This is a genomic window from Microbacterium schleiferi (assembly GCF_038150145.1).
GTDB lineage: Bacteria > Actinomycetota > Actinomycetes > Actinomycetales > Microbacteriaceae > Microbacterium > Microbacterium schleiferi_B.
Window position 1 is genome coordinate 280,681 of record NZ_JBBWSA010000002.1, and the last position, 55,725, is coordinate 336,405.

Annotated in this window: 55 protein-coding genes and 1 pseudogene (1 of these 56 only partly in view); 19 read left to right on the top strand and 37 right to left on the bottom strand. The window is 66.7% G+C overall.

Features of this window, described 5'->3' with window-relative positions:
- Positions 1-237: the 5' end (the start) of a branched-chain amino acid ABC transporter permease gene (locus AADH62_RS03220; RefSeq protein WP_341578240.1), read on the bottom strand. It extends 621 nt beyond the left edge of the window; the window shows 237 of its 858 coding nt (coding positions 1-237); its start codon is at positions 235-237; the stop codon falls past the left edge of the window.
- Between the two features lie 204 nt (positions 238-441).
- Here AADH62_RS03220 and AADH62_RS03225 point away from each other — a divergent pair, with 204 nt between their 5' ends.
- A complete protein-coding gene (locus tag AADH62_RS03225; protein WP_341578241.1) occupies positions 442-1,683 on the top strand; it encodes an ABC transporter substrate-binding protein in 1,242 nt (413 codons plus the stop codon).
- 100 nt (positions 1,684-1,783) lie between these two features.
- A complete protein-coding gene (locus AADH62_RS03230; RefSeq protein ID WP_341578242.1) occupies positions 1,784-2,296 on the top strand; it encodes a nuclear transport factor 2 family protein in 513 nt (170 codons plus the stop codon).
- Positions 2,297-2,300: 4 nt separating this feature from the next.
- Here AADH62_RS03230 and AADH62_RS03235 read toward each other — a convergent pair whose 3' ends face one another.
- The 10 genes from AADH62_RS03235 to AADH62_RS03280 form a co-directional block, all read right to left on the bottom strand.
- Positions 2,301-3,203, bottom strand: coding sequence for a DMT family transporter (locus AADH62_RS03235; protein ID WP_341578243.1), 903 nt, complete (start codon positions 3,201-3,203; stop codon positions 2,301-2,303).
- A complete protein-coding gene (locus tag AADH62_RS03240) occupies positions 3,200-3,958 on the bottom strand; it encodes an SDR family oxidoreductase (protein WP_341578244.1) in 759 nt (252 codons plus the stop codon). Before AADH62_RS03240 ends, AADH62_RS03235 begins: the two co-directional genes overlap by 4 nt.
- A gap of 30 nt (positions 3,959-3,988) precedes the next feature.
- Positions 3,989-5,164 carry an acyl-CoA dehydrogenase family protein gene (locus AADH62_RS03245; protein WP_341578245.1) on the bottom strand — a complete coding sequence of 392 codons (1,176 nt, stop codon included), beginning with the start codon at positions 5,162-5,164 and terminating at the stop codon, positions 3,989-3,991.
- Positions 5,165-5,203: 39 nt separating this feature from the next.
- The gene (locus AADH62_RS03250; RefSeq protein WP_341578246.1) at positions 5,204-5,668 is read right to left on the bottom strand and encodes a MaoC family dehydratase; all 465 of its coding nucleotides are present in this window, start codon (positions 5,666-5,668) and stop codon (positions 5,204-5,206) included.
- A 13-nt stretch (positions 5,669-5,681) separates the two neighbouring features.
- On the bottom strand, positions 5,682-6,566 hold the full coding sequence (locus AADH62_RS03255) for a CoA ester lyase (protein WP_341578247.1): 885 nt from the start codon (positions 6,564-6,566) through the stop codon (positions 5,682-5,684).
- A 1-nt stretch (position 6,567) separates the two neighbouring features.
- Positions 6,568-8,343, bottom strand: a complete 1,776-nt coding sequence (locus AADH62_RS03260; protein ID WP_341578248.1) for an acetyl-CoA carboxylase biotin carboxylase subunit — start codon at positions 8,341-8,343, stop codon at positions 6,568-6,570.
- A 27-nt stretch (positions 8,344-8,370) separates the two neighbouring features.
- The gene (locus AADH62_RS03265) at positions 8,371-9,912 is read right to left on the bottom strand and encodes a class I adenylate-forming enzyme family protein (protein WP_341578249.1); all 1,542 of its coding nucleotides are present in this window, start codon (positions 9,910-9,912) and stop codon (positions 8,371-8,373) included.
- Positions 9,913-10,008: 96 nt separating this feature from the next.
- Entirely contained in the window at positions 10,009-10,641 is a 633-nt protein-coding gene (locus tag AADH62_RS03270) for a TetR/AcrR family transcriptional regulator (RefSeq protein WP_341578250.1), read from the bottom strand.
- An 88-nt stretch (positions 10,642-10,729) separates the two neighbouring features.
- Positions 10,730-11,824, bottom strand: a complete 1,095-nt coding sequence (locus AADH62_RS03275) for an NADH:flavin oxidoreductase/NADH oxidase (RefSeq protein ID WP_341578251.1) — start codon at positions 11,822-11,824, stop codon at positions 10,730-10,732.
- An 89-nt stretch (positions 11,825-11,913) separates the two neighbouring features.
- Complete coding sequence (locus AADH62_RS03280; RefSeq protein WP_341578252.1) at positions 11,914-12,702, bottom strand: IclR family transcriptional regulator; 789 nt, start codon at positions 12,700-12,702, stop codon at positions 11,914-11,916.
- Between the two features lie 83 nt (positions 12,703-12,785).
- Between AADH62_RS03280 and AADH62_RS03285 the strand changes: the two genes are divergently transcribed.
- Positions 12,786-13,625, top strand: coding sequence for a fumarylacetoacetate hydrolase family protein (locus tag AADH62_RS03285; protein ID WP_341578253.1), 840 nt, complete (start codon positions 12,786-12,788; stop codon positions 13,623-13,625).
- Between the two features lie 24 nt (positions 13,626-13,649).
- Positions 13,650-14,087 (top strand): cupin domain-containing protein, encoded by a 438-nt coding sequence (locus tag AADH62_RS03290; protein ID WP_341578254.1) that lies wholly within the window; start codon positions 13,650-13,652, stop codon positions 14,085-14,087.
- Here the strand turns inward: AADH62_RS03290 and AADH62_RS03295 are convergent.
- Complete coding sequence (locus tag AADH62_RS03295) at positions 14,075-14,800, bottom strand: TetR/AcrR family transcriptional regulator (protein ID WP_341578255.1); 726 nt, start codon at positions 14,798-14,800, stop codon at positions 14,075-14,077. The genes AADH62_RS03290 and AADH62_RS03295 overlap by 13 nt on opposite strands.
- Positions 14,801-14,806: 6 nt before the next feature.
- Complete coding sequence (locus AADH62_RS03300; RefSeq protein ID WP_341578256.1) at positions 14,807-15,814, bottom strand: YeiH family protein; 1,008 nt, start codon at positions 15,812-15,814, stop codon at positions 14,807-14,809.
- Positions 15,815-15,947: 133 nt separating this feature from the next.
- On the opposite strand from AADH62_RS03300, the pseudogene AADH62_RS14560 reads away from it, so the two are divergent.
- A pseudogene (locus tag AADH62_RS14560) lies at positions 15,948-16,106 on the top strand (helix-turn-helix domain-containing protein); the annotation flags it as partial.
- A 265-nt stretch (positions 16,107-16,371) separates the two neighbouring features.
- On the opposite strand, the gene AADH62_RS03305 reads toward AADH62_RS14560, so the two are convergent.
- Positions 16,372-16,626 (bottom strand): hypothetical protein, encoded by a 255-nt coding sequence (locus tag AADH62_RS03305; RefSeq protein WP_341578287.1) that lies wholly within the window; start codon positions 16,624-16,626, stop codon positions 16,372-16,374.
- Positions 16,627-16,650: 24 nt separating this feature from the next.
- On the opposite strand from AADH62_RS03305, the gene AADH62_RS03310 reads away from it, so the two are divergent.
- The gene (locus AADH62_RS03310) at positions 16,651-17,025 is read left to right on the top strand and encodes a hypothetical protein (RefSeq protein ID WP_341578283.1); all 375 of its coding nucleotides are present in this window, start codon (positions 16,651-16,653) and stop codon (positions 17,023-17,025) included.
- Positions 17,022-18,761 (top strand): ATP-dependent nuclease, encoded by a 1,740-nt coding sequence (locus AADH62_RS03315; protein ID WP_341578257.1) that lies wholly within the window; start codon positions 17,022-17,024, stop codon positions 18,759-18,761. The genes AADH62_RS03310 and AADH62_RS03315 overlap by 4 nt, the downstream gene beginning before the upstream one ends.
- 95 nt (positions 18,762-18,856) lie before the next feature.
- Here AADH62_RS03315 and istB read toward each other — a convergent pair whose 3' ends face one another.
- From istB to AADH62_RS03370, 11 genes are all read right to left on the bottom strand, one after another.
- On the bottom strand, positions 18,857-19,648 hold the full coding sequence (istB, locus tag AADH62_RS03320) for an IS21-like element helper ATPase IstB (RefSeq protein ID WP_341578258.1): 792 nt from the start codon (positions 19,646-19,648) through the stop codon (positions 18,857-18,859).
- The gene (gene istA, locus AADH62_RS03325; RefSeq protein ID WP_099970987.1) at positions 19,648-20,853 is read right to left on the bottom strand and encodes an IS21 family transposase; all 1,206 of its coding nucleotides are present in this window, start codon (positions 20,851-20,853) and stop codon (positions 19,648-19,650) included. The genes istB and istA overlap by 1 nt, the downstream gene beginning before the upstream one ends.
- Before the next feature lie 237 nt (positions 20,854-21,090).
- On the bottom strand, positions 21,091-22,464 hold the full coding sequence (gene dnaB, locus AADH62_RS03330) for a replicative DNA helicase (RefSeq protein WP_228179190.1): 1,374 nt from the start codon (positions 22,462-22,464) through the stop codon (positions 21,091-21,093).
- Positions 22,465-22,993: 529 nt separating this feature from the next.
- The gene (rplI, locus tag AADH62_RS03335) at positions 22,994-23,446 is read right to left on the bottom strand and encodes a 50S ribosomal protein L9 (protein ID WP_228179191.1); all 453 of its coding nucleotides are present in this window, start codon (positions 23,444-23,446) and stop codon (positions 22,994-22,996) included.
- Between the two features lie 9 nt (positions 23,447-23,455).
- Positions 23,456-23,710, bottom strand: coding sequence for a 30S ribosomal protein S18 (gene rpsR, locus AADH62_RS03340; protein ID WP_195692622.1), 255 nt, complete (start codon positions 23,708-23,710; stop codon positions 23,456-23,458).
- Positions 23,711-23,754: 44 nt separating this feature from the next.
- Entirely contained in the window at positions 23,755-24,249 is a 495-nt protein-coding gene (locus AADH62_RS03345; RefSeq protein ID WP_228179192.1) for a single-stranded DNA-binding protein, read from the bottom strand.
- Between the two features lie 5 nt (positions 24,250-24,254).
- Positions 24,255-24,611 carry a 30S ribosomal protein S6 gene (rpsF, locus tag AADH62_RS03350; RefSeq protein ID WP_228179254.1) on the bottom strand — a complete coding sequence of 119 codons (357 nt, stop codon included), beginning with the start codon at positions 24,609-24,611 and terminating at the stop codon, positions 24,255-24,257.
- A 181-nt stretch (positions 24,612-24,792) separates the two neighbouring features.
- Positions 24,793-25,458 carry a TMEM175 family protein gene (locus AADH62_RS03355; protein WP_341578259.1) on the bottom strand — a complete coding sequence of 222 codons (666 nt, stop codon included), beginning with the start codon at positions 25,456-25,458 and terminating at the stop codon, positions 24,793-24,795.
- A 124-nt stretch (positions 25,459-25,582) separates the two neighbouring features.
- Entirely contained in the window at positions 25,583-25,981 is a 399-nt protein-coding gene (locus tag AADH62_RS03360) for a DUF779 domain-containing protein (protein WP_341578260.1), read from the bottom strand.
- Positions 25,982-26,125: 144 nt separating this feature from the next.
- A complete protein-coding gene (gene exaC / locus AADH62_RS03365; RefSeq protein WP_341578261.1) occupies positions 26,126-27,676 on the bottom strand; it encodes an acetaldehyde dehydrogenase ExaC in 1,551 nt (516 codons plus the stop codon).
- Positions 27,677-27,827: 151 nt separating this feature from the next.
- Positions 27,828-29,192 (bottom strand): GAF domain-containing protein, encoded by a 1,365-nt coding sequence (locus AADH62_RS03370; RefSeq protein WP_341578262.1) that lies wholly within the window; start codon positions 29,190-29,192, stop codon positions 27,828-27,830.
- 106 nt (positions 29,193-29,298) lie between these two features.
- On the opposite strand from AADH62_RS03370, the gene cofD reads away from it, so the two are divergent.
- Complete coding sequence (cofD, locus tag AADH62_RS03375; RefSeq protein ID WP_341578263.1) at positions 29,299-30,291, top strand: 2-phospho-L-lactate transferase; 993 nt, start codon at positions 29,299-29,301, stop codon at positions 30,289-30,291.
- 84 nt (positions 30,292-30,375) lie between these two features.
- On the opposite strand, the gene AADH62_RS03380 is transcribed toward cofD, so the two are convergent.
- Positions 30,376-31,818 (bottom strand): CCA tRNA nucleotidyltransferase, encoded by a 1,443-nt coding sequence (locus AADH62_RS03380; RefSeq protein ID WP_341578264.1) that lies wholly within the window; start codon positions 31,816-31,818, stop codon positions 30,376-30,378.
- Between the two features lie 247 nt (positions 31,819-32,065).
- Positions 32,066-33,610: a class I SAM-dependent methyltransferase gene (locus tag AADH62_RS03385; protein WP_341578284.1), complete on the bottom strand. Its 1,545-nt coding sequence runs from the start codon at positions 33,608-33,610 to the stop codon at positions 32,066-32,068.
- 105 nt (positions 33,611-33,715) lie between these two features.
- On the opposite strand from AADH62_RS03385, the gene AADH62_RS03390 reads away from it, so the two are divergent.
- The 4 genes from AADH62_RS03390 (at position 33,716) to trxA (ending at position 39,001) form a co-directional block, all read left to right on the top strand.
- A complete protein-coding gene (locus AADH62_RS03390) occupies positions 33,716-35,917 on the top strand; it encodes a DUF6049 family protein (protein WP_341578265.1) in 2,202 nt (733 codons plus the stop codon).
- Positions 35,914-37,512, top strand: coding sequence for a murein biosynthesis integral membrane protein MurJ (murJ, locus tag AADH62_RS03395; protein ID WP_341578266.1), 1,599 nt, complete (start codon positions 35,914-35,916; stop codon positions 37,510-37,512). The genes AADH62_RS03390 and murJ overlap by 4 nt, the downstream gene beginning before the upstream one ends.
- A 106-nt stretch (positions 37,513-37,618) precedes the next feature.
- A complete protein-coding gene (trxB, locus tag AADH62_RS03400; RefSeq protein ID WP_341578267.1) occupies positions 37,619-38,602 on the top strand; it encodes a thioredoxin-disulfide reductase in 984 nt (327 codons plus the stop codon).
- A gap of 75 nt (positions 38,603-38,677) precedes the next feature.
- Positions 38,678-39,001: a thioredoxin gene (trxA, locus tag AADH62_RS03405; RefSeq protein WP_228179202.1), complete on the top strand. Its 324-nt coding sequence runs from the start codon at positions 38,678-38,680 to the stop codon at positions 38,999-39,001.
- 109 nt (positions 39,002-39,110) lie between these two features.
- Here the strand turns inward: trxA and AADH62_RS03410 are convergent, their stop codons facing one another.
- The 9 genes from AADH62_RS03410 to rpmH all read right to left on the bottom strand — a co-directional run bounded on the left by AADH62_RS03410 (position 39,111) and on the right by rpmH (position 44,696).
- Positions 39,111-39,449, bottom strand: coding sequence for a tryptophan synthase subunit alpha (locus AADH62_RS03410; RefSeq protein WP_228179203.1), 339 nt, complete (start codon positions 39,447-39,449; stop codon positions 39,111-39,113).
- Positions 39,450-39,497: 48 nt separating this feature from the next.
- Positions 39,498-40,427, bottom strand: coding sequence for a ParB/RepB/Spo0J family partition protein (locus tag AADH62_RS03415; protein ID WP_341578268.1), 930 nt, complete (start codon positions 40,425-40,427; stop codon positions 39,498-39,500).
- Complete coding sequence (locus AADH62_RS03420) at positions 40,427-41,395, bottom strand: ParA family protein (protein WP_292729093.1); 969 nt, start codon at positions 41,393-41,395, stop codon at positions 40,427-40,429. Before AADH62_RS03420 ends, AADH62_RS03415 begins: the two co-directional genes overlap by 1 nt.
- A 129-nt stretch (positions 41,396-41,524) precedes the next feature.
- Positions 41,525-42,151 carry a 16S rRNA (guanine(527)-N(7))-methyltransferase RsmG gene (gene rsmG, locus AADH62_RS03425; protein ID WP_341578269.1) on the bottom strand — a complete coding sequence of 209 codons (627 nt, stop codon included), beginning with the start codon at positions 42,149-42,151 and terminating at the stop codon, positions 41,525-41,527.
- A 24-nt stretch (positions 42,152-42,175) separates the two neighbouring features.
- Entirely contained in the window at positions 42,176-42,688 is a 513-nt protein-coding gene (locus tag AADH62_RS03430) for a protein jag (protein ID WP_292729090.1), read from the bottom strand.
- 16 nt (positions 42,689-42,704) lie between these two features.
- Positions 42,705-43,862, bottom strand: a complete 1,158-nt coding sequence (yidC, locus tag AADH62_RS03435; protein ID WP_375236743.1) for a membrane protein insertase YidC — start codon at positions 43,860-43,862, stop codon at positions 42,705-42,707.
- A gap of 6 nt (positions 43,863-43,868) precedes the next feature.
- A complete protein-coding gene (gene yidD / locus AADH62_RS03440; RefSeq protein ID WP_341578270.1) occupies positions 43,869-44,219 on the bottom strand; it encodes a membrane protein insertion efficiency factor YidD in 351 nt (116 codons plus the stop codon).
- Positions 44,216-44,551 carry a ribonuclease P protein component gene (gene rnpA, locus AADH62_RS03445; protein WP_425355636.1) on the bottom strand — a complete coding sequence of 112 codons (336 nt, stop codon included), beginning with the start codon at positions 44,549-44,551 and terminating at the stop codon, positions 44,216-44,218. The genes yidD and rnpA overlap by 4 nt, the downstream gene beginning before the upstream one ends.
- 7 nt (positions 44,552-44,558) lie before the next feature.
- Positions 44,559-44,696: a 50S ribosomal protein L34 gene (gene rpmH / locus AADH62_RS03450; RefSeq protein ID WP_193597422.1), complete on the bottom strand. Its 138-nt coding sequence runs from the start codon at positions 44,694-44,696 to the stop codon at positions 44,559-44,561.
- Between the two features lie 419 nt (positions 44,697-45,115).
- Here rpmH and dnaA point away from each other — a divergent pair, with 419 nt between their 5' ends.
- From dnaA to AADH62_RS03485, 7 genes are all read left to right on the top strand, one after another.
- Positions 45,116-46,414 carry a chromosomal replication initiator protein DnaA gene (dnaA, locus tag AADH62_RS03455; protein ID WP_425355637.1) on the top strand — a complete coding sequence of 433 codons (1,299 nt, stop codon included), beginning with the start codon at positions 45,116-45,118 and terminating at the stop codon, positions 46,412-46,414.
- A 453-nt stretch (positions 46,415-46,867) separates the two neighbouring features.
- Entirely contained in the window at positions 46,868-48,019 is a 1,152-nt protein-coding gene (dnaN, locus tag AADH62_RS03460; RefSeq protein ID WP_341578272.1) for a DNA polymerase III subunit beta, read from the top strand.
- Positions 48,020-48,065: 46 nt separating this feature from the next.
- Positions 48,066-49,262 carry a DNA replication/repair protein RecF gene (gene recF, locus AADH62_RS03465; protein WP_341578273.1) on the top strand — a complete coding sequence of 399 codons (1,197 nt, stop codon included), beginning with the start codon at positions 48,066-48,068 and terminating at the stop codon, positions 49,260-49,262.
- A gap of 2 nt (positions 49,263-49,264) precedes the next feature.
- Positions 49,265-49,756: a DUF721 domain-containing protein gene (locus AADH62_RS03470; RefSeq protein ID WP_341578286.1), complete on the top strand. Its 492-nt coding sequence runs from the start codon at positions 49,265-49,267 to the stop codon at positions 49,754-49,756.
- Positions 49,757-49,877: 121 nt separating this feature from the next.
- Positions 49,878-51,917, top strand: a complete 2,040-nt coding sequence (gene gyrB / locus AADH62_RS03475) for a DNA topoisomerase (ATP-hydrolyzing) subunit B (protein ID WP_341578274.1) — start codon at positions 49,878-49,880, stop codon at positions 51,915-51,917.
- Positions 51,918-51,955: 38 nt separating this feature from the next.
- Positions 51,956-54,523: a DNA gyrase subunit A gene (gyrA, locus tag AADH62_RS03480; RefSeq protein ID WP_341578275.1), complete on the top strand. Its 2,568-nt coding sequence runs from the start codon at positions 51,956-51,958 to the stop codon at positions 54,521-54,523.
- Entirely contained in the window at positions 54,520-54,921 is a 402-nt protein-coding gene (locus AADH62_RS03485) for a DUF3566 domain-containing protein (protein ID WP_341578276.1), read from the top strand. Before gyrA ends, AADH62_RS03485 begins: the two co-directional genes overlap by 4 nt.
- 38 nt (positions 54,922-54,959) lie before the next feature.
- On the opposite strand, the gene AADH62_RS03490 is transcribed toward AADH62_RS03485, so the two are convergent.
- The gene (locus AADH62_RS03490; protein ID WP_341578277.1) at positions 54,960-55,673 is read right to left on the bottom strand and encodes a VIT family protein; all 714 of its coding nucleotides are present in this window, start codon (positions 55,671-55,673) and stop codon (positions 54,960-54,962) included.
- Between the last annotated feature and the right edge of the window lie 52 nt (positions 55,674-55,725).

Consider the following 55,725-nt stretch of genomic DNA (forward strand, 5'->3'; position numbering starts at 1 on the left):
ATGGATGGTCAGGTGGTACATGATGACGCTCACGAGCCCGCCGACCAACGCTCCGACGAGGATCGCGGGGAGCGGAGGCATCACCGCCGAGGCCACGACAGCGCCAAAGGCGCCGGCGACCGCGATGTCACCCATGGCGAAGTTCACCATCCCGCTCAAGCGGTGCACGATGACGAACCCGATGCCGATGGCGCCGTACAGCGCACCCGTGGCTAGGGCGGTGAGAAGCAGTTGCATGGCTACATCCACCTGAAGCCTCCTTGATTCAGTGTTCCGCTCACGAGCCGTCTCGATAGCAAGATCGATATTGACATACAAACGACCGTTCGCTTAAATCAGGTTAGACGCCTCGTCGATGTACGTCAATGCAGGATCAGCTCCCGCAACGAACTCTCGACAGTGACGTTCAACGAGGAACTCACCACCAGGAAAGGCATTCACATGCGTCATCACCCGACACGCGGTCGCGGCCTCCGTCACACTGCCCTCGCCGCCGGCGCCCTCGCCGTGGCTCTCACGCTCGCCGCCTGCGCCGGCGGAGAGACCCCCGCCGGCAACGACGGCGAGGGCGACGCGACGCCCTACAAGATCGGTGTTCTCGTCGGCCTTACCGGCAGCTACGCCGCCCTCGGCGACCCCGAGCAGAAGGCCATCGAGCTCTACTTCGACGAGGTCAACGCCAACGGCGGCGTCGACGGCCACCCGGTCGAACTCGTCGTTCTCGACAGCGGCAGCACGGAAGGCACCGCGGTCAACCAGTTCCGCAAGCTTGCGATCGAGGAGAACGTCCACGCCATCCTCGGCCCGTCCTCCAGCGGCGAGTCGAGCGCTCTGCGCACGTTCGCCCGCGACCTCAAGGTGCCCACGATCGCCCTCGCCTCGTCGAGCGCCATCGTGCAGCCGGCAGAGGAAGCGACCCACATCTTCAAGCAATACACCGGCACGAACGAGTCGCTCATCGCGCAGCTGCAGTTCGCCGAGGACAACGGCTGGAAGAAGATCGGCCTCCTGTACGCCAACAACGGCTACGGACAGGACCCGGCCAACCGCATCAACGACGTCGCCAAGGACTTCGACGTGACGATCACGGGCTCCGAGGCGTTCGACGACACGTCGACCGACGTCACCGCACAGCTCGCCAAGCTCGGCGAGGCCGGCCCCGACGCCGTGCTCGTGTGGGCCACCAACCCGGCCAACGCGGTGGTCGCAAAGAGCGCCGAGTCGATCAACTTCGCCCCCGTTCTGTTCAACTCCCCCGGTGCCGGCTCCATCGCCTACATCGAGAACGCGGGAGCCGCCGCCAACGGCACCTATCTGCAGGGCTCGGTCGTGCTCGCCCCTTCGTCGCTTGAGGAGAGCAGCCCGCAGTACGCGATCACGAACCGACTCGTCGACGAGTTCCAGACCAAGTACTCGGAGATCGCCGGCCAGTACGCGGGTAACGGTTGGGACGGCGCGATCCTGCTGGAGAACGCCATCCTGAAGGCCGCCGACCACGACCCCTCCGACGTGCAGGCCACGCGCGACGCGATCCGCGACTCGCTGGAGACGAACACCGTCGACGTCGTCGGAGCCAACGCCATCTACACCTTCACGCCGGAGTTCCACGGCTCGACGTCGCTGGGCGGCCTCGCGGTGCTGAAGGTCACCGACGGCAAGTTCGAGGTCGTCAAGGAGTACTGAACCCCGTCCGACCCGATCGGACAGTCCGAAGGGGCCGGAGGCAGACACGCCTCCGGCCCCTTTCCGCACCCCCGCAAACCCCCCGCATAGGAGCAGAGACATGACCCGCCCCCTTCCCGACCCGGCCGATGTGCTGGCCGTGAGCGACCTGAAAGCCCGGTACTTCGAGTACCTCGACGCCAAGCGGTGGGACGAGATGACCGATGTCTTCGCGAGCGACGCCCGCTTCGAGGGCTTCGCGTTCGACGCCGACGGCCGCGACGACTTCATCGCCACCGTCGCCGCCTTCCTCGCCGATGTGCGCAGCCAGCACTTCGGATACATGCCGCGGTTCTCGCTCGTGCGCGAGGGCACGATCCGCGGCGTCTGGCGGATGCACGACTATCTCACCTGGACGCCCGACAGCCGCGTCTACAAGGGGATCGAGATCCCGGGCATGCACGGCATCCGCGCCTGGGGGTCGTATGAGGAGGAGTACGAGCTGCGCGACGGCCGCTGGTGGATCACGTTCTCGCGGCTCGTGCGCACGCGCATCGACCCGCTCGTCGGCTCGGCGCCCCTGCACCCCGACTACGACGTGATCGGCCCCGACCCCGGCTGGCTCGAAGGCTGAGGCGCTACTCCGGACGCGGTCGGCGGGCTCCGCTCACGCCGACCGCGACCCCCACGAGCACCACGACCGCACCGGCGATCTGGTTGAGCGAGATCGGCTCGTGCAGCACGAGGATGCCCAGCGCGACGCCCACGAGCGTCGTCAGGTAGGTGACCATCGACGCCGACGCCGCGCCCCACGTGTCGATGATGCGGAAGCTCCAGATGTACGCGACGCCGGTGGCGAAGATGCCGCTGAGGACCAGCGCGGTGCCCACGCTCGCGTCCCACGCGATCGGCGGCGGCGCGGTGAACGGCAGCACGATCGTGAGCGCGAGGGCGCACACCAGCATCTGGCCCATGGCCATGCCGATCGGGTCGATGCCGAGGGGTGTGATGGCCTTGCGCGTGTACGAGAAGGCGAAGCCGAGCCCCAGCACCGCGATGATGCACGCCACCTGTCCCCACACGTCGAACGCCGACGAGTCGAGCTGCCAGGGCGCCATCACCACGAGGATGCCGAGCGCCCCCAGCCCGATCGCGACCAGCTTGCGCGCGCCGAGCCGCTCCTGACGCGTCGCCACGATCGTGACGAGCGCCGTGGCCACCGGCACCGCGGCGTTGTAGATGCTCGAGAGCCCGCTCGGGATGCGCTGGCCCGCCCACGCGTAGAACAGGAACGGCAGGGCGCACCCGACGATGCCGAGGGTCGCGATGCGCCGCCAGGCGACCACCCCGCGCGGCCACCGTCGCCGCAGGATCAGCATCGCCGCCGCCAGCGACACCGCCGCCAGTGCCGTGCGCAGGAGCACGAACTGCACGGGTGTCATGCCGGCGACCGCGAGCCTGATGAAGAGGAACCCCGCTCCCCAGACGATCCCCGTCAGGACGAACGCGACGAGGGTCCCCCCGTCGACGCGGCCCTTCACGGACGATCGAAGAGCTGGAAGTAGCGGGTCGCTCCGCCGTCGATCAGGAGGTCGGCGCCGTTGATGTTGCGGGCGTCGTCGCTCATGAGGAACAGGGCGAGTCCGCCGATCTCGTCGGGGTTGACGATCTGCTCGGTGGGCACCTTGCGCGGCACCTGGTCGCGCACCTGCTGGATGACCATCGGGGTGTCGACGACGCCCGGGCAGATGGAGTTGACCGTCACGCCCGTGCCCCAGAAATCGATGACGAGCGAGCGGGTGAGGTTCGACAGCCCCGCCTTCGACGCGGAGTAGCTCGGGTACGGGTAACCGGTGACGCCCGCGATGGAGGAGATGTTGATGATGCGCCCCCATCCCTTGCGCACGAGCTCGGGGGCGAAGGTCTGGATCATCCGGAACGGCCCCACGAGGTTGATGTCGAGGGTGCGCTCGAACGAGTGCGCGTCGTGATCGGCGAGGTACTTGCGGTCGAGGATGCCGGCCGCGTTCACCAGCACGTCGATGTCGCCGGCACGCTCATGCACCGCGTCGGCCAGCGCGCTCACGGAATCGGCGTCGGCCACATCGACGGCGAACGCCTCCGCCCGTCCACCCGCGGCGCGGACGGCCTCGGCGGCCGACTCCGCCGCCTCGAGCGACAGGTCGGCGCACAGCACCGTGTGCCCTGCGGCGGCGAGCCGTGCGTTGATGCCGCGGCACATGCCGCCGGCGGCACCGGTGACGAGCACCGTGCGGGTCGGTGAGCCGTGGGACATGAGGCCTCCTTGCTTTGTCGTCGTGCGCGCTCAGTACGAGCGCGGCAGGACGAGGTGGTGCTCGGCGATGAAGTTGGTCATCATCTCGTCGGTGAGCGGTGCGAACGTGTAGAGCCGCGCGTCGCGCCAGAAGCGCTGCATCGGGTACTCGCGGCTGAGCCCCGAGCCGCCCATCGCGCGCATCCCGTTCTCGGTCGCGGTCGTCGCCGCCTCCGATGCGGCGAGCTTGGCCATCGCCGAGAGCGTCTCGGCCGCGCCTCCGGCGTCGGCCACGCGGGCCGCGCGCTGGAGCAGTCCGCGAGCGGCCTCGATCTTCACCGCCTCGTCGACGAGGCGGTGCTGCAGCACCTGGAACCCGCCGATCGGACGGCCGAAGGCCTCGCGGCCGCGGACGTAGTCGAGAGCGGCGTCGTGCGCCCCCCGCGCGATGCCGAGGGCGACGGCCGCCGCGTTGAGCCGCTCGCCGTTGAGGGTTCCGATCACCTGCCGGAATCCGCGGTCGACGTCGCCGAGCACGGCGTCGTCACCCAGCACGACGTCGGCGAAGCCCACCTCGCAGGTCGACAGACCGTGGATGGCGACCGTGTCCATCTCGTTGACGGTGATGCCGGGGGCGTCGGCCGGCACGAGGAACATCGTGATGCCGCCGACCGCCGAGCCCTCGATGGGCGACGTGCGCGCCAGCACGATGAAGAAGCCGCAGTCGGTGGCTCCTGAGATCCACATCTTGGCGCCGTTGAGGGTCCAGCCGCCGTCGGCGTTGCGGGTCGCCCGCGTCTTCATCGCGCGCGCCACGTCGGTGCCGCCGCCGGGCTCGGTGAGGGCGAACGCCGCCCGGTGCGCACCCTCGAAGAGCGGCCCGAGGAAGCGGTCGCGCTGCGCCGGCGTCCCGTGCTGGGTGAGGAGGGTGACGGCCATGTACTGCACGACGAACGACACGGCGGTCGACGTGGCGGTCGCGCCGAGCTCTTCGAGCACGATCGCCTGGCTCTCGTGCGAGGCGGGCGTGCCGTCGAGGTCGCCCTCGAGCTGCACCAGGCCGCTCTCGGCGAGGGCCGCGTAGAGCTCCTCGTCGAACGCCTCGTTCTCGTCGGTCTCACTCAGTCGCTGGGGGGTCGCGAGCTGTTCGAGGATGCTGCGGACCATCGACCGCAGGTCGGCCTGGTCGTCGGTCTGGTCGAAAGGCAGAGGGCTGTACTCTCGCATGTCGTTCTCCCGCAGTGGATCTGGTGGTCGGACGGCCGGTCAGGCCGTCGGCTCGGGCTGGTCGCGGCGCTTCATGAGGGCTGTGCGGCGCACGACGCACACGAGCTCGTCGCGCTGGTTGTAGGCACGGTGCTCGATGCCCACGATGCCGGTGGTGGGGCGCGACGCCGACACCCGGGTGTCGAGCGCCTCGGTCTCGACGCGAAGCGTGTCGCCGATGAAGACGGCCTTGGGGAACTCGATCTCCCGGAAGCCGAGGTTGCCGAGGGTCGTTCCCAGCGTCGTCTCCTGCACCGGGATGCCCACCGTCACGCCGAGCGTGAACACGCTGTTGACGATCCGCTGGCCGTACATGCTGGCAGCGGCGAACTCGCTGTCGAGGTGCAGGGGCTGCACGTTCATGGTGAGCGTCGTGAACAGCAGGTTGTCGGTCTCGGTGACGGTGCGCGTGACAGCGTGCGTGATGACCTCGCCGACGACGAAATCCTCGTAGTACATGGACATGGGGGTCTCCTGTTCAGCCGGCCTGCGAGACCGGGACTCCGGCGCGCTCGAGGAGCGCGCGTGCGTTGGTGGCGTGGGCGAGGTCGATGTGCTCGCCTTCGAAGCTGACCGCTCCGTGACCGGCGTGCACGCCGTCGTCGAAGGCGGCGATGAGGCGGCGGAGGTAGTCGGCGCGCTCGTCCGACAGACCGTATTCGTCGTTGACGACGGCCGCATGGGTCGGGTGGATGAGCACCTGGCCGGTGTATCCGAGTCCGGCGTTGTCGCGGGCGAACGAGCGCAGACCGTCGAGGTCGTGCACGTCCTGCCACAGTCCGAGCACGATCATCTCCAGCCCGGCTGCCCGGGCAGCGACAACGATGCGGCTGCGCAGATAGAGGGTCTCGAGCCCTTCGGCCGTCCAGCGGAAGCCGACGGACCGGGCGACGTCGGCGTCCTTCGCGGCGGCGGCCATCACGCCGCCCACGCGGGGACCCGCCACGATGTCATCCACCCGTACGATCGACTCGGCCGTCTCGAACGACGGCACCACCTCGATCGTGCCGCGCGGCACGCCGTTGCGCAGCTCGCCGGCGGCGATGACGGCGTCGAACGCCACGACGTCGTCGCGCGTGCGGAGCATCGGGAGCAGGAACCCGGTGAGCCCGGGCACGGCCACCGCCAGTGCGTCCTCTCCGAAATGCGGGGTGTCCAGGCCGTTGATGCGCACGAGGATCCGCTTGTCGCCACGATGGGCGAGGATCGCCTCGCGCGCGTTCTGCCGCGCGGCGCCCTTCTCCTCCTCGGGCACGGCGTCTTCCAGATCGATGATGATCGCATCGGCCGGTGAGGCGAGCGCCTTGCCGATCCAGTCGGCCTTGTGCCCGGGAACGAACAGCACGGAGCGGAGCGCGTGCATATCAGGCGACGGCCTTCTCGAACTCCGCCAACAGCGTGCCCGACGGTGTCGACTGCCCCACCTCGGCGTGGACGGCGGCGATCACGCCGTCTTGCGTCGCCTGGATCGGGTTCTCCATCTTCATGGCCTCCAGCACGAACAGCACCGTGCCGGCCGCGACCTCGTCGCCCGGCGCCACGTTGACCTTCACGATCGTGCCCTGCATCGGCGCCTTGACCGTGCCGTCGCCCGCCTTCTTCTTGGCGCGCCCCCCGGAGCGCTTCGCTCCGCTCGGGCGCCCGCCGGCGTCGGTTGCCGCGGGTGACCCGGGCACCGCGGACGCTGCCGCCGAGCCCGTCACCACGCCTTCGGGGAAGAACGGGATGCGATACCAGCGGCCGCCCACCTCCACCTCGAAGCGGCCGCCGTCGGCGTCGGGCTCGTCGTCGAACTCGGGGAACTCCACCGACGACTCGAGCCACAGTGTGTTGATCTCCATGCGGCGGAACGCCTCGATCCCCAGGAGGTGGGCCGCCGCGGGGGCGGTGGTCGCGATCCCGTCGACGCGCAGCTCCGCGAGCCCTGCGCGGAGCCGGTCGATCGCCTCCTCCCGTGTGGGCGCCGCTGCGATGAGCTTGCCGACGAGACTGTCGTAGAGCGGCAGCACCTCGTCGCCGGACTCGTAGCCCGCGTCCCAGCGGAGCCCGTCACCTGACGGAGCCGTGAGCTCGTCGATCGGTCCGGGCGAGGGGAGGAAGCGCCCGCCCGAGGCGTCTTCGGCGTTGATGCGCGCCTCGATCGCCGCGCCGATGATGCGCACGTCATCCTGCGTGATGCCGAGCGGCTCACCGGCGGCCACACGCAGCTGGAGCGCGACGAGGTCGAGGCCCGTGACGGCCTCGGTGACCGGGTGCTCGACCTGGATGCGCGTGTTCATCTCCAGGAAGTAGAAGTCGTCGCCCTCCACGAGGTACTCGACGGTTCCCGCGCCGCGGTAGTCGACCTTGCGCGCCAGGCGCACCGCCGACTCGCCCATGCGGCGTCGGAGGTCATCGCTCAGGCCGGGCGCGGGGGCCTCCTCGATGAGCTTCTGGTGGCGCCGCTGCACGGAGCAGTCGCGGTCGCCGAGGTACACGGCGTTGCCGTGGCTGTCGCCGAACACCTGCACCTCGACGTGGCGGGCGTTCACGAGGTAGCGCTCGCAATAGACCTGCCCGTTGCCGAAGGCGGCCGTCGCCTCGCGCACCGCCGCCGCGAACGCGTCGGCGGCCTCCTCGGCGGAGCGGATCTCGCGCATGCCGCGTCCGCCGCCGCCGTACGACGCCTTCACGAGCACGGGGTAGCCGAAGCGGCCGCCGAAGGCGATCACCTCGTCGGCCGTGTGCACCGGACCGTCCGAACCGGGCGCCAGCGGGACATCTGCGGCGACGGCGACGGCACGGGCCGACACCTTCTCGCCCATTGCGGTGATCGCCGCGGCCGACGGGCCGATGAACACGAGCCCGGCATCCGTCACCGCCTGCGCGAACGCGGCGTTCTCGGCCAGGAAGCCGTAGCCGGGGTGCACCGCCTGCGCACCCGTCGCGCGGGCCGCCTCGACGATCTTCGCGATGTTGAGGTAATTCTCGCTCGCCGGTCCCGGCCCCAGGTCGACCGCCTCGTCGGCGACGCGCACGTGGAGAGCGCCGGCGTCGGCCTCCGAGTGCACCGCGACGGTGGCGATGCCGAGGTCGCGGGCGGTGCGGACGACGCGCGCGGCGATCTCTCCGCGGTTGGCGACCAGGATCTTGTCGAACATGGGGTTACTCCTCGATGCGGTAGTGGGTCAGCCCCAGCCGAGCTGCTGCTTGAGACGTTCCTTGACGAGCTTTCCCGCGCCCGAACGGGGCAGGTCGGCCGCGTCGAGGAACGCGAACTGCTTGGGGACCTTGTAACCGGCCAGGTGCTCGCGCACGTGAGCTGAGAGCTCGATGGCGTCGGCGTGCTGGCCGTCGCGGAACGAGACGACGGCGCGCACCTCTTCGCCCCACTCCTCGTTGTCGACGCCGACGACGGCGGCTTCAAGCACGGCCGGATGCAGGTAGAGCACCTGCTCGATCTCGACGCAGTAGACGTTCTCGCCGCCGGTCTTGATCATCTCCTTCAGCCGGTCCTTGAAGAAGTAGTAGCCGCGCTCGTCGCGCGTGGCGAGGTCTCCCGTGTGGAGCCACCCGTCGACGATCGTCGCGGCGGTCGCCTCGGGCCGCCGGTGGTAGCCGGTCATGATGCTTGGGCCTGCGACGCAGATCTCGCCCAGCTCGCCGGGCTCGACCTCGCGGTTCTCCCCGTCGAGGCTCAGAAGCTTCGACTCGACGAGTGTGTACTCCTGGCCGATCGAACCGTCGACCGAGGGGTCGAGGATATCGTCGTGGTGCAGGCGCGTGACCATGGGGCCAGCTTCACTGAGGCCGTAGCGGAAGAAGAGCCGCGCCTCGGGCATCGTCTCGACGAATTCGAGCTTGTTCGGCATGCGGAGAAGCCCCGCGCCGGTGTGGAGCGCCTTGAAGTGACGCTGCACCTCGGCGGCCGAGAAGGCACCCGCCTGCATGAGCCGACGCATCATGTTCGGGATCATGAAGCTGTTGGTCGCCCGCTCGCGGCCCACCCACTCGACGAAGTCGTCTTCGCTGAACTTGTCGACGAGCACCGTTGTCTTTCCGGCGACGAAGTGGGTGACGAGCCACGTGAGCAGGCCTGCCGAGTGGAACATCGGCGTGACGAGGAGGCCGCGTTCCTCAGGCAGGGCGCCGATCCCCAGGTCGAGGTACTCGTTGAGCGCGTTGGCGGTGCCCGCCCGGTGCGACAGAACGACGGCCTTCGACGTGCCGGTGCTCCCACCCGTGTAGATCAGGCACAGCCCGTCCTCCGGGGTGAGGTCGTCGACGTACGGCCCGTCGCCGATGCGCAGGCGGCTGACCTCGTCCTGCTCGATGATCCTGGGCAGGGCGACCGTGTCGCGACGGGCGGCGATCAGCGCGAGCGCGTCGGTGAGAAGGGGCAGGAAGCGATCTTCGACGATGACGATTGCCGTCGCGCTCTCCCGGATGCCGTCGGCGAGCTCTTCCGCCGCCCAGCGCCAGTTGTACGCCGTGTAGACGCCGCCTGAGACGGCGACTCCGAGGAAGACCTCGGCGTTGAACACCGTGTTGCCGCCCAGGACGCCCACGGTGTCTCCCGTGCTGACGCCGGCCTCGCGCAAGCCACGGGCGAGAGACCAGGCGCGCGCGGCGGCGTCGCCGAACGTCACGCGGCCGTCGACTCCGACGAACGCCTCTCGCCCGGGATGCCGTGCTGCGTTCAGCCGCGTCCAGTCTCCGATGGTTCGCATCTTTGCTTCTCCATGTCGTCAAACAAACGTACGAGCGTTTGTCTCTTTCTGAGTGTAATGCATCCCCACCGTTTCGCAAGACGCGGCGGGGACGACTCAGTTCGCGAGCGCGAGGTGCGCGTCGACGCGTTCGTCAGCGTCGGCGACGCCTAGCCCGCGAAGAATGATCTTCGTGTAGGTGTCGATGATCTCGTCGAGCGAGAACCCGCCGTCGGCGCGATACCAGCTCGACACGTGCGTGCCGATCGCCACGACACTGAACGCGTGCAGTCGCGGGCTCAACGACTGCCCCTCGGTGTTCTTCGTCACCTCGATGATGAGCTCCTCGAGCACCGCCCGGTAAGCGCGCCTCTTCTCCGTGATTTCGGCGCGCGCGTCCGGCGGCAGGGAACGTAGCTCGCTGTTGCCGATGAAGACCTCCAGCGCCCGCTCCGCGTGGAATCGGATGTGGCACTCGACGAACGCGAGCAGGCGATCGAGCGGGTCGGTCTTGTCGGCGAGCGCGGTCTCCATCAGCTCGGTGAGGTCGTCCATCGTGCCGCCCATCACCGAGAGCAGGAGGTCCTCCTTGCTCGTGATGTGGTTGTAGAGGCTGCCCACCTTGATGCCCACCGCGGCCGCGACCTGGCGTAGGCTCGTCGCCTCGTACCCATGGGCGAAGAAGCTCGCAGCAGCCTCCCTGCGGATCGCCGCTGCCGTCTGCTGTCCGCTCAACGTGACTCCGGTCATGGATCAGTTCCCCTCGACGTGACCAACTGCGCTATCGCCGCGTTCCCAAGAGCGATCGCCCGTTCATGAATATGGAACCACGGTCCGATCAGGGAATGCTGCCTTCGAATCGCGCCATGCGATATTGGCGTGGCCACTCGAGCACGCCGCCGAGCTCCGCAGCGGCCCGCAGGGCGAAGCCGGGCTCGCGGAGGAACTGCCTCGCACCGAAGATGACGTCGGCCGCACCGTCGACCAGGGCGCTCTCTGCCTGCTGGGGCTCGGTGATGAGCCCGGCCGCCCCCACGGGCACCCCCGCACGTTGTCGCACCGCACGCGCGAGCGGCAGCTGATAGCCGGGGCCTATCGGAATGTCCTGCCGGTGGTCGTTGCCCGCCGACGAGACCGAGACGAAGTCGACCCCGAGTTCGACCAGTTCCGGGACGAGGGCGACGGTGTCGTCGATACTCCAGCCCCCCTCGACCCAGTCGGTCGCCGAGAGCCGGATGAACAGCGGCATGCCGTCGGGGATGACGTCGCGCACGGCCTGCACCGTCTCTCGGGTCAGGCGAGAGCGCCCCTCGGCGTCGCCGCCGTACTCGTCCGTGCGGTCGTTCGACAGAGGGGAGAGGAACTGGTGCTGCAGGTACCCGTGGGCGCCGTGGATCTCGACCGCGTCGCATCCGGCGGCGACGGCACGGCGCGCGGCATCCGCGAAGTCGCGGACGACCTGCTGGATCTCGTCGACGCTGAGCGCCCGAGGCGGCGGGAGCTCGCCGAACGCGCGCACGCTCGGGCCCACCGTCTCCCACCCTCCGTCGGAGGGCTCCTGGTAACCGCGGCCGAGGTATGGGGGCTTGGTGGACGCCTTGCGGCCGGCGTGCGCGAGTTGCATCGCGACAGGCACGCCCTGCGAGTGGATGAAGTCGACGATCTCGGCCCACTTCGCCGCCTGGTCGTCGGTCCAGATGCCGGCGTCCTCCTTGGTGATGCGACCCTCAGGTGACACCGCTGTCGCCTCGGTGATGATCAGCCCCGCGCGGCCGATGGCGAACGAGCCGAGGTGTGCGAGGTGCCAGGCCTGCGGCATGCCGTCGATGGCCGAGTACTGGCACATCGCCGCCACCCACAGCCGGTGCGCGACATCGAGGTCGCGGAGTCGGATCGGCTCGAACAGCCGCGGGGGATTCTGGTGTTTGGGCATCGCGTCACCTCATCGTGGGAAACGAACGGTCGTTCGCTTTTTAATTCTGCCCGTGTCTCTGCGCTGAACGCAACCCCACCCCGCCGTCGTCACGCCCGCGGCAGACGCCACGGCGTGACGACGTCACGTCGTGCGAACTCCCCCACGGTCTGCCGCGCCGCCCGCGCCAGTTCGTTCAGCCGCCCCTGCGACGCCCGCTGCGCCGGCACCGAGACCACGAGGGCCACGCGGTCGCGCCAGTGAGAGCCGTCGAGAGGCACGGCGATCGAACACACCCCGGGCTCCGACTCATGCATCGCCCGCGCCCACCCGGCCCGGCGCGTCTCGGCCAGCGCTGCGAGGAATTCCGCAGCCGAGCGGATCGTGGAGCCGCCGGGCTGCGGCAGAGGGTCGGAGGGGAGCAGTGCCGCGACCTGTTCGTCGTTGCACGCAGCGAGCAGGAGCTTGCCGGCGGCCAGCGCATGCGCCCAGGCCGTCATCCCCACGCGCACTCCGATGTCGTCGGCGTGCACCGAGCGGCGTCCATCCACCACCAGCACGCGCGCGCCCATCAGCACGGCCGTGTGCACCGCCTCCCCGGTGCGGTCCCTCACCTCGGCGAGCACTGCTCGGTGCCGCGGGCGCGCGAGCGGGTCGAGGACGGCGTCGGTGCTGAGCGCGAGCAGGCGGGGGCCGACGAAGTATCCCCGGCCCGTCGAGGAGAGCGTGACGAAGCCCCGCACCTCGAGCGTGCGGAGGCACCGGTGTGCTGTCGCGCGGGCGACTCCGGCAGCTCGGGCGACGTCTCCGATGCTGACGCGATCGCGCGATTCCAGCATCTCGATCACCTGGAGGCCGAGGTCAAGGGCGCCGACGTGGTAAGGGTCTTGGTCTCGCATGACGAGACAAGATTAACGAACGGTTGCACGTACGTCTATGACCCGGTGAGCTTGCCACGTACCCGACCGAAGGAGAGCGGATCATGCGACTCGTGTCGTTCACCCACGCTGGCACCTCATCCTGGGGCGTGCTCGACGGAGACCAGGTCCGCGACCTCGGCGAGGCGGCCGGCGGGCGCACCCTTGCAAGCGTCCTGCGCGACGACGCCCTCGACGGCGTGCTCGCACAGTCCGGCAAACCCCGGCCGGCCGATGCGGTGCACCTCCTTCCGCCCCTCGTCGACGCCGAGAAGATCATCTGCATCGGCCTCAACTACGCCGACCACATCAAGGAGATGAATCGGCCCTGGCCCGCCAAGCCCGTCGTCTTCACCCGGTTCAATGACACTCTCGTCGGATCGGGCGAAGCACTCGTTGCCCCGCGCAACAGCACGACCTTCGACTACGAAGGCGAGTTCGCCGTCGTCATCGGTCGCGGCGGCCGCCACATCGCCCTGGAGGACGCGCTCGACCACGTCCTCGGCTTCACGATCATGAACGACGGCTCGCTGCGCGACTACCAGCGTCACACCCAGCAGTTCACGCCCGGCAAGAACTTCCCCCGCAGCGGTGGCCTCGGTCCCGTCATCGTGACCGCCGACGAGTTCGGACCCGTCGGAGCGCAGCGCATCACGACCTCGATCAACGGCGAGACCGTGCAGGACTCCTCCCTCGACCAGCTGGTCTTCGGGGTCGCCGAGCTCATCGTTTACTGCTCCGAATGGACCCGGCTCTCACCCGGCGACATCATCGCCACCGGCACGCCCGGCGGGGTCGCCGACGGCCACGATCCCGCACGCTGGCTCTTCCCCGGCGACGTCGTCGACGTGACCGTGGAGGGCATCGGAATCCTCACCAACCCCGTCGTCGAAGAAGAAGACTGACCCTCGCAACAGAAAGGCACCACCGTGACCGACGCACCCCAGACCCTGAAGAAGCTCACCGTCCAGCGCAAGGACGAACTGCCCATGGCCCCCGGCCAGACCTCGAACGCCCGCCGCTACTCCGGGGTGGCCGTCGAGAACACCGAGGTCGAGAACCTGTGGTTCGGAAAGGTCTACACCGGGCCGGGCGAGGTGTCCGACCCCCACCACCACGGCGAGGCGGAGACCGGCGGCTACGTCTTCAAGGGCAATGGCTTCATCCGCTTCGGCGAGCGCTACGAGCAGATCATCTACATGTCGGAGGGCGACTTCGTGTACGTCCCACCATTCGTGCCGCACATCGAGGGCAACCTCAGCCACACCGAGGAGCTCGTGTGGATGACCACGCGCACGCCCGACAACATCGTGGTGAACCTCGAAAACCAGGACGTCGCCGACATCGAGATCGCCTACGTCGACTGATCCCCCGCGCGCGCAGGAGCCCTTGGCATCGCCGGGGGCTCTTGTCGTCCGCGCCCCTCGATGCCCGCTGCGAGGAAGCAGACGAGACCGTCGACGTGCGCGGTGCGGATCCCATGCTCGCTGCCGGCTGACCGCTCGCGTTCGGCGACCGACTGGTGCAACGCCAGGGCATGGATGCCGCTCGCCAGGGCCAGCGACCACCGGCCGTCGAGCGGGATCCTCGCCGCCTCCGACAGTGTCTCCCCCAGCCGGTACCGGAGCACGCACAGCGAGGGTGCGATCCCCGGCGCACCGAGCGAGCCGTCGAGCCCGCGCTCTCGGGTGAGCTGCGACAGGAACATCAGGTACCGGTCGCCGCGACGCAGATGCACCGACAGCGGCCGCAGCGCGGCGTCCACGATGTCGGTGACGGCCGGCGCCGACATCGATCGGGCGAGTCGGCGCACCCGGCGGGCACGGAGCGCCTCGCTCTCGGCGGCGCCCCGCTCGAGAACGGCGCGGATCAAGCGGTCCTTGTCGCCGAAGTAGTAGTGGACGGCGGCATTGTTGCGCTGCCCCGCCGCCCGGCCGATCTCCCGCAGCTGAGCTCCGGCGATGCCCCGCTCCGCGAACACCGTCTCGGCCGCGCGCAGCAGGCGCTCCCTGGTCTCATGCCCGCGGGCGGCTCCCACCCACTCCCCGCCGGTCGCGCTCTCCCCGTACGACAGGACCACGCGTCCTCACGCTCCCGCCGCGGCAAGCGTGACCAGCGCGACCGTCGCCGCGAGGACCGTCGAGGCCGCTCCGAGCACGAACGGCTGCCACCCCGTCTTCACGAGCTTGCGCAGGTCGACGCCGTAGCCGAGCCCGAGCATCGCTGCGGTGAGGAGGAGGGTGGACGTCACATCAAGACCGCTGAGCAGCTCACCGGGCATCGGCACGAACGTCCTCACGAGGACGGCGGCCAGGAAGCCCGCGACGAAGAGAGGAAGGATCGGCGGACGCTGCGTCCTCCCTGCCGACGACCGCCGCTGCTCGATGGCACTGGCCACGGCGATGAGCGGCGCGAGCAGGACCACGCGTCCGAGCTTCGCGAGCGTCGCCACGGCCAGTGCCGCCGTCGACACCATCGCGCCGGCCGCGACGACCTGCGCCACTTCGTGCACACTCGCACCGATCCAGATACCCGCCTGAAGGTCGCTCAGGCCGAAGACGGGGACGAGAAAAGGAAGCCCGAACAGGGCGATGGTCCCGAAGATGGTGACCAGCGCCACCGCCTGCGCTGTCTCCTCTTCTCGTTTCCCGTCCGGATCGACGATGCTGCTCATCGCCGCGACCGCCGACGCGCCGCAGATGGCGAAGCCGGTGGCGATCAGCATCCGCGAACTGCGGGGGACCTTCAGTGCCGCACCGATCGCCAGGCTGCCGACGTACGTCGCGATCACGGTGACGATCAGGGTAACGACACCCTCGGCCCCGATGACGGCGAGGCTCGGCAGCGACAGCTTGAAGCCGAGGAGCACGATCCCCAGGCGCAGTAGCCGCTTCGACACGATGTTGAGGCTGGGCGTCAGGTGGCGCGGCAGCACGCGGAGGTTGCGTGCGATCGCCCCGGCGATGATCGCGATCAGGAGCGCCGACACACCGGGCATCAGCCCGGATGCGCCGAGGATCAGCGCGCCGACGATCAGCATTCCCACCACCGTGACCCCGTGCTTACGGACAGCGGTGAGCGCGGTGTTCGTCATGCTTCCACTGTCGAGCGCGCCCGACTCCACGGAAACGCCGAACTTCCACGGTGGGGCATAGGCTCGCTCTATGACAGGCTCCGGGCACGACGCCCACGTGACGGCACTGGACCCCCGCATCACCCTCGCCGTGATGCGACAGCTGGTCGAGCTGCAGCGCCTCGGGTCGGTGGGTGCCGTCGCCCGAGAACTCGGTCTCAGCCAGCCGACCGTGTCGGCGAACCTCACGCGGCTCGAGACGGCCATCGGCCACCCAATCCTCATGCGCAGCACGACGGGCACGAGCCTCACCGGCGAAGGCGAGACGGTGGCCGCGGCTGCGCGGCCGGTGCTCGCCGCAGCCGAGGATCTCGCACGGACCATCACTGGGCTCTCCGAGAGCGCGCCGTCACCGGTGCGCATCGCCGCAAGCCTCACGGTCGCCGAGCAGCTCGTGCCACGCTGGCTGGCCGACCGCCGGATCGCCGGACACCTCGCCCCCGGAAACGCCTCACTCGACGTCGGGAACTCCGACGAGGTCATGGACTGGATCAGGCACGACCAGGCCGACATCAGGATCAACTGTCAAGTACGACCTTCTGGGAGAGATTGCGGAGAAGACGCAGCTCACCCGCCGCACGTGCGCGTCGATACTCACCGGCATCCACCCGGGTACGTTTGCGAAGTTCAAGCAGAACCCCGAGCAGTTCATCACCGAGGCCGCCCGACTCATCAACGAGCAGAAGGCGACTGCCATCGTCGAACACCTCAGTTACGACCCGCTCGACAACCGCTACGACTCGTCGATCTTCACCGAGAACCAGACTGCGCACGACCTGTCCAAGGCCGGCGACAAGCTGAAGAAGAGCGTCTACGAGTACGTGGTCACCGACTCCAAGGTCGAGCGCTCGTTCGTCGAGAAGCTCGACGTCAGCGACGAGGTCGTCGTCTACTCGAAGCTCCCACGCGGCTTCTTCATCCCCACGCCGGTCGGCGACTACAACCCCGACTGGGCGATTGCATTCCGCGATGACGACACAAAGATCAAGCACGTCTACTTCGTAGCCGAAACGAAGGGGTCGCTCTCGACTCTTCAGCTCAAGGGCGTCGAGAACGCCAAGATCGAGTGTGCGCGCAAGTTCTTCGCTGCGCTCAGCGCGAGGACCAACCAAAACGTCACGTATGACGTCGTCTCTGACTACTCCGAGCTGATGCAGTTGGTGATGGGTTGAACGCACCAACAACGCAGGAGCGAGACATCCGCGTTACCCGACTCCGGATCGAGAAGTTCCGCGCGATCGCGAAAGCCGAGATCGAGCTTGGAGAGACGGTCGCGTTGGTTGGCCAGAATGGCGCCGGGAAGTCGACCGTTCTCCGAGCCCTAAACGCGTTCTTCAACTTCGACGACGAGAGACCCGCTTTCGAATCTGGCGCGCACCGGTACTCAAATGCGACGCAAGCGATCATCGAGCTCACGATCGAGGGTCTCGAGGGGACAGCTCTTCCCACTTCGGGTGTGAGCGGAGAGTTCCGGGGGCGCCTCAAGTACCAGAGAAAGCCCGTCTGGCAAGTGTGGCGGGCTGGCGAGTGGGAGACAGTCGCGAGCTTCGCCGACACGCTGCGGGAGCACATCACCTATGCCCTCGTGCCAATTCGACGCGACCACGAGGTTGCCCACAGCTCCACGGGTGGTTTGCTCGAGCGGGCAGTGGAGGAGTGGGTCAGCCGCCATAGCCAAAGAGATCGGCGAAGTCCCGAAATCGCAAAGGTGGCTGACCGTCTTCGCGAGAAGTCGCTGTCAGGGCTCGAGAAGCAACTTCGATCCATCGCGCCTCTCGATGGGCCGTTCTCGTTCGAGCTGAGTTACGCCGTGCCCCCGGACTACCGGCTGCTCCTGCAGAACTTGGCACTGGCCGTGCGCGAAGGCGGGCAGACCATCCCACTCTCCGACAGCGGGAGTGGGACGCAGAGCATGGCCGTATTCGCGCTCTATGCCTACCTGGCCGAGTTACAGAGCAAGAAGTATCTGCTAGGGCTTGAAGAACCGGAGCAGAATCTCCACCCGCAGGCCCAACAACAGCTGATGCGAAATCTTTCGCGACTCGGGCTCCAAGTCATCTTCACCACACACTCTCCGACCATCGTGGACATGCTCGATCACGAGCACGTCGTTCTCTGCAAGAGGACAAGCAGCAACCGTCGAGACCTCGAGGTCGAGCTCTCTCAGATCAGCCGGACGTTCTTCGCCGATCACGGGCTCGATCGGGACCGGTACTACAAGTTCCATCGACGACGGAACTCCGAGTTCCTTTTCGCGGACTTCGTCGTTGTTACTGAGAGCCCGATCGACGCGTCCGTGATCGAGAGACTGCTTGAGGACGCGGGCACACCCACGGATGAACTTGGCGTGAGCATCGTCTCGCTGGATGGTGGGGTTAGCAAGGGCAATGTGGACTACATGTTCCACCTACTCCGGGGACTCCAGATCAATGCTGCGTACGTCGTAGATCGTGACTACTTCGTTCCGTACAAGAACGGGTCACGAGATGCCAGCCTCGACAGCCGCGGCTTCCCGCAGTACGAAGCGCGCCTCCAACCGGGTTGTCTGCTGACCACGGTTGTACCGAACCAGTCGGCTCGCGCACGGCTGATTGACGATTTGGTACAGCGCCCCAGCGAGGCTCTGAAATCTCTGGCAGCTCTCGGCTTCTTCTGTTTCATGTGGGCCTTGGAAGTCGACCTCGTGAATGCGGCAACGCCGCGTACACGCATGTTCGACCACTTCCAGGTGCCGGAGGGTCAGCGCACGACTCGTGAGCTTCTTAAGAGCCGCGGAAAGGCCATCAAGAAGCAGGAGGTGTTGATCTCCGCAATCTCCGAGCTGTCCGCCAACGCGCTCCCCAACTCTTATAAGGCACTTCGGAGAGAGATCCCCAGGCTTGCGGCCAGCTCCCGAGGACGAGCGTAAGTCGGGAACATACGACCTACTCCTTTGGGGATGTCGGCGACGGTTGAGAACCAGGCCAAGACGACGGGCGAAAACTAGGCCACCGATTCGTGTTGTTAGTCTGCCGGATCCTGGGTTCTGATGCTCGGAAGGCTGTCGATCCCGCGCCCGCGGAGCCGGTAGCTCGCGCCCTTCAAGGTGAGGACGTCGGCGTGGTGAACGATGCGGTCGATCATCGCGGCGGCGACGGCTTGGTCGCCGAAGACCCCGCCCCAGCCGCTGAACGGCAGGTTTGAGGTGAGGATCAGGGAGGCGTGTTCGTAGCGGGATGAGACGAGCTGGAAGAAGAGGTTGGCGGCGTCTTGCTCGAACGGCAGGTAGCCGACTTCGTCGACGATGATCAGCCCGTAGCGGCGCAGCCGGGCGAGCTCTTGCGGGAGCCGGCCTTGCCGGTGGGCGTCGGTGAGGCGGGTGACCCAGTCCGTCGCCGTCGCGAATAGCACCCGGTGCCCGTGCCGTGCGGCGACGATTCCGAGCGCGGTCGCGAGATGCGTCTTCCCGGTGCCGGGCGGGCCGAGCAGGACCACGTTCTGCGCTTCGAGGAGGAAGCCTCCCGATGCGAGAGCGGCGATCTGCTGCCGGGTCGCCGGTTGCGCGTCCCAGTCGAAGTCCTCGAGTGTCTTCCGCGCGGGGAACCCGGCGGCTTTGATGCGCAGCTCGGCGCCGGACGCGTTCCTAGCTGAGACTTCGCGTTCGAGGACGGCGGCGAGGTAGTCCTCGAACGACCAGCCCGCATCCCGGGCCTGGTCAGCCATGCGGCCGGCCGCTTCGGTGATCCGGGGAGCTTTGAGCGCGCCGGCGAGATAGGTGATCTGCTTGACCGACTCGGTCGACTTCGCGGTGACCATCAGGCGACTCCTTCGATCCCGAACGCTCGGTCATAGTCCGCGAGATCCCTGGTGAGGTCGTCGCCGGCCGCCGCCGGTCGCGGCTGCTGGAACTGCTGCCGCAACCGCTTCGCGATCTCGACATGAGCGGGGTCAGTGATCGTGCTCCCGCGCGCCCAGACGCGGGCGTGGTCAGCGACGATCCGGCCGTCGAGCCGAACCCGAACCCGGTCGAGGTCGGCGGTGACGTCGACGAGCCGTCCGATCGCAGTCGGGTCGACGGAGTAGTCGGACGCATCGAGGCGGACGTAGTAGTCGCGCCCCAGCCTCACTCGTTCTCGCCAGCCGAGCTGCAGCGGGATCGGCGGCAACGGCAGCATCCGAGACCGGTCATGCTCGATCAGGTCAACCGGGCGGGCCTTGATCGTCCGCACGACCCTGCCGTTCGCTCTCTCCAACCAATCGGTCAGCTGAGCGTTGAAGTCTGCCGGTGAGGCGAACGTCCTGCCGGGCATGAACGAGGTCTCCATCCAGCCGTTGCGCCGCTCCACGATCCCCTTGGACTCCGGGTCGTAAGGCCGCAGCTGCACGACCTTCGTGGCGAGGGTTCCGGCGAACGCGGCGACACCCTGCGCGAGCCGACCCTTCTGACCGATCCCGGGCTCGTTGTCCCAGATCAGCCTGCGCGGAACGCGGCCGAGTTGCTGGATCAGCTCCCACGACCCCAGCAGCAGATCCTCCGTCTTCCGCGTCGGGATCATCCTCGCCGTCACGAAACGCGAATGCGCCGCGACGATCACCAACACCGGCAGCAACACGGCCGTGCCATTCTCGAGCGGGATCTTCCGCGGCGGGAACCAGAGATCACACTGCGCCGCATCACCCGCAGCCCAGCTCAGCCGATCCGCCGGGTCGACCGGGCGATGCTCCGGTCGTAGCCGTCGGACGTTCTCGCGGAACCAGGTGATCGACCCGTCCCACTCGACGCGTTCTGCGATCACCGTCGCCGGCATCGACGGATGCTCCGCCAGCAACGCCCTCACCCGCGCTTCGAACGGCGAGAACGACGTCGGCTGCGACGGCCGCTCATACTTCGGCGGCCGGTCCGACCTCACGGCTGCGGCCACTGTGTCCCGCGCGATACCGAGATCTCGAGCCACCTGACGCTGCGGAACACCGTCCGCGACAAGCCGCCTGATCAACGCCCAATCTTCCAAGGAGATCACCCACCCAATCTGGTCTGGGTGGCCTAGTTTTCAAGCGTCGTTTTGGACTAGAACTCAAACGTCGTCGACAGGCCGATGCGGTCGTGCAATCGATTGGCTGGGGTGTATCGGCCCGAGCAGCGGTCGGAGTGGTCTCCAACGCGGCGGCGCTCCCGCCTCGGAGCCGGTGAGATGTCCAGATGGACACCACGTGGACATTTCATCTCCGAAATGGACAACTTCAAAAAAAACCTACACCTATCCGAAGTCGCCGGGGGCCATGTCGGCGAAGCGCGAGTAATGGCCCTGGAATGCGACGGTGATCGTGTCGGTGGGTCCGTTACGGTGCTTGGCGACGATCAGGTCGGCCTCGCCAGCGCGGGGTGAGTCCTTCTCGTAGGCCGCTTCACGGTGCAGCAGTACGACCATGTCGGCATCCTGCTCGATCGAACCCGATTCACGCAGGTCAGACAGCGCCGGCTTCTTGTCGGCACGCTGCTCGGGACCACGGTTCAGCTGCGACAACGCGATCACGGGAACCCCGAGTTCCTTGGCGAGCAGCTTCAGCGCACGGGAGAATTCCGAGACCTCCTGCTGACGCGACTCGACCCGCTTGCCGCTTGTCATGAGCTGCAGGTAGTCGATGACGACCATCTTCAGGCCGGCGCGCTGCTTGAGTCGGCGGCACTTTGCCCGGATCTCGACGAGGGTCATGTTCGGGCTGTCGTCGATGTAGAGCGGTGCCTCATTGATGCGGCCTCGGGTGGCGGCGATCGTCGTCCAGTCTCGGGAGTCGAGCGTGCCCTTGCGCATGTTCTGCAGCGGCACGGCGCCCTCCGCACTCATGAGGCGCATGGCGATCTCGCTGCGCCCCATTTCGAGTGAGAAGAAGATCGTCGGCATGTTGTTCTTGATCGCCGCGGCCCGCGCGAAGTCGAGGGCGAGCGTCGACTTACCCATCGCGGGACGAGCGGCGATGATGATCATCTGCCCGGGGTGCAACCCGTTCGTGAGCTGATCGAGACCGCTGAAGCCCGTCGGGATGCCGGTCATCTTGCCATCGCGGCCACGCGCGGCCTCGATCTCTTCGAGTGCGGCATCGACCGCGGTCTCGAGCGGCACATAGTCTTCGGCTGCCTCGGCGCCGGTGACCGAGTAGATCTCCGCCTGCGCGGAGTTGACGAGGTCTACGGCTTCGCCCTGCCCGGCGTATCCCATTTGGACGATGCGGGTACCGGCCTCGACGAGACGACGCAGGAGCGCGCGCTCTGCCACGATCGACGCGTAGTAGGCGGCGTTGGCAGCGGTCGGGACGATCGAGGTGAGCGTGTGCAGGTAGTCGGCGCCGCCGGCGCGCTGCAGTTCACCCGTCTTGATGAGTTCGTCGGTGACCGTGATGACATCGGTCGGTTCACCGTGCGAGTAGAGCGTGAGGATCGCCTCGAAGATCAGTTCGTGCTTGGGGATGTAGAAGTCAGCGCCGCGCAGGGTCTCGATGACATCGGCGACGGCATCCTTCGACAGCAGCATGCCGCCGAGTGCGCTCTGCTCGGCGAGGATGTCGTGCGGCGGAGTGCGCTCGTGCTCACGGGGTCCGCCGAGCCGATCCTCCGAGATGTCCGCAATCGACATGTATCCCCCTTCGCTGTTCGTGCTGTGCTGCACCGTGTGGCTGTACTGCACCGTGGCTGTGCCATCCGCGGGTGCGGTAGAACGCCTCTTCCGCAGCTGTTGAGGCGCTGGTTTCGACGCTGAATCCGGAGCGCCTCGCCACCGGCCAGCACAACGCTATGGACGGGTTCCGACACCCGCAACACCGCCTGTGGATAACTCTGTGTAGAACCTGCGGGAAACGCCGCTGTGCTTGTGAGCAGTGCCTGTGGACAAAGGTTGTGAGATCACAGATCCAATCAGAAGAAAGGGCATCTGACCTGGAGTTTTACTTCCCCACACGTTGTGGACAAGGTTGTGGTTGAACCTGGCGTTGAAGGTTGTCTGTGCTGTCTCTCGCTGTGTACAAGCGGCACAGAATTCGCCTATCAGGCGGCAACCGAACGTGCAAGCCCAGGAGCACAAAACCACCCGCGACATCACAACAAATGAAGGGCGGATGCTGCAGACTTTTCAGCCTGCGGCATCCGCCCTTCGGGGCGTCTCGCGATTACTTCGCGGCGACGACCTGCAGCGTGATCACGGCGGTCACGTCGTCGCGCAGACGGATCGTGGCCTCGTGCTCGCCGACCGACTTGATCGGCGACGTGATGTGGATCTTGCGCTTGTCGAGGTCACCAAAACCGGCGGCCTTGACAGCGTCCGCGACATCCGCGGGCTTGACCGAACCGAACAGGCGGCCTTCGGCGCCAGCCTTGATGGCGAGCTTGACCTTGTTCGACTCGAGGTTCTGCTTGAGCGAAACAGCCTCTTCGTGGTCGTGGATCGCACGAGCCTCGCGTGCAGCGCGGATCGAGGCGACCTGCTTCTCGCCACCGCGGCTCCAGGCCACGGCGAATCCCTGCGGGATGAGGTAGTTACGGGCGTACCCGTCCTTGACCTCGACAACGTCACCGGCGCTACCGAGCCCGGCGACCTCGTTCGTGAGAATGAGCTTCGACATGGGGACTCCTTAGCGGCCAGCGCCGGCGTAAGGCAGGAGCGCCATTTCGCGCGCGTTCTTGATCGCGCGGGCGATCAGACGCTGCTCCTGCACCGAAACACCGGTGATACGACGGGCGCGGATCTTGCCGCGCTCCGAGATGAACTTGCGGAGGGTTGCGACATCCTTGTAGTCGATGACGCCGACCCGGATTGCCTTTGCCGGTGCTACCGGCTTGCCGCCCTTGCGCGGCTTGCGGCGATCGCCGCTTGACTTTCCAGCCATGGGATTTCCTTACGTGTGAACGGATGCCGCGGCATCCGTAGTGCTTAGAACGGGGTGTCGTCGCCGTAGCTGCCGGGGGCAGCCCAAGCGTCGGCGTTCGAGGAACCGGGGGTCGACCAGGGCTCGTCGGCAACCTGACCGCGGGACTGGCTACCGCCACCGCCGCCACCGCTGCTCGCGGCGCGCGTGACCTGAGCTGTCGCGTAACGCAGCGACGGGCCGATCTCGTCGACCTCCAGCTCGATGGCGGTGCGGTTGTTGCCTTCGCGGTCCTGGTAGCTGCGCTGCTTGAGGCGCCCGGTCGCGATGACGCGGGAGCCCTTGGTCAGCGAGCCGGCGACGTGCTCGGCGAAGTCACGCCAGACGCTCGCGCGAAGGAACAGCGCTTCGCCGTCCTTCCACTCATTGGCCTGACGGTCGAAAGTGCGCGGCGTCGATGCGATCGTGAAGTTCGCGACCGGAAGCCCGTTCTGCGTGTAGCGCAGCTCGGGATCAGCCGTGAGGTTGCCCACAACGGTGATGACGGTTTCGCCGGCCATGACGATTACGCCTTCGCAGCCCGAGCCGGTGCGGCAGCCTTGCGGGCAGCCTTCTCTTCGGCGCGCTTTGCCTCCGACGCGACCATCGCAATGGCCTCCTCGGCACGAAGCACCTTGGTGCGCATGATCTGCTCGTTCAGCTTGAGCTGACGGTCGAGCTCCTGCGCGGCATCGCTGGTCGAGGTGAAGTTGACGACGGCGTAGATGCCCTCGGTCTTCTTCTGGATCTCGTAAGCCAGGCGACGGCGGCCCCAGACATCGACGTTCTCGATCGAGCCACCATCGTTGGTGATGACTGCGAGGAACTTGTCGAGGGTCGTGGGGACCTGGCGCTCGTCGATCTCAGGGTTGATGATCACCATGAGTTCGTACTGGTGTGTGTGCGTCACTGACCCACCTCCTTCGGACTAGAACGGCTGTCGGGCATTTCCCGACAGCAGGAGGGTGTGTGCACGTGCCCGGACGGATTCCGCATGAGCGGATGCCGGACAACCTTCACAGTGTATCGGATGCGGCATCCGCGGCCCAACCGGCCGTTTTCCGTCAGGCGCGGGGCTGGGTCCTGCGATCCCGCGTGCGCACGACGATCGCGTAGATCGGGCGTGTCAGGAACAACACGAACAGCCACCAATAGTTCAGGGCCGGGATGGCGAACATCAGCAACAGTGCCACCCCGAACAGGACCGTGATAATCACCCCGACGGCCAGGCCGTCCCGGAATTTGGCCTGCGATTCGTGATGCAGTTCCGGGTGCCGGATGAGGTAGACCCGCGTGAGCGTCAGGACGAGGCTCGTGAGGATGAGCGAGCCGACGTAGAGGAGCTTCTCGATCGGGTCGGGATCGAAAGTGCTCGTGATAGCGGTTGCGACCGGGAGCCACACGATCGTGAACATCCACACGATCGTGAGCCACAGGAGGCCCTGGTCCACATGGGTGACTCGAGCGAACATTCGGTGGTGGGTGAGCCAGAAGTTGGCGATGAGCACGAAGCTCAGCATGAATGTGAGCAGGCTCGGCCATTCCGCCGCCACCCAAGCCCCCGCGCTCGACTCCGTTGCATCGGTGACACTGTCCATGAGCGGAAGGATCAGGAGCGTCATGGCAATCGCCACGACGGCATCCGTGAAGGCCTTCAGCCGTTCCGCAGAGGGCAGCTCGGCATCCGCCGCCCGCTGCTCATCGGCAGCGCGAGACTCGGCATCCGTCATCCCGCCACCGTACTACCCGGTCCGCCCAGCCGTATCGCCGAGACTGCAGCGTGCCCGCCAGACCGATCACCGCGCACGCTGTCTCGCGGGCACGGTGCAGTCTCGCGGAGGTCGGGCGCCCGAGTCAGGCTGTGGGGCCGAGGCCAAAGTACTCGAGTTCGGCGTCGTTCAGCATCCGGGACCGAATGATGAACCTCTTGCCCGTGGGACTCTCGACGCTAAACCCCGCGCCGCGGCCCGGAACCACGTCCACCGTCAGGTGCGTGTACTTCCAGTACTCGAACTGTGACTCCGACATGAAGAACTCGATCGGATCGATCCCGTCGATTTCCAGGATGCCGAGCTTCACGTCACTCGGACCGGTCACAAACATCCCGACCGGGTAACACATGGGTGCGCTGCCGTCGCAGCATCCGCCCGACTGGTGGAACATGAGCGCGCCGTGCTGCCGCGCAAGTTCCCGCAACAACGCCGCCGCCTCCTCGGTGACCGCGACGCGTTCGTACGTTCCGATGCTGACCATGGTGTCTCCTTGATCGAAGTGGCCGGTGCCGAACGCAGGATGAACGCGCGCCAGCTGAGTGGTTCGTCGGCTCGACGGCAGATTCCTCCTGCATTCGGCACGCGGGGCGACATCGGTGATGGATGCCGCCCCCGCTGTGTCGGCTTAGAAGAAGCCCATCGGGCCTTCGGCGTACGAGACCAGGAGGTTCTTGGTCTGCTGGTAGTGGTCGAGCATCTTCAGGTGGTTCTCGCGACCGATGCCGGACTGCTTGTAGCCACCGAACGCGGCGTGGGCCGGGTACTGGTGGTACGTGTTCGTCCACACGCGGCCTGCCTCGATCGCTCGGCCCGCACGGTAGGCGGTGTCGCCCGAGCGGCTCCACACCCCGGCGCCCAGACCGTAAAGCGTGTCGTTGGCGATGTGGATGGCGTCATCGAACCCGTCGAACGACGTGACCGAGACGACAGGGCCGAAGATCTCCTCCTGGAAGATCCGCATGTCGTTGGTGCCCTCGAACACGGTCGGGGCAACGTAGTAGCCACCCGACAGGTCGCCGCCGAGGTCGACACGCTCGCCACCGGCGAGCAGCTTGGCCCCGCCATCCTTGCCGATCTGGATGTACGACAGGATCTTCTCGAGCTGGTCGTTGGATGCCTGCGCCCCGATCATGGTGGTCGGGTCGAGCGGGTTGCCCTGGATGATCTTGCCGACCCGCTCCAGGCCGTCGCCGAGGAACTGGTCGTAGATCGAGCGCTGGATGAGCGCACGTGAGGGGCACGTGCAGACCTCGCCCTGGTTGAGCGCGAAGAACGTGAAGCCTTCGAGCGCCTTGTCGTAGTAATCGTCGTGGCGTTCGCGGGCGACATCCTCGAAGAAGACGTTGGCGCTCTTGCCACCAAGCTCCAGGGTCACCGGGATGAGGTTCTGCGACGCGTACTGCATGATCAGGCGCCCGGTCGTGGTCTCACCCGTGAACGCGACCTTGCGGATGCCCTTGTGCTGCGCGAGCGGAGCTCCTGCCTCGATGCCGAAGCCGTTGACGATGTTGACGACACCCGCCGGCAGCAGGTCGCCGATGAGGTCGAACAGGAACAGGATCGACGCGGGAGTCTGCTCGGCGGGCTTGAGCACGACGCAGTTGCCGGCAGCGAGCGCGGGGGCGAGCTTCCATGTGGCCATCAGGATCGGGAAGTTCCACGGGATGATCTGGCCGACGACACCCAAGGGCTCGTTGAAGTGGTACGCGACGGTGTCTTCGTCGATCTGGCTGAGCGACCCCTCCTGAGCACGCAGCACGCCGGCGAAGTAGCGGAAGTGATCGATCGCGAGGGGGATGTCGGCGGCCAGCGTCTCGCGGACGGGCTTGCCGTTCTCCCATGTTTCGGCGACGGCGATGGCCTCGAGGTTCGCCTCCATGCGGTCGGCGATCTTGTTGAGGATCACCGCGCGCTCGGCGGGGGTGGTGCGCTTCCAGCTCTGGAAGGCCTTCCATGCGACATCCACTGCGCGATCGATGTCTTCCACGGTGCCGCGGCCGACCTCGCAGAAGGGCTTGCCGGTGACCGGGGTGATGTTTTCGAAGTACTGGCCCTTGATGGGTTCGACGAACTCGCCGCCGATGTAGTGGCCGTAGCGGGGACGGTAGGTGGCGACGGAGCCGCGCTCGCCCGGCGCGGCATAGACGCTCGAAACGCCCTCTTCGACGATGGTCATGCTGAGTCTCCTTCGACTGCGTCGCGACGGCCGTCGTCGCGATGGGTCGACGGTAGGTGAGGCAACGTTGCATTCCGTTGCAGACCAGCTGCCAGCATCCGTTGCACGTGAAACGGATGCCGCGCTACCGCCCTGGCCAGCGGCGTTCGCGTCAGGGTTCGGCGCGCTCGAGTCGGTCGATGCGTGCAACCAGGCCTGCGCGCTTGGGTGAACGCGCTGGGAGCATGGACAGGCACAGGCGAAGAACCTCGACGTCATCGGCTCCGGCATCCGTGTCGGCGAAGGCGAGCAGCACATCCAGACTCGCCTCAGCGAGCAGCGCTTCGCGGAGTGTCACGCGAACGGTGTCGCGGAACTCCTCGACGCCGGGGGCCGCCGAGTCGGGGAGCACATCGCCGCGATACGCCGCGAGCGCGACCCGGTGCGCGCCCCGGTCAAGAAGCGAGAGCACCTGGTGCGCGTCGGTCTCGAGCGGCATCGTGAGCCGGTACGGGCGGGACTCCGGGGCGAGCGACGGCGCGATCCGCTCCAGGATCTTGCGCAGCCGCACCATCTCGGCCCGCAGGGTCGTTCCCGCATCCGGATCGCCGTACACGAGCTCACCCAGGGCTTCGGCGGAGACTCCCTGGCGGTGGGTCGCGAGGCACAGCAGAATCTCTGCGTGGCGGGTGGTGAGCTCGTTTACGCGCAGGTGTCCGTCCGAGAGGGTCTCGAGTAGCGCACGGTCACGGCCAAGCACCCGAAGGGTCGCCACGACGGATGCCGAAGCCGGCCGGGTTCGCCGGGGTTTGGGTGTGTCGACGTCAGCCGTTTCCCCCGTAGCGCGCGGTCCGGTCGCCCGCTCCCGGAGGCGCGAAAGCAGCAGCTCGCCCTCGACGGCGCGGGCTGTCGCATCCACCAGAAGCTGGGCTTGGGCCGACGCGGCTGGGTCGTCTCCGGTGACGTCGATGACCCCGAGGAGCCGACGCGTCTCAGGGTCATGGACGGGCGCCGCAGTGCACGACCAGGGTTGGACGAGTCGGTTGAAGTGCTCTGCGCCGCGGATCTGCACCGACCGGTCGAGTGCGAGCGCGGTCCCAGGGGCGGCGGTCCCGACAGCCGTCTCCGACCAGTCGGCGCCGGGCACGAACCCCATGTCACCGGTGAGGGATCGCAACGTGCGGTCTCCCTCGACCCACAGCAGCCGTCCGGCGGCATCCCCGACCGCGACGATCACGCCCGAGTCCTCGGCCGCTCCCGGGATCAGCAGTCCCCGGATCATGTCCATGACCGAACCGAGCGGATGCTGCGCCCGAAGCAGTTCGAGCTCTTCAGCGCTCAAGGCGAGGGGAGGAAGACCCTCGACGCCGACGCGTCCGTCGCGCGAACGCCGCCAGCTCTCGCGCACGACGCCCCGCACATCGCCGACTCGCGCGTCAGACTCGTTGCCGAGCACGAACTCCTCGCGGGCGCGCTCGATGATCAGCCTCGAGGCGTCGGGGGTGGTACCCGACCCGGGGGACCACGGCGAGGGCATGCGGACTCCGATCGGCACTGATCGTGATTGGCGCGAGCGTCTGTGCGCGCCAGTGCGGTCCAGTGTAGGCGCGGCGGCGTCCGGTGTCGCCGGGTAGCGTGGCTGCGTGCAGATCACGGTGCTTTCGGGTGGTGTCGGCGGCGCGCGCTTCGTGATCGGGGTGCGCGAATGGGCGCGCCGGGATGCCGCGGCGCGGGGCCTTCCCGCTGACGCTGCTCACGACATCCGGGTCGTCGTGAACACCGGCGATGACTGGTGGCTGGCGGGCCTGCGAATCGCGCCCGACCACGACTCGCTCTTGTATTCGCTGAGCGGTCAGAACGACCAAGACCGGGGATGGGGTCGGCGCGACGAGACCGAGCGAGTCGCGTCAGAGCTCCAGGCCTGGGGCGTGACACCCGAGTGGTTCACGCTCGGTGACCTCGACCTTGGCGTGCACATCGCGCGCACCGCATGGCTTCGAAGCGGGATCCCGCTCGGCGAGGTATACCGCCGACTCGGGGCGCGCTGGCCACTCGGCGCGACGCTCCTTCCGGCGACAGAGGACGAGATCGACACCCACGTGCATACCGCCGACGGTCAGCGCATGCACTTTCAGGAGTGGTGGACCCGCCACCGTGCGACGATCCCTGCGGTGAGCTTCGAGAACGCCGGCATCGACACGGCGCGGCCCGCCGCCGGGGCCCTCGAAGCCATCGCGGCTGCCGACGTGGTCCTCCTCGCACCCTCGAACCCCGTCGTCTCGATCGGTCCGATCCTCGGCATTCCAGGGATGCGCAATGCGCTCCAAACGGCATCCGCTCCGGTTATCGGAGTCGCGCCGGTCATCGGCGGCAGGGTCGTGCGCGGCATGGCCGACGCGTGCCTCACGGCGATCGGAGTCGACACGGATGCCGCCGCCATCGCCCGCCACTATGAAGCTCGCGGCGAGAGCGGGGTGCTCGATGGCTGGCTCGTCGCTGAGGAGGACGCCGCATCGGTCGATGGACTCGTCGCGGACGGCATCCCGTCCCGCGCGGTTCCGCTGTGGATGCGGGATGCCGACACCTCGGCCGCTCTCGCCGGCGACGCCATCACGCTCGCGCACGACCTGCGCTGACGCCCCCATCGCCCGTCCCGCTGTCACAGACTCCGACTTGCGGGGCTCGGAATCAGCGTTCTGTGACAGTGAAACGCCCGGGGATCAGCCCCGGGCTGACCACCACTCGCGTAGGCGCCTCTCGGCCTCGACCTCGCCGAGCACTCCCTCGTCCAGCCGCAGGTCGAGCAGGAACCGGTAAGCCTCGCCGACCTCTCGGCCGGGACCGATGCCCAGCACCTCCTGGATGCGGTTCCCGTCGAGCTCGGGGCGCATCGCGTCGAGCTCCTCTTGCGCGGCAAGTTCAGCGATCCGTCGCTCGATGTCGTCGTACGCCGATGCCAGACGCGAAGCCTTGCGCTTGTTGCGGGTCGTCACATCGGCGCGCGTCAGGATGTGGAGGCGCTCGAGCTCGTCGCCGGCATCTCGCACGTACCGCCGCACGGCAGAGTCGGTCCACGCCCCCTCGGCGTACCCGAAGAACCGCAGATGCAGCTCGATCAGCGCCGTGATCTTGTCGATCGTCGCTGCATCGAACCGCAGCTCCTTCAGGCGCTTGCGCGCCATCCGCGCGCCCTTGATGTCGTGGTGGTGAAAGGTCACCCCGCCCCCGGGCTCCAGGCGACGCGTGGCCGGCTTGCCGATGTCGTGCAGCAGCGCTGCAAGCCGCAGCGGCACATCGGGGGCGGCACCCGGATGCCGCTCGTGCTCGAGCTCGATCGCCTGGCGCACGACGGTCAGCGAGTGTTCGTAGACATCCTTGTGGTGGTGATGCTCGTCGATCTCAAGCCGCAGCGCCGGAATCTCGGGCAGGAACTGCTCCATGAGACCCGTCTCGACCAGCAGACGGATGCCGCGCAACGGGTCATCGGTTTGCATGAGCCGCACGAGCTCACCGTGGATGCGCTCAGCGCTGACGATCCGGATGCTCTCGCGCAGCTGGTGCATCGCCGAGACGGTGTCGGCATCCACGTCGAACTCCAGCTGGGACGCGAACCGAGCGGCGCGCAGCATCCGAAGCGGATCGTCACCGAAACTCACATCGGGATCGGCCGGTGTTCGCAGCCGCCGCCCGAGGAGGTCCTCGACTCCGCCGGACGGATCGACAAGCTTCTGCGACGGAACCCGCAGCGCCATGGCGTTGACGGTGAAGTCGCGCCGCACCAGGTCGCCCTCGAGCGTGTCACCGAACTCGACGGTCGGTTTGCGGGTCACGCCGTCATAACTGTCGGCGCGATACGTCGTGATCTCCACCTGCTCAGCACCGCCACCGGGAAGCGCAATCCGCGCCCCGATCGTGCCGAAATCGCGCCCGATATCCCAGTGCGCGGTGCTCAACGGAGCCACGATGCGCAGGATGTCGTCGGGTCGCGCATTCGTCGTGAAGTCGAGATCGTGCGTGGTTCGTCCCAGCAGCGCATCGCGAACGGGACCGCCGACGATCGCCAACTCGAAGCCCGCTTCCTCGAACGCCACCGCAACGGCAGCGACGACGGGAGAGGTGGCCAGGGCGCCCAGGCGCGCGACACCCTCAGCCATGTTCAGCATGGATCGAGCCTACCGGTGGGGGTTCGGCCACCCGCGGCGTCGGGAGTCCGCTGCGCGGTCAGGGAGTCCGCTGCGCGGGGCGCCGGGGAGGGGGACATGCCCTCGCCGACTACGTCGGCTCCCGCCAGACCCGGTGCCAGCCCCCTCCCGGGCACCCCGCTCCGCTTCCAGCTTCGAGCCGGATGCGCCTCCCCGCGGTTCAGGGACAGCGTGGATGCAGCTTCGGGCAGACCCGGTGCCACCCGGCTCAGGCGACGGGGTCGAGGAAGCCGAGGAAGGCGAGTTCGCGGACGCGGGGCAGCAGGTCGGCGCGAAGTGCCGCAGCATCCACCTCGAGGAGCTCAGCGATCGCATCGACCAGCACCCCGACCGGAAGCTCACCGTCGCACGCGCCGACGAGCGCCGCGAGACCCGGGTCGACGGTGAGCGTGCGACCGAAACCCCGACCCTGGCGCAGCTCGATGACGGTGGGGTCCTCGGCGCCGGGAACGAAGTGGCGTGCCTCCGTGACATCGGGCGCGGTCGTGAACGCTGAGGCCGCAAGGCCGACGTCATCGCGAGCGCCAAGCACATCGTGCACCGCGAGGGCCCGGGCAAGATCCGCGCCGAGCCCCTCCTGCGGAGCGGGCGAGCTCACGCGCTCAAAACGTGACAGGGGCGCCGTGCCCGAGCCGGGCCGGCGCAGCAGGATGTAGCCGAAGCCGATGCCGGTGACCCCGCGCTCCTCAAAATCCTGCAGCCACAGGTCGATGAGCGCATCGTATTCCGGTGAGCCCGGCGGTGTGCCGCCATCGCGCACCCACAGCTGCGCGTAATCGAGCGGGCTGAGGATCTCGCGCTCGATGACCCAGGCATCCATCGAAACGGATGCCGCGGCCACCCATTCCCGCACGCAGTCGAGGCCATCGCGGCCGTTGCGATACTCCCAGTTGCCCAGGAACTGCGCGATGCCGCCGTCGGCGAGCACGCCAGCCACTCCGGTGACGACCTGCCGCACGAGATCGTCACCGACCGCGCCGCCGTCGCGGTATTCGTAGGCGGGAGCCGACACACCGTCGGCGGTTGCACCGCGTGGCGTGATGACGAAGGGCGGATTGGAGACCACACGGTCGAACCGTTTACCGGCGACCGGCTTGAACAGACTGCCGTGGCGCACCTCGATGCCGTCGACGCCGTTGAGCGCGGCAGTGAGGCTGGCGAATCCCAGCGCGCGGGTCGAGATGTCGGTGGCGATGACCTCGTCGGCGTACAGGCGGGCGCGAAGGGCTTGGATGCCGCATCCGGTGCCGAGGTCAAGGACTCGCTGTGCCGGCGTGGGCAGCTGCAGGCCCGCCAAGGTCAGCGACGCTCCCCCCACGCCGAGCACGTGATCGGTCGGCAGAGCGCCCCCGAGCGCAGCTTCGTCGAGGTCGCTCGCGATCCACCACTCGCCGGCACCGGCATCCGCCTCGCCGCTCCACTCCTGCGGTCTGATCAGGGCGGTCGGTGTGGCAGTGTCACCGTCGATCACGGCGAGGCCGAGCGCGACGAGTCCTGCCGCGCCGGTGCGCGGGAGCGCAGCATCGACGGTGTTCACCGGCTGCGGCATCCCGAGTCCGAGCAGGCGTGCGAGCGTCGCAAGAGCGTCGCCCCGTCCCGCGAGCGCACGGACTGCTGGTCCGCGCAGCCCGCGCCCGATCGCGGCATCGCCGACAGAACCCCAGGCGTTGCGCAGGGCCTCGGCCGTGTAGCCGGCAGCGGTGAGGTCAGACGCCAGGGCGGCGCAGATCGTGGGGTCGGGATGAAGGGGCATCGTCACGGATCCATTCAAGCGCGGACGGCCTGCGGGATGCTCCGAGCCGCGGACCGTAGAATTCCGGCGGGATCCGCACGATCAGCGGTCGTCCCGCGACACGACATGACCGCGCCCACCCCGCTCCCCGCATCCGTGCCTCCCGGCCGCGCCGCGCCGCGCCGCCGCACCGGCCTGACGAGACTCGTTCGGCGCCTGTCGGCAACGGTCGCAATCGGGGCGCTTCTGGCAGCCGGTGGGCTCACGACGGATGCCGCGCCAACCGCTGCGGCAGCAACGCCGGCCCCGACCGCAACGGCCGTTGATCCGCAGCTCGTGGCCGCTTCACTCGGCGGCGGTGTCGTCTCACCCGGCGACTCGCTGGCCATCTCTCTCGGTCTCACGGCCGGGTCCGCACCCCTGGCCGCAACACAGGTGTCCGTCGCGATCGGCACGGAACCCCTCTCAACCCGGGCGGATGTCAGCGACTGGCTCGCGTCCCCCCGCGCCGAGCGCGCGCCGACGATCGTCGGCACCGCCTCGCTCGACCCCGCCGCGGCCGGCGAGCGAGCAAGCGCCATCGTGCGCGTCCCGGCAAGCGACCCGGTGCTCACCGACCGAGCCCCGGGCGTGTATCCCGTGCTCGCGAGCGTCACGGTTGCGGGGAGGACCCTGCAGTCGGCGTCAGTGTTCGTCGTCCCCACCGGGGCCGCCGCGGATGTCGCGGTCATCGTGCCGATCACGGCCCCACCGACGGGACGAGGTCTGCTCAGCGCCGAGGCACTAGCGTCACTGACGGCTGAGGACGGCGCACTGACGGCAGCACTCACCGGGGTGCAGGGCACTGACGCCATCATCGCGATCGACCCCGCCATCGTTGCCGCGATCCGGGTGCTCGGCACTACCGCCCCGGCGACCGCACGCGATTGGCTCGCACGTTTCGAGGCGCTGCCCAACGATCGGTTCGCACTGCAGTTCGGCGACGCCGACACCTCCGCCCAGGTCGCCGCCGGGGTGGTGCCGCCGCTGGCGCCGACCTCGCTTGCCGCGTACATCGACCCGGCCGGCTTCTCGGGAAACGATCCCAAGCCAACCCCCACCGGCTCCACGACTCCGTCCGAATCCGACACGGATGGCGAGTCCGGGCTCCCCACGCTCGACGAGCTGCTAGACGTCGGCGCAACGACTGACATCTGGTGGCCCGACGCGGTAACAGCCGACGTCGTCGCGGCGCTCGGCACCGGTGGCGCGCTGACACTCACCGACACGACAGCCGTCGCGACCTCCTCGCCCGCGGCGCATGCCCGCGCTGGTGGTGCCGGACTACTCGTCGCCGACGCCGACGTGAGCGCTGCACTGTCAGCGGCCGCCGCCAGCCCCGATGCCCTGGACCGCGCGGCATCCCTCGCCGAGGCATCCGCCCTCGAGACTCTCCCACTGACCGGAACGACGACGGTCGTTGCGCTCCAGCGCGACCCGACCCGCACTGCCGTCGCGCTGCGTGCGGCCATCGACGGCGCTCAGACCTTGCCGGGTGCCCAGCCGCGCGGACTCAGCGCCCTTATCGGCAGCGAACCGACCGAGGTTTCCATCGCCGACGAGCCTCTCGCGACAGCCCGGGTCGAGGCCGTGCCCGCGCTCCTGGCCGGGGAGCAGCGCATCGAGTCTTTCGCCAGTGTCATTACTGAACCGTTGCTGCTCACCGGCGTCGAGCGCGCGGAGATCCTGCAGCTCCTGAGCCTCGGCTGGGCGGGGCAGGATGCCGCGTGGGAGGAAGCTCTCGATGCCCACGCCGCTGCGACCGAGGCTACCCTGTCGTCGGTGGCGATCCTGCCGCCGAGCCCGATTCAGCTGGTCGCTGCCGACGCCGAGATCCCCGTGGGCATCAAGAATGACCTGCCCTATCCCGTCACCGTGACCCTGCACGCTCACAGCGACGACCTGCGACTCGAGGTGACGGAGAGCATCGATGTTGCGATCGGTCCCCAGCAGAGCACGCGGGCCTCGCTCCCGGTTAAAGCACGGGTCGGTAGCGGAACCGTTGAGGTTGATCTGTCGCTGACGAGCCCCACGGGCGTTCGGATCGGCGACGACCAGTCGCTGGAAGTCAACGTGCGCGCCGACTGGGAGACGATCGGGCTCGTCATCCTGTCGGTCCTGGCGGCTGCGTTCCTCGCTATCGGCGCGGTCCGAACGGTGCGCCGCGTCCGGCGCCGCCCTGAAGCAGAGGGCCCTGAAACAGAGGGCCCTGAAGCAGAGGGCCCCGAAACAGACGATGCTCAGGCTGCGACGGATGCCGACAGCACCGCAGCGGAGGAGCAGTCGTGAGTTCCATTGGGCGTGCGAGCACCCTCATCGCCGCCGGTACGCTCGTGTCGCGGCTCACCGGGTTTCTTCGCTCGGTCGTGTTGGTCGCAGCCGTCGGCTCCGTGGGCAGCCGCGCAGCCGACGCCTTCACAATCGCGAACCAGCTGCCCAACAACCTCTACGCGATCATCTCGACGGGCCTGCTGACAGCGGTCGTCGTGCCACAGATCGTGCAGGCCGCCGCGCACGCCGACGGCGGCCGCGCCTTCATCTCGAAACTGTTCACCCTCGGCACCGTCGCCCTGGTTGTGACCACCGCCATTGGCACGGTCGCGGCTCCCCTCCTCGTGCAGCTGTATGCGTCGCAGTTCACGCCCTCCCAGTTCGCGCTGGCTACCGCATTCGCGTACTGGTGCATCCCGCAGCTGCTGTTCTACGGGCTCTACGCGCTGCTCGGCGAAATCCTGAACGCCCGGAGGGTGTACGGCCCGTTCACCTGGGCCCCGATCGCCAACAACGTCATCTCGATCGCGGGATTCGGCGCCTTCATCGTGATCTTCGGCGGCCCGGTCACCGAGGTATCCGACTGGACACCGACGATGATTGCGCTGCTCGCCGGAACCGCCACCCTCGGCATCGTCGTGCAGGCAGCAGTGCTCATGGTCTTCTGGGTGCGAGCCGGATTGCATCTGCGCCCCGACTTCGCGTGGCGGGGCGTGGGTCTTCGCAACATCGGTCGCCTCGCCGGCTGGACCTTCCTCATGGTGATCGTCGGGCAGATCGCCGGGATCGTGCAGAGCCAGATCATGTCGGTCGTGTCTGGTGACGCGCCCGCCGCCACCGTCGCCGCGAACGCGTGGCTGCTGTACATGCTGCCCTTCTCGGTGTTCGTCCTGTCGATCGGCACCCCCTACTTCACCCAGCTGAGCGAGCATGCCGCCGCTGGCCGAGACGAAGAGGTCCGCACCGACATCGCGCGCAGCATCCGTCTTCTCGGCCTGTTCATGGTGATCTCCACCGCGGTCCTCGCCGCCGCCGCAGTACCGGCCTCCCGAATCTTCACCACCACTCCGGACTACGCCGTGGATGCGTCGTGGGTGCTGCTGGCTTTCCTCGTCGGGCTCATCCCCCAGACCGTCCTGTTCATCATCGGACGCGTCTTCTACGCCTACAACGACACGCGAACCCCGTTCTTCTTCACCCTCGTGCAGGCGAGCATCGTCATGATCACGGCGGTGCTCGCACTGAACCTGCCGACAGCATTCGTCACCGCCGGCATCGCGCTCGGTCAGTCCCTCGCCGTGTGCGTCCAGCTCTCCCTGGCCACCTGGTTTCTGCGTCGGCGTCTGTCTCGCATCGGAATCCGGCGATGGATGCCGTCCCTTGCCCTGTTTGCCGCAGCTGCTGTTCCCGCGGGTCTCGTCGGCTGGGGCGTGTACCTCCTGTCCGGCGCTGAAACCAGCTGGATGCTCGAGAACCAGGTCACCGGCGCACTCGGCTCTGCTCTGATCGGCATCGTCGCCCTGGCGGTCTACGTCGGCATCCTCGCCCTGCTGCGCGTTCCCGAGCTCACGACGGCATGGCAGACCGTCCGGCGGATCATCTCTCGGCGGTGAACGTCGCTCGACTGAGCCGTGAACGACACTGCGGGCAACCAGGCCCGGGGAATGCCGCGCGGATAGCATGTGTTGAAGCATCCGGAACCGCAACGAAGGGTCGCTCATGCGCAATGTCATCATCATCGGGTCCGGTCCTGCCGGGTACACCGCAGCTATCTATGCGGCCCGGGGTGGGCACCAGCCGCTCGTTATCGCCAGCTCGGTGGAAGCCGGTGGCGAGCTCATGAACACCACCGAGGTGGAGAACTTCCCCGGCTTTCCCGACGGCATCATGGGTCCCGACCTAATGGCAAAAATGCAGGCCCAGGCCGAAAAATTCGGCTCCGAGATCGTCTATGACGACGTCGTTTCCGTCTCGCTCGACGGCGCAGTGAAGTCCATCACCCTTGGGTCGGGCGCGACCCACGACGCTCACGCCGTGATCTTCGCGACAGGTTCCGCCCCGCGCAAGCTCGGCATCGAGGGCGAGAAGACCTTCTCGGGTCGCGGCGTTTCCTACTGCGCCACCTGCGACGGGTTCTTCTTCCGCGAGCGCGTCATCGCGGTCGTGGGCGGCGGCGACTCGGCGATGGAGGAAGCGACGTTCCTGACCAAGTTCGCCTCGAAGGTCTACATCATTCACCGTCGCGACGAGCTTCGTGCGTCCAAGATCATGCAGGATCGTGCGTTCGCCAACGAGAAGATCGAGTTCATCTTGAACAGCGAGATCATCGACATCAGCGGCGGGGACCAGGTGACTGGCGCGACGCTGCGTAACACCGTCTCCGGCGAGACCTCGGAGCTCGCGCTCGACGGGATCTTCGTGGCGATCGGTCACGACCCGCGCACGCACCTCGTTCACGGCGTGCTCGAACTCACCGAGGACGGCACGATCCAGCTCGAAGGTCGGTCGTCGCGCACGTCGGTCCCCGGCGTTTTCGCCGCCGGCGATGTCATCGACCCGACGTACCGACAGGCTGTCACCGCCGCGGGCTCCGGCGCCGTCGCAGCTCTGGATGTGGAGCACTACCTCGCCGCTCTTCTCGAAGACGCCACCGACCCCCTCCCTGACGAGCCCGTCGACGTCCCCTCCGAGGCATTGGCCTGAGCGCCGCGCACGCATCGGAACAATCGCGCCCCCTGACGCGTTTTCATAACTGAACGTTTTGACGAAGGAGAACACATGAGTGCCTCAGCTACGACCTCGGCGACGTGGGACCAGGATGTCCTGCAGGCCGAAGGCCCCGTTCTTGTCGACTTCTGGGCAGCCTGGTGCGGCCCGTGTCGCATGGTCGCCCCGGTGCTGGATGAAATCCAGGCCGAGCACCCCGACAAGATCACGATCCTCAAGCTCAACGTCGACGAGAACCCCGACCTCGCGATGAAGTATCAGATCACCTCGATCCCCGCCATGAAGGTCTTCCAGGGCGGCGAGGTCAAGACGACGATCATTGGTGCAAAGCCCAAGTACGCACTGGAACAGGATCTCGCCGAGTTCATCGGCTGACCCTTCGTTCCCACAGGATGCCGCGGTTCCCTCAGGGTCCGCGGCATCCGTCATTTCTGGGCCCTGCGCGGTGTGCGTCTTCCGCGCGGGGTCGCGCTGACGGATCGCCTCACGGAACGTCGGGAAGCAGGGAATCCCACGTGCGGTGGCGCGCGGAGCCGAGAAGCCGCCACACCGCACGGGTGAGCGGCGGGTAGTCCAGCGCGATCTGCCGGAGCACCCGGTAGTGACGGATGCCGGTTGAGGGCAAGCCGGTGGTGAGGATGTTCTCGGCACGCAGCATCAGAACGACGAGTTCATCCACGGTGGGGAGATCGTCCATGAACTCCCAGGGATCTTCGCCCGCGCGCAACCGCTCCTCGACCAGAACCGACAGTTCATCAGCCGCTTCGGCGCGCAGCAGCTCGAGACTCGCCCGACGAGTCGGGGCCGAATTCTCGCGCGTCATTACTCCAGCGTACGTCGCTCTGAGGCTACGTCGCCCGGATGTGGATGATCAGGAACCGAAGCCCTCGACACCGAGCTCGTCGAGAATGCGGTTGAGGTCCTGAATACTTGCGAAGTCGATGCTGATCTGGCCTTTTTTTGCAGCGAGTGTGATCTTCACCCGAGTGTCGAGGCGATCACCGAGCCTCTCAGCCAACTCGTCGAGGTGACCGCGGCGGCCCCCAGCCTGAGGCTTCGTAGGCTTACGGCCAGCGGATGCCGCGCCCTTCGCTGCAGCTTCAGCCTCACGGACCGACAGGTCTTCGTTCACGATCTTGTCAGCGAGACGCGCCATGGCGTCATCTCCCTCGACCGACAAGATGGCGCGCGCGTGTCCGGCGCTGATGACCCCGGCTGCCACGCGCTGCTGCACGGGGATCGGCAGCTTGAGTAGGCGGATCGTGTTGCTGATCTGGGGCCTGGAGCGACCTATGCGTCCCGCGAGCTCCTCCTGCGTGATGCCGAAGTCCTCGAGCAACTGCTGGTAGGCCGACGCCTCTTCCAGCGGATTCAGCTGTGAGCGGTGCAGATTCTCCAGCAGAGCGTCCCGCAGGAGATGCTCGTCTGCAGTGTCGCGGACGATCGCTGGGATCGAGTCGAGTCCCGCCTCCCGGGAAGCCCGAGTGCGTCGCTCGCCCATGATGAGCTCATAGGTCCCGTCACCGCGATCGCGGACCACGACGGGCTGGAGCACACCGAACTCGCGCACACTGTGGACGAGCTCCGCGAGTTCGTCAGGGTCGAAGTTCGTGCGGGGCTGGCGCGGATTGGGAACTATCGTGTTCGGGTCGATGTGGATCAGCCGGGCTCCCGGTACCGTGACGAGATCCTCCGCGGGAGGCGCCTCCGGGAAGAACACGTCTACCGGCCGACTCTCGCCCTGATCGGCGGTAGGGATGAGAGCGCCGATTCCTCGACCGAGTCCCGTTCGCTTGGCCATCACTCGTCCCTTTCCTCAGCGTCGCGATCCGGGGCTGAACCCTCGGCGTCGACATCCGCGCTATCCGCACGGTGATCCCGTCGGACGATCTCCACTGCCGCCTCGCGATAGGCCACCGCCCCGACCGACTGACCATCGTAGGCGATCACAGTCTGCCCGAAGCTCGGGGCCTCGGAGATGCGCACCGAACGGGGGATGACGGTGGTGAGCACCTGGTTCGGGAAGTGCGCGCGGACTTCGTCAGCAACCTGCTGCGAGAGGCGGGTACGCCCGTCGTACATGGTGAGAAGAATCGTCGAGAGCGTCAGTGTGGGATTCAGATGCTTCTGAATCATCGACACCGTCCCCATCAGCTGGCTGAGCCCCTCGAGCGCGTAGTACTCACACTGGATCGGAATGAGTACTTCGTCTGCGGCGGTGAAGGCGTTGATCGTGAGCAGGCCGAGCGAGGGCGGACAGTCGATGAGCACGATGTCGATATCCGCGCCCTTCTTCGACAGGTACTTCTCCAGCGCGGTACGCAGCCGTCGTTCGCGAGCAACGAGCGAAACGAGCTCGATCTCGGCGCCAGCCAGATGGATCGTGCTCGGTGCACAGAACAACCGGGGGGACTCGGGACTCTGCTGGACGACCTGGGACAGCGGTCGCTCCTCGACCAGAACGTCGTACACGCTCGGGGTCTCCGCGTTGTGCGGGATGCTGAGCGCCGTGGATGCATTGCCCTGGGGGTCCAAGTCGACGACCAGCACCCGGGCACCCATGTGCGCGAATGCCGCTGCGAGGTTGACGGTCGACGTTGTCTTACCTACGCCGCCCTTCTGATTCGACACCGTGAAGATCCGTCGTCGACCCGCGTACTCCAGCGGGATCGCGTCAAGGGCCCGACGACGGGCGGTGAGGTCTGCGAGCTCGCGTGCCAAGGGGGTGTCGTAGAACGAGTCCGTCGCGGGATCCTCGTCGTGTTTCACGTGAAACGCTCCGATCGGGTCAAGGGCTTCTCTACTCTACGTGCGGCTTCCGACCCGGCCCGGGGTCGATCCGATGGCTCACCGTTCCACGTGAAACATGCTGCCGCACTCATGACTGCCTCGAGCGGCTCAGCCACCGACGGTGGCGTGAACGACACGGGTTGTCTCGTCGAGAACGCCCTCTCCGAGAGTGAGTACCCCGACGTCGGTGAGTCCGAATCGACGGATCTGCTTCTGGGCGGCTTCGATCTCCGCCTCGGCACCTCGCCCCTTGAAGAGCATGAGCCTTCCTCCGGGACGAACCAGCGGAGCCGTCATGGGAATCAGCGTGCGAAGCGCACTCACAGCACGCGCAGTGACGACATCGACGGATGCCTCGGGCACCCATTCCTCCGCACGAGCACGAACCACGGTGACGTTGCCGAGATCCAAAGCGTCGGCTTGCTCCGTCAACCAGGCGACGCGCCGCTCCATCGGCTCGACCAACGTCCACGTGACGTCGGGTCGGGCGATAGCCAGGACGATTCCCGGGAGGCCCGCCCCCGAGCCGATGTCAGCAGCGCGCCCATCGAAGAGGGGGGCAGCGATCGCACTATTCAGAATGTGCCGCGTCCACAGTCGCGGAAGCTCCAGGGGACCGATGAGTCCTCGGGTCTCGCCCTGCTCGGCCAAAGCCGCCGTGAACTCACGGGCAAGGTCGATCCGCTCACCGAACAGGGCAGCCGCTGCGGCGGGTTCGGCCTCAAGAGTGGTCATCGATGTTTCACGTGAAACGCGCACTCAGGCGCGGCGGATCACGGTGTGTCGATCGGCGCCCTCGCCGTACGACTCGGAGACAAGGCCACGCTCGGCGACAAGGTCGTGGATGAGCTTGCGCTCGTAGCTCGACATCGGGGGGAGCGAGGCCTGCGACGCACCCTCGTCCAGCCGAGCGACAGCACGATCCACGAGGGCATCGAGCTCTCGCTGACGCGTGTCGCGAGAACCGCCGATGTCCAGGATCAGGCGCGAGAAGCGCCCGGTACGGTTCTGCACAGCAATGCGCGTAAGTTCCTGGAGCGCCTGGACGGTCGTCGGGTCGGCTAGAGCACCCAGATCTGCCGCTCCCTCACCGCCGTCCTGCTCGATAGAGACGTACGCGCGACCGTTGCGAACGTCCAGGGCGAGGTCGCCATCGATGTCCGCGATGTCGAGGAGTCCTTCAAGGAAGTCGGCGGCTACGTCGCCTTCCTGCTCCAGGTCTTCGATCGTCGCCTCTGCGCGAGACGAAGCGGTGCCGGGGGTCGTTGTCATCTCCACCCTCTTGTTCCTACTTGTTCGATTCCGGTGAGGGTGATGGGCCCTCCGCTGCACGGCCCGTGGGGCGCGGATTCTGTGGCCGAGAGGTGGCGCCGCCAGCGGAGCGGTTACCCTGCTTCTTCGCGCGCTGCTTACTCATCGGCTGCTCACGCTTCGGAGCCTGAGCCTTCGCCTTCTCAGCCTCTTCCAGCAGTCGCTGCTGCTCGGCCAAGTACTTGTCCATCGGCACGACCTTGCCGCTGGAGTCGATCGCCTTGCCCTTGCGAGCCAGTCGCTCCTCGCGCTGCTTCGCCGCCTCGGAGCCCGGGGTCGGCATCTCACGGATGACGATGAACTGCTGAACCATCGTCCAGATGTTGCTGGTGAACCAGTAGAGCACGACACCCAGCGGGAAGAAGACACCCGAGAAGACGAACGCGAACGGCAGGACCCACAGCATGATGCGCTGCATCTGGTAGGCCTGGCCGGTCTTGGCCTCGGGGGAGAGGTTCTTGGAGATGATCTGGAGCTGCGTGAAGAACTGCGAGGCGATCATCAGGATGACGAGCACGACGAGGATCATCACGGCAGGCGTGTTGCCGGTGTTCCAGGCGTCGATGAGGGTCTCGTGCAGGGACGCAACTCCGAAGAGGGAGGCGTCGTAGAACTGCTTGGTGAGCTCCGGGCCGAGCACGCCGACACCACCGAGACCGAGTTCGGCGTTGACCTTGACGCTGCTGAGCACGGAGTACAGCGAGAAGAACACCGGCATCTGCACGAGCAGCGGAAGGCACCCGGAAACGGGGCTCGTCCCGTGCTTCTTGTACAACGCCATCGTCTCGCGGCTCATGGCCTCGCGAGAGAGCTGATCCTTCTTGCCGCGGTACTTGTCCTGGATCTTGCGGAGCTCGGGAGCGATCTCCATCATCTTGCGCTGCGACTTGATCTGCTTGACGAACAGCGGGATGAGTGCGGCACGCACGACGACGACGAGGCCGACGATCGCCAAGACCCAGGTGATGCCCTCGGCCGGAGGCAGTCCGATCGCGGTGAAGAGCCAGTGCCACGCGACGAGGATGAGTTCGACTACCCACTTCAGTGGCCACAGGATGATGCCGAACAGATCGAAGCCGCCGCCGGCCGCCGCGGTGGGCGACGGAGAGGGGGTCGCATTGGCGAGGAGATCCAGCAAGGATCAGTCCTTTCTGCGTGGCACGACGAACCCGTGCCGGGTGAGATCGAAGGGGAAGTGCTCGTGGGGTGGAACGTCATCGACGCCACCCTTCGCCCACGGATGGCATCGACTCAGCCGTGCCGCAGCAAGCGCCGCTCCCTTGAGAGCGCCGTGCTGTTGTACTGCACCCACGGCATAGGCCGAGCACGAGGGATAGTACCGGCACACGTCGCCGTAAAGGTGGGAGATCGTCGCGCGGTACCCGTGGAGCAGCGCGAGCACAGCGTTACGGGGAACAAGGGGGAGCGCACGCGCAGCGTCGACAGCGTTGAGGTGAGCATGGCCGAGAGCGTACGAGGGCAACTCACTCATCGGTGCTCTCCCGTGAGGCAACGCCTTACCTCGCCCGCGAGGACCTCGTACGGTGCGTCGGCTGCGGCGGGCAAGGCACGGATGACGACCTGCGAGCCGGGGCGAATCTCGTCCAGGAGACCCGCGCTGATCGCCTTCAGCCGGCGGCGCACCGTATTGCGGGTGACAGCAGAACCCACCTGCTTACTGACGATGAACCCGAACCGCGACGGAGTGGCATCCACCGAAACCGCCGTGTAGCTCATGAGATGCGCGCCCACACACCGGCGACCCCGGCGGACGACGGAACGATAGTCCGCGCCCCGGGTGATCCGGTGGGCGCGCGCAAGCACTGTGAGGTCAGGCCGAAAGTTCGCTGCGACCCTTGGCGCGGCGAGCCGAGAGGATGGCACGGCCGGCGCGGGTGCGCATGCGGGCGCGGAAGCCGTGCTTCTTGGCGCGGCGGCGGTTGTTGGGCTGGAACGTACGCTTGCTCATGAGATCACTTCCGGATGAGGTGTCGCCGGGATGCTCACACCGGGACGATGAATCGGGGACTGCCGCGAGGGCACAAGTCAACCGACTAAGGGTACGTCGCGCAGCGCTCGAACTCAAACCGAGCGGAGGGGAAGAGACATTATCCCCAGCGTCATCCACCATCTGGAGACGACACGCGCATCGCGTCTACAGTTGATTTTGCGCTGACGGATGCCGCTGACTACCGTTGCTCCGAAAGTTATCCACAGCCGGGGACGGGCTCGCCGCACCGATGCCGCTGAAGCCTGAGGGGGGCCATGTCGACCCACGAGATTCCGGATGTTCCGGTCTGGACCGCCGCGCTGGAAATCATGCGTGGAGACGATCGGATCACCCCGCAGCTGGAGGGGTTCCTCAATCTCGCGGTAGCTCAAGGCGTCATGGGCGGCACCCTCTACCTCGATGTTCCGAACGAACTGACCGCCGCGCAGATCAACAAGAGGATGCGCGCGCCGATCCTCGAAGCCCTCGCACACGCCGAAGATGGCAGTGGCGAGAGCGTGTCGGCCTTCCGTGTCGTCGTGAACCCTGACCTGGCCGAGTCTCACCTGACTGCGGTCCTGCCATTGGCGGCGGCGCCCGCGGCATCCATGCACCGCGCAGCAGACGAACCCGTCGTCGAATCCACGAGCACCTCCTCACGCACCGACACGCGCTTGAACCCGAAGTACACCTTCGACAACTTCGTCATCGGCCAGTCCAACCGGTTCGCGCACGCGGCAGCCGTCGCCGTGGCCGAGGCTCCCGCAAAGGCCTACAACCCCCTCTTCATCTACGGAGACTCCGGGCTCGGCAAGACCCACCTCCTGCACGCGATCGGCGACTACGCGATCAGCCTCTATGCCGGCATCAAGGTTCGGTACGTCTCGAGCGAAGAGTTCACGAACGACTTCATCAACTCGATCGCCAACAACCGCGGCGCCGCGTTCCAGGCTCGATACCGGGATGTCGACATCCTGCTCATCGATGACATCCAGTTCCTGCAGGGCCGCGCCGAAACGCAGGAAGCGTTCTTCCACACGTTCAACCAGCTCCACGACCACGACAAGCAGGTCGTGATCACCAGCGACGTGCCGCCCAAGCACCTCACCGGTTTCGAGGATCGGATGCGGAGCCGGTTCGAGTGGGGGCTCATCACAGACGTTCAAGCGCCCGACCTCGAAACCCGCATCGCGATCCTGCGCAAGAAGGCGCAGAGCGAGCGGCTCCACATTCCCGACGACGTCCTGGAGTACATCGCCACCGCAGTCTCGTCGAACATCCGTGAGCTCGAGGGCGCCCTCATCCGGGTGTCGGCGTTTGCCAGCTTGAACCGCTCGAGCCTCGATATCTCGCTGGCTCAGACAGTGCTGCGCGACATCATCGATCAGGATGACGCAAACGTCGTCTCACCGACCGACATCATCGCGGCCACTGCCACCTACTTCAAGCTTTCGGTCGATGACCTGTACGGATCGAGCCGCTCGCAGGCCGTTGCCACGGCTCGTCAGATCGCTATGTACCTCTGCCGTGAACGTACGAGCCTGTCACTACCCAAGATCGGTCAACTTTTCGGAAACCGCGACCACACCACAGTTATGTACGCGTACAAGAAGATCAGCGACCTCATGAAGGAGCGTCGCTCGATCTACAACCAGGTCTCTGAGATCACCGCCCAGCTCGGTCGAAACGGTCGCTAAGGCCTCTTCTCGCGCGCGCCATCCGGGTCTCATAGGAGGCTCATGGATTCTCACTTGACACCGCGCCGTCGCTGGCACAAAAATACGCGTTCCCCACAGTGTGGATAACTTGTGGATAAGTGTGGAAGCAGCACGCTCAGCTGTGAGTGAAGCTTCCGTGACCTGTGGAACACGAGCGTGAGATGTGAGCTCGAGCCCGAGGCTTCACACGACTCATCCGCAGCCCCTCCACAAATGACACGAATGTGGTTTCGGCTCGGCGCAAGGGATCGCACGATTCATCCACAGTTCCCACAGGTGTTAACACCATGACAAAGAACTTCTTGAATGAATCCGATTCGATGACCTTAAGTCCGAGCGTGCCCTTCGGACGTAAGCGCCCGTGGATCTCTTGAGGTCACAAGACATGTGGGCACTAGCATGGGAGAGCCCAACCGGATCGAGGGAGCGCACGTGAGGTTCGAAGTAAACCGCGATGTGTTCAGCGAGGCTGTGTCGTTCGTCGTCAAGCTGCTGCCACAACGCAACCCGCAGCCGATCCTCGCGGGCATCCTGATCGAGGCCAGCGCAGACGGCCTCTCGCTCTCGGCCTTCGACTACGAGGCATCGGCGCGAACCCTCATCGAGGCGACTGTCGATGACCCGGGCACGATCCTCGTCCACGGACGACTGCTGTCCGAGATCGCGAACCGACTGCCGAACGCTCCCGTCACCGTCCGCGTCGACGATGACGGCGGCATCCTGCTCACCTGCGGGTCAGCGACCTTCACGCTGGCATCCATGCCGGTCGCTGAGTACCCCGCAATCCCCGAGGTCACCGGCGAGTCGGGTCTCGTCCCGGCCGAAGATTTCGCCACCGCGATTGCGCAGGTCGCGTTCGCGGCCTCTCGCGACGATGTCACCCCGGTGCTCACCGGCGTTCAGCTCGAGGTTTCGGGTACCCGCCTGAGTCTCGTTGCCACCGACCGTTATCGTGTCGCGCTGCGCGAGATCCCGTGGGATCCCGCTGGAGGAGCATCCGAAGAGGGCGCGACGGCACTCGTTCCCGCGCGCACTCTCACCGAGGTCGGCAAGACTTTCGCGCACTCGGGGCAGATCTCCATCGCGTTCTCGGGTAGTGGCGATCGCGAGATCATCGCGTTCACCGCGGGCAACAAGACCGTCACGTCGCTGCTGATCAAGGGCAACTTCCCGCCGGTGCGCAGGCTCTTCCCGGAGCAGACCGAACATCACGCCGTCGTGAGCACCTCGGAGTTCGCCGAAGCGGTCCGGCGTGTATCGCTGGTCCTGGACCGGTCGGCACCGCTGCGGTTCACGTTCACTGCAGAGGGCGTGTCGATGGATGCCGCCGGCACTGAACAGGCGCGGGCTACCGAGTCTGTCGATGCGACGCTGAGCGGTGACGATGTCACGCTGGGCCTCAACCCCCAGTACCTGCTCGAGGCGCTCGGTGCGGTTCGCAGCGAGTTCGCACGGGTGACCTTCACCTCCAGCGACAACGCCAACAAGCTCAGTCCGGTACTGATCACCGCGCAGACCTCGGTTGATCGCTCGGGCGAGGACTCCTTCAAGTACCTGCTGCAGCCCAACCTGCTGCTGCGCTGATCCCCGACGCGGGTTGCGCGTCCCTCCTGGCGGATAGCCTGTACCGATGATCGTCGAGCGGCTGAGTCTCACCGACTTCCGCAACTACGCTCGCGCCGAGCTCGAGCTCTCCACCGGACCGACGGTGCTGGTCGGAAGCAATGGTCAGGGCAAGACGAACCTTGCGGAAGCTGTCGCGTACCTCGCGACCGCCGGCTCCCACAGGGTGTCATCGGATGCTCCGCTGGTGCGCGATGGTTCGGAGTTCGCGATCGTTCGGGCAACCCTTGCCCACGGTGAACGTCGGTTGAACGTCGATGTGCAGATCAATCGGCAGGGATCGAACCGTGCGCAGGTGAATGGAACCGGCATCCGCACCGGCGAACTTGGTCGCTACGCACATGTCGTGTTGTTCGCGCCGGAGGACCTGCAGATCGTTCGCGGTGATCCGGGCGCGCGGCGCCGATTCGCTGACCAGCTTCTCGTGCAGAGATACCCGCGACTGTCGGCGACGCTTGCCGACTACGATCGCGTTCTCAAGCAACGGGGTGCGCTGCTGAAATCGGCCCGGGCCCGGCGCCTGGACGCTGAGGCCTTGCCGACCCTGGATGTGTGGGATGACAAACTCGTCGCTCTCGGGGTCGAGATCATGCGCGCGCGCGAGGCGCTCGTGCGGGACCTCGCGGGACCCATCGCTGATGCCTACGCATCGATAGCCGGCGCGGATCACACGCCGGACGCGCGGTGGGTGCTGTCTGTGGATGGTGCCGATCCTGATGACGATGAGGGACCGGCTCGTGTCACCGAAACCGGTGACCTGTTCGAGAGATTCCGCGCCGCACTGCGCGAGAAGCGCGCGTCGGAGCTGGAGCGCGGGGTCAACCTTGTCGGTCCGCACCGGGACGATCTGTTGCTTTCTCTTCGAGGTCTGCCCGCACGCGGCTACGCCTCGCACGGCGAATCGTGGTCGCTGGCCCTGGCCTTGCGCATTGCGTCGGCTCACCTGCTCCGAGCTGAGTCGCAGCTCGGTGACCCGATCGTCATCCTCGATGATGTCTTCGCCGAACTCGACGCGGGTCGTCGGGTGCGCCTCGCCGACATCGTGGGCCAGTTCGAACAAGTCATCGTGACTGCCGCGGTTGAGCAGGATGTTCCTACTGAGCTTCGCGTCGGCACTGTCCGTGTCGAGGCGGGCACCCTGAGTGGTTCCGGAACCTCACCCGGCACCGGGGCAGACGGTCCGGTTGTGGGAGGTTCGTCGTGAGCATGGATGCGGAACAGACATCCTCGATACCCGAAACCATCGCCACGTACCTGCGCCTGCGAGGGCTCGCCCCCACTGCCCGTGTCGCGCGGCGACGCCGGCGTCGAACGGATGACGAGAACGAGCCGTTCACTCCGGGCCGGGATCCGAAGGGTGTCGGCGATGTTCTCACCGCTCTCACCCGGGAAGCCGGGTGGGACGCACAGCTTGCTCGGGAAGATGTGGTTCTCACCTGGAACGAGGTGGCGGGGGCCGAAACAGCGCGCCACACCCGTCCGGTCGGTTTTGTCGACGGCATCCTCACCGTCCAGGCCGATTCGACAGCGTGGGCCCGGCAGCTGCAGAACATGCGCTCACAGATCCTCACCGAGATCATTCGTCGCTTCCCGGATGCCGGGGTCGAGAGCGTCCGCTTCATCGGGCCGGACGTCCCCTCCTGGAAATGGGGGCCGAGAGCCGTTCCAGGCCGCGGTCCACGCGATACCTACGGCTGAACCACCTCCCGGGACGTCGCGACGAATTTCATCGCGCCACAGGCCCGTAGAGCGCTCGAACGGAGCCTGGACTTGATAGACTGACCAACAGTCCTATCGTCGATGTGGAGCGCCTCTCACCATGCCCTCAGAAGTCCCGGAAAGCGTTCCCGAAGATCCGCAGCTCGCAAACGCCGGCAAGGTCCAGAACGAGTATGGAGCTGACGCGATCCAGGTCCTCGAGGGACTGGAGGCGGTGCGCAAGCGGCCCGGTATGTACATCGGTTCGACCGGTGAGCGCGGCCTTCACCATCTCGTGTACGAGATCGTCGACAACTCGGTCGACGAAGCGCTCGCCGGCTACTGCGACACGATCACGGTCACGATCCTCGAAGACGGTGCCGTGCGCGTTGTCGACAACGGCCGCGGAATCCCCGTCGACATGCACCGCACCGAGGGAAAGTCCACCGTCGAGGTCGTGCTGACGGTGCTGCACGCCGGCGGAAAGTTCGGCGGCGGCGGATACGCGGTCTCCGGTGGTCTGCACGGGGTCGGCTCCTCTGTCGTCAACGCCCTCTCGACCCGCCTCGAGGTCGAGGTCAAGCGCCAGGGATTCGTCTGGCGCCAGTCGTTCCGTGATGGCGGCACCCCGCTCGCGCCGCTCGAGAAGGGTGAGCCGAGCGACGAGACCGGAACGACCATCACGTTCTGGCCGGATGCCGGGATCTTCGACACCGTCCACTTCGACTACGACACCCTGCGCACTCGTTTCCAGCAGATGGCCTTCCTCAACAAGGGGCTGCGCATCACGCTTCGAGACGAGCGTCCGGAGTCCGCCTACGTCGTCGACGACCAGTCCAGCGGCACGGCTGCTACCCAGCCCCACGATGACTTTCTTTACGAGCGCGGGCTCGTCGACTATGTCGAGTACCTCAACAAGGTGCGCAAGACCGAGGTCGTCAATGACGAGATCATCGAGGTCGAGTCCGAAGACACCGATCGCCACATCTCGCTTGAGCTCGCCATGCAGTGGACGACGAGCTACACCGAGAATGTGTTCACCTTCGCGAACACGATCAACACCCACGAGGGCGGAACTCATGAAGAGGGATTCCGCGCGGCGTTGACGACCCTGGTGAACAGGTATGCCCGTGCCCAGGGCATGCTCAAGGAGAAAGACGACAACCTCACGGGTGAAGACATCCGCGAAGGACTCACCGCCGTCATCTCGGTGAAGCTTTCTGAGCCGCAGTTCGAGGGCCAGACCAAGACGAAGCTCGGAAACACCGAGGCAAAGGCTTTCGTGCAGAAGGTGGTCGGCGACCAGTTGACGGACTGGTTGGACCGCAATCCCGCGCAGGCCAAGAACGTCATCCGCAAAGCCATCGACGCCGCGACCGCGCGACTTGCCGCGCGCAAGGCTCGCGAGACGGCACGGCGCAAGAGCGTCTTCGAGTCGGCAGCGATGCCCGACAAGCTCAAGGACTGTGTCTCGAAGGACCCGTCGATCAGTGAGATCTTCCTGGTGGAGGGGGACTCGGCCGGCGGTTCGGCTGTCGGTGGTCGCGATCCTCACACGCAGGCGATTCTCGCCCTTCGCGGAAAGATCTTGAACGTCGAGCGGGCGCGCCTGGATCGGGCTCTCGGCAACAAGGAAGTGCAAGCGATGATCTCGGCCTTCGGCACGGGCATCGGTGAGGACTTCGACATCGCCAAGGCGCGGTACCACAAGATCGTGCTGATGACGGATGCCGACGTCGACGGTCAGCACATCACGACGCTGCTGCTGACCCTGCTGTTCCGCTACATGCGCGGGCTTATCGAAGCCGGCTACGTCTACCTTGCGCAGCCTCCGCTGTACCGGATCAAGTGGTCCAACTCTCCGCACGAGTACGTGTACTCCGATCGGGAGCGTGACGCGCTGTTGACCGAGGGAGCTGCCGCGGGCAAGCGCATCCCGAAGGACAACGCGATCCAGCGCTACAAGGGTCTCGGTGAGATGAACGCCGAGGAACTGTGGGAGACCACGATGGATCCCCAGACCCGGACGCTCCGGCAGGTCACGATCGATGACGCGGCGGCCGCCGACGAGATCTTCTCGATTCTCATGGGCGAGGACGTGGAGTCGCGCCGCGGGTTCATTCAGCGAAACGCGAAAGACGTCCGCTTCCTGGACATCTGAGTACGCGAGCACATCGAAACGACGAAGTAGAGACAGACATGGCAGACGAACAACGTCCCGAGCCGGAGCACAACCACGGTCGAATCGACCAGGTCGACCTGCAGCTGGAGATGCAGCGGTCCTACCTCGACTACGCGATGAGCGTCATCGTTGGTCGCGCCCTTCCCGATGTGCGCGATGGCTTGAAGCCCGTGCACCGCCGCGTGATCTACGGCATGTACGACGGTGGGTACCGCCCCGACAAGTCCTTCTCGAAGTGCTCGCGCGTCGTCGGCGAGGTCATGGGTCAGTACCACCCGCACGGTGACTCGGCGATCTACGACACCCTCGTCCGGCTCGTGCAGCCGTGGGCGCTGCGATACCCCCTTGCGCTCGGCCAGGGGAACTTTGGAACCCCGGGAAACCAGGGCGCTGCTGCACCGCGATACACCGAGACCAAGATGGCGCCGCTCGCGCTGGAGATGGTCCGGGACATCGAAGAAGAGACGGTCGATTTCCAGCCGAACTACGACGGTCAGACCCAGGAGCCCGTGGTCTTGCCGGCCCGCTTCCCGAACCTGCTGGTCAACGGATCGGTGGGTATCGCGGTCGGCATGGCGACAAACATCCCGCCGCACAACCTGCGCGAGGTTTCGGCCGGTGCACTGTGGGCGCTCGAGCACCCCGATGCCTCCCGCGAAGAACTTCTCGAAGCGCTCATGGAGCGCATCCCGGGGCCTGACTTCCCGACAGCCGCACAGATCCTCGGAACGAAGGGCATCAAGGATGCCTACCGCACCGGCCGTGGCTCGATCACGATGCGTGCGGTGGTCAATGTCGAAGAGATCCAGGGGCGGACGTGCCTGGTCATCACCGAACTGCCGTACCAGGTCAACCCCGACAATGTCGCGGTCAAGATCGGGGACCTTGCCCGCGAGGGCAAGATCACGGGCATCGCCGACATCCGTGATGAGACGTCGGGTCGTACCGGGCAGCGCCTGGTCATCGTCCTCAAGCGCGACGCGGTTGCGAAGGTTGTGCTCAACAACCTCTACAAGCACACGCAGCTGCAAGAGAACTTCGGCGCGAACATGCTGGCCATCGTGGACGGTGTGCCGCGGACGCTGCCGCTGGACGGATTCATCAGCTACTGGATCGAGCACCAGGTCGAGGTCATCGTCCGGCGCACCCGATACCGCCTGCGCAAGGCCGAAGAGCGCATGCATATCCTGCGCGGTTACCTCAAGGCGCTCGACGCGCTCGACGAGGTCATCGCCCTCATCCGTCGCTCCGCAACCGTCGATGATGCGCGCGAGGGTTTGAAGGACCTGCTGGAGATCGACGACATCCAGGCCGACGCGATTCTGCAGATGCAACTGCGTCGGCTCGCAGCGCTGGAACGACAGAAGATCATCGACGAGGCCACCGAGCTCGAGGCTCAGATCCTGGACTTCCAGGCGATCCTCGCCGACCCGATGCGCCAGCGTTCCATCATCCGTGAGGAACTCACCGCGATTGTCGACCGTTTCGGCGACGACCGACGCACCGAGATCATGCCCGGCTACGACGGCGATATGTCGGTCGAAGACCTCATCCCCGAAGAAGAGATGGTCATCACCGTCACCCGCGCCGGGTACATCAAGCGCACGCGCAGTGACAACTACCGGTCGCAGCACCGCGGCGGTAAGGGTGTGAGGGGTGCGCAGTTGCGGGCTGACGACGTCGTGGAGCACTTCTTCGTGACGACGACCCACCACTGGCTGTTGTTCTTCACGAACAAGGGCCGCGTGTACCGCGCGAAGGCGTACGAGCTTCCCGAGGCCGGCCGCGACGCGAAGGGCCAGCACGTCGCGAACTTCCTCGCGCTCCAGCCCGAGGAAGAGATCGCCCAGATCCTCGACATCCGTGACTACCAGGCAGCGCCCTACCTTGTTCTTGCCACCCGCAGCGGCCTGGTGAAAAAGACGCGCCTGACCGAATACGACACCAACCGCCAGGGCGGCGTGATCGCCATCAAGTTGCGCGCAGGCGAGGGTGAGGATGCCGGAGACGAATTGACCTCCGCGATGCTCGTGGACGAGGGCGACGACATCCTGTTGATCAGCCGCGAGGGCATGTCGCTGCGGTTCACGGCGACGGATTCGGCGCTTCGCCCCATGGGACGGGCGACCGAGGGCGTCAAGGGAATGTCGTTCCGTGGAGATGATTGCCTGCTGTCGGCATCCGTGGTTCGCGACGAGGGGTACGTGTTCGTCGTCACCGAGGGCGGCTACGCGAAGCGCACGGATGTCGCCCAGTATCGTGAGCAGGGCCGCGGCGGCCTCGGCATCAAAGTCGCGAAGCTGACCGAGGATCGTGGGGTCCTCGCGGGCGGTTTGATCGTCTCGGAGGACGACGAGGTCTTGGTGGTTCTTGCCAGCGGCAAGGTGGTACGCTCTGCCGTGGCCGAGGTCCCCGCCAAGGGTCGCGACACCATGGGTGTCGTCTTCGCCCGCCCCGATGACGAGGATCGCATCATCGCGGTCGCGCGTAACGGAGAGCGGGTTGTGGCAGAAGTCACCGCGGCCACGGATGCGTCGGATGACGCCGCCTCCCCCCAGAACGTTGAAGGAAGTCCCGACGCATGACGACGGTAGCCGACAAACTCGCCAAGAAGTCCAGCAAGACCACGACCAAGCAGGTGCGCCTGCGCCTTGTCTACCTTGACTTCTGGTCGGCCGTGAAGCTGTCGTTCCTGGCTGCCGTGGCGATCGCGATCGCAACCGTAGTGTTCTTCGTGCTGATCTTCCTCATCCTGCAGACGACGGGCCTGATCGGTCAGGCTGACGAGTTCATCGGCAGCTTCACCGACGGCACGTTCTCGCTGTCGGCAGTGCTGTCCCTCCCGCAGGTGCTGGCGTTCTCGGCGATCGTCGCGATCCTGAACCTCGTGGTCGTCACCGTCCTGGGTGCCGTCGTTGCCGGTATCTACAACCTCGCGGTGAAGGTCACGGGCGGCTTGCTCGTCGGATTCACCTCGAACTGACGCGGCGCTCGCTCGCGGCATCCCCGGTGGAAGCCGGGCTATACGACGGTCGTGCCCAGCAGTGTGCCGATCGCATAGGTTGCAGCTAGCGCCAGCGCACCGCCGATGACCAGGCGCAGCACCGCGCGTCCCTGCGATGCGCCTCCCAGGCGTGCGGAAATCGAGCCGGTGACGGCCAGCGCAATGAGCACTGCCACGACGGTGACCGGAACCCGCCACTCCGGCGGCGGAAGAAGGATCGCCAGCAGGGGGAGGAGCGCGCCGAACGTGAACGCGACGGCAGAGGAGAACGCTGCCTGCCACGGGCTCACCAGGTCGTCTTGGTCGATGTGCAGCTCCACCTCGAGGTGAGCAGCGAGCGCATCGTGGGCCGTGAGCTCCTTGGCGACCTTCACCGCAGTATCCCGACTGAGACCTCGCTCCTGGTAGAGCTGGGTCAACTCCTCGAGCTCTTCCGCGGGCATCTCGGCGAGCTCACGCCGCTCCTTCGCAATGAGCGCTCGCTCGCTGTCGCGCTGGCTGCTGACCGACACGTACTCGCCGAGGGCCATCGAGATCGCGCCACCCACGAGGCCCGCGACACCTGCGAGCAAGAGGGCCGGCGTATCCGTCGTGGCGCCGGCGACGCCGACCACGAGCGAGGCGACGGAGACGATGCCGTCATTGGCACCGAGAACGCCCGCACGTAGCCAGTTCAGTTTCTGGCTGACGCCGGTCGCGTGCGGTTCGTGGGTGTGCGTAGCGTCTGTCACGCCGCTCAGTCAACAACGAGCCATGGCGGCACGCAATGAAGGATCGGCTAAG

Bases quoted from the DNA above. Each gene is read 5' to 3' on its own strand.
- AADH62_RS03225 (WP_341578241.1), top strand. From the start codon at position 442: ATGCGTCATCACCCGACACGCGGTCGCGGCCTCCGTCACACTGCCCTC.
- AADH62_RS03230 (WP_341578242.1), top strand. From the start codon at position 1,784: ATGACCCGCCCCCTTCCCGACCCGGCCGATGTGCTGGCCGTGAGCGAC.
- AADH62_RS03240 (WP_341578244.1), bottom strand. From the start codon at position 3,958: ATGTCCCACGGCTCACCGACCCGCACGGTGCTCGTCACCGGTGCCGCC.
- AADH62_RS03245 (WP_341578245.1), bottom strand. From the start codon at position 5,164: ATGCGAGAGTACAGCCCTCTGCCTTTCGACCAGACCGACGACCAGGCC.
- AADH62_RS03250 (WP_341578246.1), bottom strand. From the start codon at position 5,668: ATGTCCATGTACTACGAGGATTTCGTCGTCGGCGAGGTCATCACGCAC.
- AADH62_RS03255 (WP_341578247.1), bottom strand. From the start codon at position 6,566: ATGCACGCGCTCCGCTCCGTGCTGTTCGTTCCCGGGCACAAGGCCGAC.
- AADH62_RS03260 (WP_341578248.1), bottom strand. From the start codon at position 8,343: ATGTTCGACAAGATCCTGGTCGCCAACCGCGGAGAGATCGCCGCGCGC.
- AADH62_RS03265 (WP_341578249.1), bottom strand. From the start codon at position 9,912: ATGCGAACCATCGGAGACTGGACGCGGCTGAACGCAGCACGGCATCCC.
- AADH62_RS03270 (WP_341578250.1), bottom strand. From the start codon at position 10,641: ATGACCGGAGTCACGTTGAGCGGACAGCAGACGGCAGCGGCGATCCGC.
- AADH62_RS03275 (WP_341578251.1), bottom strand. From the start codon at position 11,824: ATGCCCAAACACCAGAATCCCCCGCGGCTGTTCGAGCCGATCCGACTC.
- AADH62_RS03280 (WP_341578252.1), bottom strand. From the start codon at position 12,702: ATGCGAGACCAAGACCCTTACCACGTCGGCGCCCTTGACCTCGGCCTC.
- AADH62_RS03285 (WP_341578253.1), top strand. From the start codon at position 12,786: ATGCGACTCGTGTCGTTCACCCACGCTGGCACCTCATCCTGGGGCGTG.
- AADH62_RS03300 (WP_341578256.1), bottom strand. From the start codon at position 15,814: ATGACGAACACCGCGCTCACCGCTGTCCGTAAGCACGGGGTCACGGTG.
- istB (WP_341578258.1), bottom strand. From the start codon at position 19,648: ATGGTCACCGCGAAGTCGACCGAGTCGGTCAAGCAGATCACCTATCTC.
- dnaB (WP_228179190.1), bottom strand. From the start codon at position 22,464: ATGTCGATTGCGGACATCTCGGAGGATCGGCTCGGCGGACCCCGTGAG.
- rplI (WP_228179191.1), bottom strand. From the start codon at position 23,446: ATGTCGAAGCTCATTCTCACGAACGAGGTCGCCGGGCTCGGTAGCGCC.
- rpsR (WP_195692622.1), bottom strand. From the start codon at position 23,710: ATGGCTGGAAAGTCAAGCGGCGATCGCCGCAAGCCGCGCAAGGGCGGC.
- AADH62_RS03345 (WP_228179192.1), bottom strand. From the start codon at position 24,249: ATGGCCGGCGAAACCGTCATCACCGTTGTGGGCAACCTCACGGCTGAT.
- rpsF (WP_228179254.1), bottom strand. From the start codon at position 24,611: ATGGTGATCATCAACCCTGAGATCGACGAGCGCCAGGTCCCCACGACC.
- AADH62_RS03355 (WP_341578259.1), bottom strand. From the start codon at position 25,458: ATGACGGATGCCGAGTCTCGCGCTGCCGATGAGCAGCGGGCGGCGGAT.
- AADH62_RS03360 (WP_341578260.1), bottom strand. From the start codon at position 25,981: ATGGTCAGCATCGGAACGTACGAACGCGTCGCGGTCACCGAGGAGGCG.
- exaC (WP_341578261.1), bottom strand. From the start codon at position 27,676: ATGACCATCGTCGAAGAGGGCGTTTCGAGCGTCTATGCCGCGCCGGGC.
- AADH62_RS03370 (WP_341578262.1), bottom strand. From the start codon at position 29,192: ATGCCCTCGCCGTGGTCCCCCGGGTCGGGTACCACCCCCGACGCCTCG.
- AADH62_RS03380 (WP_341578264.1), bottom strand. From the start codon at position 31,818: ATGCTGAACATGGCTGAGGGTGTCGCGCGCCTGGGCGCCCTGGCCACC.
- AADH62_RS03385 (WP_341578284.1), bottom strand. From the start codon at position 33,610: ATGCCCCTTCATCCCGACCCCACGATCTGCGCCGCCCTGGCGTCTGAC.
- AADH62_RS03390 (WP_341578265.1), top strand. From the start codon at position 33,716: ATGACCGCGCCCACCCCGCTCCCCGCATCCGTGCCTCCCGGCCGCGCC.
- trxB (WP_341578267.1), top strand. From the start codon at position 37,619: ATGCGCAATGTCATCATCATCGGGTCCGGTCCTGCCGGGTACACCGCA.
- trxA (WP_228179202.1), top strand. From the start codon at position 38,678: ATGAGTGCCTCAGCTACGACCTCGGCGACGTGGGACCAGGATGTCCTG.
- AADH62_RS03410 (WP_228179203.1), bottom strand. From the start codon at position 39,449: ATGACGCGCGAGAATTCGGCCCCGACTCGTCGGGCGAGTCTCGAGCTG.
- AADH62_RS03415 (WP_341578268.1), bottom strand. From the start codon at position 40,427: ATGGCCAAGCGAACGGGACTCGGTCGAGGAATCGGCGCTCTCATCCCT.
- rsmG (WP_341578269.1), bottom strand. From the start codon at position 42,151: ATGACCACTCTTGAGGCCGAACCCGCCGCAGCGGCTGCCCTGTTCGGT.
- AADH62_RS03430 (WP_292729090.1), bottom strand. From the start codon at position 42,688: ATGACAACGACCCCCGGCACCGCTTCGTCTCGCGCAGAGGCGACGATC.
- yidD (WP_341578270.1), bottom strand. From the start codon at position 44,219: ATGAGTGAGTTGCCCTCGTACGCTCTCGGCCATGCTCACCTCAACGCT.
- rpmH (WP_193597422.1), bottom strand. From the start codon at position 44,696: ATGAGCAAGCGTACGTTCCAGCCCAACAACCGCCGCCGCGCCAAGAAG.
- dnaA (WP_425355637.1), top strand. From the start codon at position 45,116: ATGGGCGGCACCCTCTACCTCGATGTTCCGAACGAACTGACCGCCGCG.
- recF (WP_341578273.1), top strand. From the start codon at position 48,066: ATGATCGTCGAGCGGCTGAGTCTCACCGACTTCCGCAACTACGCTCGC.
- AADH62_RS03470 (WP_341578286.1), top strand. From the start codon at position 49,265: ATGGATGCGGAACAGACATCCTCGATACCCGAAACCATCGCCACGTAC.
- gyrB (WP_341578274.1), top strand. From the start codon at position 49,878: ATGCCCTCAGAAGTCCCGGAAAGCGTTCCCGAAGATCCGCAGCTCGCA.
- gyrA (WP_341578275.1), top strand. From the start codon at position 51,956: ATGGCAGACGAACAACGTCCCGAGCCGGAGCACAACCACGGTCGAATC.
- AADH62_RS03485 (WP_341578276.1), top strand. From the start codon at position 54,520: ATGACGACGGTAGCCGACAAACTCGCCAAGAAGTCCAGCAAGACCACG.